The organism is Rhodovulum tesquicola, from assembly GCF_024128855.1.
Lineage (GTDB): Bacteria > Pseudomonadota > Alphaproteobacteria > Rhodobacterales > Rhodobacteraceae > Rhodovulum > Rhodovulum tesquicola.
Genome location: NZ_JAMYDV010000019.1, coordinates 1 through 50226, shown reverse-complemented (window position 1 = coordinate 50226; position 50226 = coordinate 1). Strand labels below are relative to the sequence as shown.

Sequence of the window (50226 nt, the reverse complement as noted above, 5' to 3'; positions counted from 1 at the left end):
GATGGCGGGCATCGCGACCGGCGCGCAGGAACAATCCGTGGGCCTGGGCGAGATCAATGTGGGCGTGACCCAGCTCGACCAGGTGACCCAGCAGAACGCGGCCATGGTCGAGGAGGCCACCGCGGCCGGTATGGCGCTGGACCAGGAGGCCGAGGCGCTGGAGCGGTTGGTCTCGAGCTTCCGGGTCAGGCGCGGCGCCGGACCCGCAACGCAGCCCATGCCCGGGCGCAGCGCCCGTCCGGATGACTGGTCCTCGGCCCGCGGCGGGGCAAAGGCGCGTATCCGCGCCCGGAACGTCCATGCCGCGGAGTGACGTCCGCTCCGCCGGGCCGCACCATATCCGCCGGGCAGACGCTCTCCAATCCTGACCCGGAACCGGCGGGCGCTCCTCCTCCTTCGGCCCGGGCCTGTCCCGACGGCCTGCCGCATCGGGTGCCGGTCGTCCGTGGGATGGGACCGAGCGGGACCGGGGCATTTCGGGACGGTGCAGGAATGCCACAGGCGCCGGGGCGGTCGGCGAATTGACACATGTCTGTCATGGGGCCGGGTTACCCGATGCTGAAACGAAGGACGTCCGGGGACGTTCATGACATCAAGGGACCGAGGCGCTGCCCGTGACGGTCGACATCGCTCACAGCCTGCCCGATAGCCGGGCGACTGGCCCGGTTCCGTTTCCGCCCGCCGCGGCCGGGCCATTGCGCATCCTCATCGTCAGCGATGCATGGCAGCCCCAGGTCAACGGCGTTGTCCGAACTTACGAGAACCTGAACGCGCGCCTGCGCGCGGCCGGTGACGAGGTGCAGGTGATCGGTCCGGTGGCCTTCCCGGGCGTTGCGCTGCCCTCCTATCCCGAGATACCGCTGGCGTTGCCCTATTACCGGCGGCTGGCGGGCATGATCGAGGATTTCGCGCCGGATGCCATCCACATCCCGGTCGAGGGACCGCTGGGCTGGATGGCGCGGCACTGGTGCCGTGCCAATCGCGTCCCGTTCTCCACCGCCTTTCACACCGATTTCCCGGCCTATGTGGCGCTGCGCAGCCCCGGCGCCCTGCGCAGCGCGGCCGGCGCGATGACCGTGGCCGCCATGCGCCGCTTCCACGCCCCCGCGCATCATGTCTATGTCGCGACCGCCGCGCTTGAGGACAAGCTGCGGAACTGGGGATTCGACAACCGCTTCGTGCGGCTGTCGCGCGGGGTGGATCTGGGGCTGTTCCATCCCGACCCGCCGCGGCCCGAGACCTCGGAACCGCCGGTCCTGCTCTATGTCGGTCGGCTTGCACCCGAGAAGAATATCGAGGCCTTCCTCGCCCTGCCCGGCCCGGCCCGCAAGGTCGTGGTGGGCGACGGCCCGCTTCTGCCCGCGCTGCGCCAGCGCCATCCCGAGGTCGATTTTCGCGGCACCCTGACCGGCCAGACGCTGGCCGACGCCTACCGCGCGGCGGATGTCTTCGTCTTCCCCTCGCGCACGGACACGTTCGGGATCGTCGTCATCGAGGCGCTGGCCTGCGGCATTCCGGTGGCCGCCTATCCCGCGCTCGGCCCGCGCGAGATCGTCGGCGCCGATCCGCGCCTGGGTGCGATCGACGAGGATCTGACCGCAGCGGTCGCCCGCGCGCTGGCCGCACCGGGCAGCCGCGCCGATCGGCACGACCATGTCCGCGCCCATTACAGCTGGGACGAGGCGGCGCGCGTCTTCGCCCGCCACTGCGCGGAGCTTGCAAGATGAGCCCCGCCGCCGCCCCCCGCCGGGTGCGCAGCGTCTTCGTCTCGGACCTGCATCTGGGCTACAAGGGCAGCGATATCCGCGCGCTGAACGCCTTCTTGCAGGCGCATGAATTCGACCATCTCTACCTGGTGGGCGATGTGCTGGACGGGTGGAAGCTCGAAAGCCGCTGGCACTGGACGCAGGATTACAGCACGCTTGTCGACCTGCTGCTGGACCGGCGGCGGCGGCGCGTGCGGGTCACGGTGCTGACCGGCAACCATGACGAGAAGCTGCGCGAAATCCTGGCGATCCTTTTCCGCCCGCTGGTGCTGCGCCGCTACGGCATCCGGCTGGATGAACGGATCGTGCATCGCGCGGGCGACGGGCGGCGCTATCTGGTGATGCATGGCGACCAGTTCGACGGCGCGCTGATCCGGGGCACCTCGAAACTTGCGGATCGCGCCTGGTCCTGGCTGGGCGAGAAGGCGCTGGTGCGGCCGCGCGCCGAGACAACGCTGGTCAAGGGGAAGCGCAGGCGCTGGTCGCTGGGCAAGGCCGTGGCGACCAATGCGCTGACGCTGCTGGGCCGGTATACGGATACCGCGTTGCGCCGGGCGGCCGAGGACGGGATGGACGGGATCATCTGCGGGCACAGCCATGTCCCGACGCTGGTCCGGCGCGAGGGGCTGCTGTTCGCCAATTGCGGCTCCTGGACCGGCGCGCGGCGCGCGGGCGAGAGCCATACCGCGGTGATCGAGGCGCTGGACGGGGCGATGGAGATGGTGGCCTGGCCCGCGATGCGCGCCGCGCCCGGCGACGCCTCGACCCGTTGCCTGTCGCCCGAGCGTCCCGGTCTGTGCAGCCCCGATGCGGCCCGGCTGGTGCGGCTGATCCATCGGCTCTGGGCGCCGGTGTCCGACGGGCTGGCCGAGCCGGTGGCGGTTGCGTCTCCCGCCCTGCCGCGATCCCGGGACATCCCCGTGCCGCCGACCTGAGCAGGCGGGGCAGGGTGGCCGGCCCCATCCCCGGTCAGGCCGCGCGCCAGGCCTTCCACAAGCGCTTCCACCGCCGCGACAGATCGCGCGCCCTGCTTGCGAAAAGCCGCGTCGCAAGCGCCTGCGCCTCGGTTTCGAGCACGCCCTGACGTGCCGCGATCCGCGCGCGCAGCGCATTGCGGACCTCCTCGCCCCCGGGCGGATCGGCAAGCCCCGCAAGCCAGGCGTCCAGCACCGCCAGATCGTGGTGATCGCCCAGGAACTCGGACAGACTGCGCACCTCGTCCGCGCGCCGGTCCATCGGCGACGGATCCAGCGGCTGCAGCAGCCGGGTGTGATACCAATGGTATTTCACCGCCTTGCGCCAGTCGTGGATCACGGCGGTCTCGGGCGTCTCGGCGGCCAGGCGCCGGTCGCGGCGTGCGCGGGCGAACACCTTCTCCAGCCCCGGCCGCATTGCCTTGAACCCTGTTTCGGTCAGGCTCCAGCCCTCGGCGCGCGCGCGCAGCGCCACCAGATCGGCGCGAAAGGCGGCCAGATCGGCGGCCACGTCGCTGCCCGCGACCGCGCCGTCGCGCACCGCGATCAGGTGATCGCGAAGCGGCGCCAGCCCCTCGGCGCCGGTCGCCTCCGCCAGCTTGTCCACCGTCTCGACCATGCCTTCGAAATCGCGCAGCCCCGACAGCCGCCGCGCCGCGTCGCGGATCGCGGCATTCTCGGCGGCATAGTCGGGAAAGCTGGCGCGCACCAGCCGGATCAGCCCGCGCAGCCGCTTGGCCCGCTTGCGCACCTGGTGGACCTTGTCGTGCAGGTCCATCGCGGCGTCGTCGATCTCGGCAAGTGCCGCGTCGACCTCCTCGACCGCGATGCGCCGCAGCGCCTCTTCGCAGGTCTCGTCCGACTGTTTCAGGCGATAGGCCATGACATCGTCCCGTCGTCCACGCTTATCCACAATCCGCAGCGCTACCCGGATCATATGTCATTTAGTTAACGCGCGCGCAGAACCAAGGAGGGACCGGCTCCCGGTCGTCTCGCCGATACCGCCCGCGCCGGGCCGGGCGCCGGTCATCCCGCGTCACCGCGTGCGGCGGGGGGGCGTGTCGCCGCCCTTGGGTTTGCCCTTCCATGTGCGCCGCGCCCCCGTCGCGGGCCGATCCATCCGCTTGGAGGTGTCGCTGGCACCGGGCCGGGTCCTGGCGCTGCCGGTCTCTTCCTTCCGCTCCGCCCGCTCGGGTCCGCGCGTGTCGGATTTCGGCCTTGCCGCATCCCATTTCTGCGTCGGGTTGCGGGGCTTGCTCGGGGCGGCGTCGTCCTTCGCCCTGCCGGCCTTCGGGCCGGGCCGGTCCATCCGCTTCGGGCCGTGCTGGCTGCGGGATCCGGCCCTGTCGCCGGTCGGCGCGCCCTTCGGCCCCGTCCCGCGCGTCGCGGCCCTGGACCCGTCGCCCTTCGGCGCGGCATGGCGGGGTTTGCGGGGCTTTGCATCGTCGGTCGCCCGTGCCGGTGCGGCGGGCGGCGCAGCGGGTCGGGGCGCTGCTGCAACGGGTTTCGGCGCTTCCGCGGCGGCCCGCACCGGGCGCGGCGCGGCAGAGACCGGCGCGGGTGCCTTCCGCGGCGGGCGCGGGGCGCTGGCCTCCTTGCGGGGCGGGCGGCCCTGGCCCGGGGCCGGGCGGGGCGGGCGCATGTCCTCGACCGTGCCCTCGACCTGCCTTGCGGTGATGTCTTCTTCCAGGATTCCGGCGGGACCAAGCCGGTCGATCAGGCCCGGCGCGGCGGGTTCGGCGATCTCCACGAGGGTCGTCTCGGGCAGGATGCGGATCCGGCCGATCTGCGTCTTGTCGAGATCCCCCGCCCGGCACAGAAGCGGTAGGATCCAGCGCGCCTCGGCCCGGCGGTTCTGCCCGATCGACAGCTCGAACCAGGCCGAGGGGCCAAAGGGCGCCCGTTCCGCCCGTTCGGTTCGGGCCGGGGCCGCGTTCAGTTCTTCGGGGGCGGAAAGGCCCGCGCGGTAAAGCCTCAGGCAGGCGGCCGCGATCTGCTCGGGGCCATGCTCGGCCAGCAGTCTCGCGGAAAAGGCGGCTTCGGCCTCGGACGGGGCGTCCTCCCAGACCGGATCGGCCAGCAGGCGGGTCTCGTCGAGCGCCAGGATCTCCTCTCGGCTGGGTGCTGCGGTCCATTCGGCCTCGATCTTCGCCCATTTCAGCAGCCGCGTGGCCTTGGCGGTGACCCGGTCCGGCACGATCAGCGCCGAAATCCCCTTGCGCCCGGCCCGCCCCGTCCGGCCCGAGCGGTGCAACAGCGCCTCGGTATTGGTGGGCAGGTCGGCATGGATCACCAGGTCCAGATTGGGCAGGTCGATGCCGCGCGCCGCGACATCGGTCGCCACGCAGACCCGCGCCCGGCCGTCGCGCAGCGCCTGAAGCGCATGGCTGCGTTCGTCCTGGCTCAACTCGCCCGACAGGCTGACCACCGGCAGGCCGCGATTGGCCAGCCGCGCGGCCAGCCGCGCGACCGCGGCGCGCGTGTTGGCAAAGACGATGGCCGTGGGCGCATCGTGAAAGCGCAACAGGTTGATGATCGCGTGATCGGAATCGGCGGCGGCGACCTGCACGACCTGATAGGCGATATCCGTGTGCTGCGTCCCGCGCGACAGGGTGGTCACGCGGACCGCGTCGCGCTGGTAGGCCTTGGCCAGATCCGCGATCGCGGGCGACACGGTGGCCGAGAACATCAGCGTGCGCCGCTCGGCCGGGGCCTCGCCCAGCATGAATTCCAGATCCTCGCGAAAGCCCAGATCCAGCATCTCGTCGGCCTCGTCCAGCACGACGGCCCGAATGGCGGACAGATCCAGACTGCCCCGGGTGATGTGATCGCGCAGCCGCCCCGGCGTGCCCACGACGATATGGGCGCCCCGTTCCAGCGCGCGGCGCTCCTCGCGCGCATCCATGCCGCCGATGCAGGACACCACCCGCGCGCCCGCCCTGGCATAGAGCCATGCCAGTTCCCGCTGCACCTGCAAGGCCAGTTCCCGCGTCGGCGCCACGATCAGCGCAAGCGGCGCACCCGGCAGACCCAGCCGCACCTCGTCCCCCATCAGCGTCGGTGCGATGGCGAGGCCGAATCCCACGGTCTTGCCCGACCCGGTCTGGGCCGAGACCAGCAGATCGGCTTCGGCCAGTTCGGCGGCCGTCACGGCCTGTTGCACTTCGGTCAGCGTGTCGAACCCGCGCTCGGCGAGGGCTTCGGAAAGGGTCGGGATCATCTGGGAAACATCCGTGCGGCCAGGGCGCCAGCATGGCGCGGCAAGGCAATATGGCTAGGGTCTTCGGGCGCACATGTCCAGACTTATCCGCCCCCGCACCCCGCAACGTCGCGCCGCGCGGCCATCGACGGATCGGGGGGCGGCGCTATCGTCTGCGCATCGCGGCAGGCGAAAGGCAGGACGATGCACGATTTCTATTCCGACACCCAGACCCGCCCGACACGGGCGATGCGCGAGGCCGCGCTTGACGCACCCCTTGGCGACGAACGCCACGACGCGGATCCGCCGACGCTGGAGCTCTGCGCACGGGTGGCCGGGATGCTGGGGATGGAGGCGGCGCTGTTCCTGCCCTCGGGCACGATGTGCAACGAGATCGCCATCGCCGTCCACACCCGCCCCGGCGACGAGGTGATCTGCACCCGCGAAAGCCACATCATCTTTGCCGAAAGCGGCGGACCTGCGGCGCTGTCGGGGGTGATGATGCACCCGATTGACGGCGAACGGGGCATGCTGACGCCCGAACAGCTGCAGGCCGCCATCCGCCCGCGCTCGGCCCATGCGCCCCGCTCGCGCCTGCTGGTCGCCGAGCAGACCGCGAACCTTGCGGGCGGCGCGATCTGGCCTCTGGATCAGTTGACCGCCGTGGCACAGGCGGCCCGCGACGCCGGGCTCGCGACGCATCTGGACGGGGCGCGTCTGCTGAACGCCCAGGTCGCGACGGGAATTCCCGCGGCCGCGTATGCGCGCGGCTTTGACAGCGCCTGGATCGCCTTCACCAAGGGGCTGGGCTGCCCGGTCGGCGCGGTGCTTGCGGGCTCGCGCGACTTCGTGGCCGAGGCCTGGCTTCTGAAACGGCGCTGGGGCGGGGCCATGCGCCAGACCGGCGTGCTGACGGCGATGTGCCTTTACGCGCTGGACCATCACGTCGCCCGTCTGGCCGAGGATCACGCGCTGGCCCGCACCATCGGCGCGCGCCTGGCCGGGCTGCCCGCCATCGCGCGGGTGCTGCCGGTCGAGACCAATATCGTCATCGCCGATCTGGCCGAGCGCGCGCCCGATGCCCGGGAAGCCGCCCGGCAATTGCGCCAAGGGGACGTGACCGTCACGGTCGTCGGCCCAAGGCGCCTGCGCATGGTCACGCATCTCGATGTCGGCCCCGCCGATGCCGACGCGCTGGTTGCGGCGATCGGCGCGCTCGGCTGACCTCAGCCGGTCGGCCGCCCCGCCTCGGTCGCGCGGGCCACCTCGTTCAGTTGCCCGGTGCGCACGTCATAGACATAGCCGTAGATCGGGATCGCGGGGTTCACCAGCGGATGCGCCCGGATGCGCATCACGTCCTCGATCACCGCCGCCTCCTGGTCGCGGATCGTGTGCCATTTGACATAGCGCCCCTCGGGCGAGCCGCCGGGTTCGGAGGCATTGCGAAAGCCGCTTTCGGTCAGTTCCGCCGTCTCCAGCGACCCCGCCAGCAGGTCGCCCATCGTGGCATCGTCGAAGAACAGCATGCCGCAATCGGTGTGATGGATCACGAACCATTCCCGCGTGCCCAGAAGCTTGTGACTGATCACCAGCGACCGGATCGCGTCGTCGGTAGCGCGCCCCCCTGCATTGCGCACGACATGGGCATCGCCCTCGGACAGACCCGCATATCTCGCGGGATCAAGCCGCGCATCCATGCAGGTCAGTATGAGAAAGCCGCGCGCTGGCGGCAGGGCCAGATCGCCCTTGTCAAAGCTGGCGGCATAGGCCGCGTTGGCCTGTTCGACCTCGGTTTTCGTGCTGGACATCCGATCCTCCCTGTTCGCTGCAAGGAACGCTACCACGAGAGCGTCCGCCATGGGCAAGATGGATTCGCGGTTCGGGTCGGTCCCGGCCGGGCGCAGGACCATTCCGGGGCTTGCGCAAGCCCGCCATGGCTGGGAACCTGCATGCGTCCCGGCCTTTCGTGGCGCGGGCGGCAAAACGGGGCGGGCATGGCAGGGCAGGGCGACTCATCGGCGACAGCGCTGCGGGGCAGCGCGCCCGAGGTTTTCATGGCCTTCCTGAAGCTGGGACTGACCTCCTTCGGCGGGCCGATCGCGCATCTGGGCTATTTCCGCGAAGAGATCGTGATCCGGCGGCGCTGGCTGTCCGAGGCCGCCTATGCCGACCTGGTCGCGCTCTGCCAGTTCCTGCCCGGCCCGGCCTCCAGCCAGGTGGGCTTTGCGCTAGGAATGATGCGCGCGGGCTGGGCGGGGGCGCTGGCGGCGTTCCTGGCCTTCACCTTGCCCTCGGCGGTGATCCTGCTGGTTTTCGCGCTGACGGCTGCGGCCATCGCGGGGCCGGTGGGCGGCGGCGCGCTGGCCGGGCTCAAGATCGTGGCCGTGGCCATCGTGGCGCAGGCGGTCTGGGGAATGGCGCGCAACCTCTGCCCGGATCGCGCCCGCGCGGCCATCGCGGTCGGGGCGGTGGCGGTGCTGGCCTTCATGCCGGGCGCTGTCGGAATGGTCGCCGCGATCGGCCTGGGCGGGCTTGCCGGGCTGGCGCTGGGACGCGGCGCGGGGACAACGGGCGGCGGGCATCTGGCGATGCCGGTGTCGCGCGGGGTGGCGCTTGGCGCGCTTTCGGTCTTCGGTGCGGCGCTGATCCTCCTGCCGCTGGTCGCGGGCCATCACCAGGCATTGGCGGTGATCGACGCCTTCTACCGCGCGGGCGCGCTGGTCTTCGGCGGCGGCCATGTGGTCCTGCCGCTGCTTGAGGCCGAGACGGTCGCGCCCGGCTGGGTGTCGCCCGATGCCTTCCTTGCGGGCTATGGCGCGGCGCAGGCGGTTCCGGGGCCGCTGTTCACCTTTGCGGCCTATCTGGGTGCGGTTCTGGGGCCTGCGCCGAACGGCATTGCGGGGGCCGCGCTGGCGCTCCTGGCGATCTTCCTGCCGGGCTTCCTGCTGCTGGTGGGGGTGCTTCCGTTCTGGGACCGGTTCCGCGCCCTGGCCCCGGCGCAATCGGCGATGCAGGGGGCCAATGCGGCGGTGGTCGGCATCCTCGCGGCGGCGCTCCATTCCCCGGTCTTCACCGGCGCCATCGGCGATGGTCGCGATTTCGCCCTTGCGCTGGCCTGTTTCGTGCTGCTGGTCAGCTGGAAGGCCCCGCCCTGGGCGGTGGTGATCCTGGCGGCGGCAGGCGGCGTGGCGCTGGCCTTTCTCGGCTGACCGGAGCCGCGCCCGGCCATTGACAGCACGGGCCGCATCTGTATAAGCGCGCCATCCCGGCCCCCGTGGCCGGGTCTTTCATTGGTGTTGGTGGCCCCCGCAAGGGGATGCCTGTCGGCCCCGGATCAGACCCGGGGCAAAGGACAACGCCCTTCATTGCCGCCCGCGGGCGGCGCCTGATTGAAGGAGATCAGCCGTGACCAAACGCACGTCTGCCAAGTACAAGATCGACCGCCGGATGGGCGAAAACATCTGGGGTCGCCCGAAATCGCCCGTCAACCGCCGCGAATACGGCCCCGGCCAGCACGGCCAGCGCCGCAAGGGCAAGCTGTCCGATTTCGGCATGCAGCTGCGCGCCAAGCAGAAGCTCAAGGGCTATTACGGCGACCTGACCGAGAAACAGTTCCGCCGCATCTATGCCGAGGCCGAGCGTCAGCGCGGCGATACCGGCGAGCTGCTGATCGGCCTGCTGGAGCGCCGTCTTGATGCGGTCGTCTACCGCGCCAAGTTCGTTCCCACGATCTTTGCCGCCCGGCAATTCGTGAACCACGGCCATGTCACGGTGAACGGGCAGCGGGTCAACATCCCCTCCTACCGCGTCAGGGAAGGCGACGTGATCGAGGTGCGCGACCGCTCCAAGCAGATGGCCGCCCTGCTCGAAGCCGTGCAGCTGGCCGAGCGCGACGTGCCCGATTACATCGAGGTGGACCATTCCAGGATGACCGCGAAATTCGTGCGCACGCCCGGCCTGTCGGATGTGCCCTATCCGGTCATGATGGAACCGAACCTCGTCATCGAATTCTACGCGCAGAACTGATCCTTCCGCGCAGCGAAACGGCCCGAACGGCCCGCCCCGGACAGGGGCGGGCCGTCTGCGTTGCGTGCCGCTTGCCAGCCTGCCTTGCGGGCAGTATCGCTCGGGCCGGACGCGCCGACAGAAGGGACTCGGGCAATGGCCGAAAAACCGGCTCTCGAACGCAATTTCGAACGCAGCCTGTTCGCCTCGCGCTGGCTGATGGCGCCGATGTATCTGGGGCTTGTCGTCTCGCTGGGCCTGCTGGCAATCGTGTTCCTGCGCGAACTGGCCTATTACGCGCCGCAGGTGCTGACCATGTCCAGCGACAAGGCGATCCTTGCGATCCTGACGCTGATCGACCTGACGCTGGCGGCGAACCTTCTGCTGATCGTGCTGTTCTCGGGCTACGAGAATTTCGTCTCGAAACTCGATATCGGCGAGCATGTCGACCGCCCCGACTGGATGGGCGCGGTGGATTTCTCGGGCCTCAAGATGAAGCTGATCGCCTCTATCGTGGCCATCTCGGCGATCCACCTGCTGAAACGCTTCATGGAGATCGGCCAGCAGGCGGCCGACGCCGTCTTCGGCAGCGAAGAACTGTTCTGGCTGGTGGTGATCCACATGGTCTTCGTGCTGTCGGGCGTGCTGATGGCGGCGATGGACTGGCTGTCGGCGCGGGCTAAAAAGGGGTAGCCGGGCTACCCGTTTTTCCCGCTGGCCTCGTCCCGGCCGCTCGGCTAGGGATGCCGGGCAAGGAGAGATGCCGATGACCCTCATCATGCCCCAGCCCGGGATCCTCGATATTGCCCCCTATGTGGGCGGGCAGTCGAAGATCGCGGGGCTGTCCGACGTGATCAAGCTTTCGTCGAACGAGAATCCCCTTGGCCCCTCGGAAAAGGCGCGTGCAGCGTTCTTGCGGACCGTCCACAGCCTGCATCGCTATCCCTCGACCGACCATGCCGAGCTGCGCGCCGCCATCGGCGAGGTGCACGGGGTCGATCCCGCCCGCGTGATCTGCGGCGTCGGCTCGGACGAGATCATCACCTTCCTGTGCCAGGCCTATGCCGGGCCGGGGGATGAGGTGATCCATACCCAGCACGGCTTTGCCATGTATCGCATATCCGCGCTTGCCGCCGGTGCCACGCCGGTCGAGGTGCCCGAGCGTGAGCGCGTGGTCGATGTCGACGCGATCCTTGCCGCCTGCACCGACCGCACGCGGCTGGTTTTCATCGCCAACCCCGCGAACCCCACCGGCACGATGATCCCCGCCGAAGACGCCGCGCGGCTGGCCGACGGTCTGCCGCCGCAGGCGATCCTCGTGCTCGACGGCGCCTATGCCGAATTCGTCGACGGCTTCGATGGCGGCGCGGCGCTGGTCGAGGCGCGGCAGAACGTGGTGATGACGCGCACGTTTTCAAAGATCTACGGTCTGGGGGGCTTGCGCATCGGCTGGGGCTATGGCCCGGCCGAACTGATCGGCGTGCTCGACCGCATCCGCGGGCCGTTCAACCTGTCCACGACCCAGCTTGACACCGCCGAGGCCGCGCTGCGCGACATCGACTACACGCGCCATTGCCAGGCCGAGAACGCCCGCATGCGCGCCTGGCTGACCGAGGCGCTGAACGGCATCGGCGTGCCGACCGACCGGAGCTTTGCCAATTTCGTTCTCGCCCGTTTCGCCGATCCGGCCGAGGCGCAGGAATGCGATGCCTTCCTGAAAACCCAGGGCCTGATCGTGCGCCAGGTCGCGGGCTACAAGCTGCCCGAGGCGCTGCGCATCACCGTGGGCGACGAACCGGCCTGCCGCCGCGTCGCCCACGCCATCGCCCGCTTCCGCGAGGGCGCGCGATGAGCGTGATCTATGACCGCGTGGCGCTGATCGGGCTGGGGCTGATCGCGGGCTCGATGGCGCTGGCGATGCGCCGGGCGGGCCTTGCCGGTGAAATCGTGGGCACCGCGCGCTCCGCCGAAACCCGCGCCATCGCGGCCGAGATCGGGCTTGTCGACCGGGTGACCGACACCGCAGCGCAGGCGGTCGCGGGGGCCGATCTGGTGGTGCTCGCCGTGCCGGTGGGCGCGATGGGCGCGCTGGCCGAGGAAATCGCGCCGCATCTCGCGCCCGGCGCCACCGTGACCGATGTGGGCTCGGTGAAACGCGCCGTGATCGACGCGGTCGGCCCCCATATTCCCGAAGGGGTGCATTTCATTCCGGCCCACCCGCTTGCGGGCACCGAACATTCCGGCCCCCGGTCGGGATTTGCCGAATTGTTCGACAACCGCTGGTGTCTTCTGGTGCCCGTGGACGCAACAGATCGCGTGGCAGTAGACCGGCTGCGCGAATTGTGGCAAAAGATGGGCGCCAATGTGGAGCAGATGGATGCCGATCACCACGATCTGGTGCTGGCGGTGACAAGCCATGTCCCGCATCTGATCGCCTATACGATGGTCGGTGTGGCCGACGACCTGCGCCGCGTCACCGACAGCGAGGTGATCAAGTATTCCGCCGCGGGCTTTCGCGATTTCACCCGGATCGCGGCCTCGGACCCGACCATGTGGCGCGACGTGTTCCTGACCAACAAGGACGCGACGCTGGACATCCTTGGCCGCTTCACCGAGGAGCTTTTCGCCCTGCAACGGGCGATCCGGACAGGGCAGGGCGACATGCTGTTCGACTATTTCACCCATACCCGCGCCATCCGCCGCGGCATCATCGAGGCCGGGCAGGACACCGATGCACCCGATTTCGGCCGCGCGAGGAAGCTGCAATGAGGCGGCTGTGGGGCGGCGCGCTGGTCCTGGCCCTGGCCGCTTCACCCGCGCTGGCCGGGCTCGAAACCTCGCCGCGTCCCGAACCGCGCCCGGCCTCCGAGCCATTTCAGGTCGCTCGCGCCGAGCCCGCCAGCCGACCGGCAGAGCTTCCCGCCGCCCTGCGCCCCGCGCCGCCGCGCGCGGCTGAACCCGAACGCCTGCCCGCCGCCGCGCTGGCCCGCTCGCTGCGACCGCAGCCGCGGCCCGAACGCAGCTTCCAGACGGCGGCCCTGTCGGCCGCCGCCATCCGCAGCCAGCCCTCGAACGTGCTGACGGCCAAACGCGGGGCGATCTGCGGCGATGACCGGATAAGGGGCGAGGAAATCGCGCCGATCCTCAGCCAGGTGCAGGGCTGCGGCGTCGATCGCCCGGTGCGCGTGACCTCGGTGGACGGCGTGCGGCTCAGCCAGACCGCGACGATGGATTGCGAAACCGCGCGCGCCTTGCGCCGCTGGGTCACCGACGGCGCGAAACCCGCAATCGGCAGGAAGGGCGGCGGCCTGGTCCAGCTCGAGGTGGCCGCGCATTACATCTGCCGGACGCGCAACCGGCAGGCCGGGGCAAAGATATCCGAGCATGGCCGCGGGCGCGCGGTGGACATCTCGGCGCTGACGCTGGCCAATGGCAGCCGGATCACTGTCCTGGGCGGCTGGCGCGACCCCGCCCAGGGCAAGATCCTGCGCCAGGTCCACAAGGCCGCCTGCGGCCCCTTCGGCACCGTCCTCGGCCCCGAATCCGACCGGTTCCACCAGGATCATTTCCACTTCGATACCGCGCGCCACCGCAACGGCGCCTATTGCCGCTAGCGGATCGTGAAATCCGGCACCGGGCCCAGCGGCACCGGACCCAGCCAGGTCTGACCGGCGGCAAGGCGCAGCGGCACGTCCAGCGTTTCGGGCCGCCCCGACAGCCTTGCGATCAGCCCCAGCGCCTCTTCCAGCCGGTCGGCAAGCCCGCCCGGCAACCGGCCCGAGGCGCGCGCAATCGCCACCATGTCGCGCCAGTTCGTCGCCCGCACCGTCAGCATGCCCGTGGGCAGGCCCGCCGCATCGACATCCAGCACCCCCGCCGCGCTCAGCTCCAGATCGCCCCATTTCGCGTCCAGCCGCGTCAGCTCGATCCGGGTGATCTGCGGCCGCCGTTCCTCTATCGCGCGGCGGTCCCAGGGCGCATCGAACGCCAGCACCGCGTCGATCCGCAGATGCTCGAACAGCCCCGGCAGGATACCCGCCCGGTCGACCAGCGCCACCAGCCGCGCGGGCAGCCGCACGTCTTCGGCCGCAAATCCGATCCGGTGCGTGTCCTCGCGCCCCTCGACCAATCCGGCGGTCATCTCGCCCCGCGCCAGCGAGGCCTCCCAGCCGAGGGACGAGGCGAGCGTAACCTCCTCCAGCGCATAGGCCGCCTGCATCACCTCCAGCGCCGGGCCGGGCCGGAAACCCAGCCGCCCCTCCATCCGAAGGGCGCCGATGGCAATGGTTTCGACCGGCGTCGCGATCTGCTGCACCTCGGGCCAGATCGCCAGGACCCGGTTCGGCCGGTGCGCCTCGGCCTCGATCCGGAAGGCGGGCGCGGTCCAGGCCAGACCTGTCCCGGGATCGGCCAGCGCCAGATCGCTCAGCGTAGTCTCGAAGCGCAGCGGAAACCCCGCCACCTGCACGTCCGCGTAATCCGCCGCCCAGCCCTCGGCCCGGCGCGTCTCGACCCAGGCCGCGATGCCGGTTTCCAGCCCGCGCGCCGCAAGCGCCCAGTAGCCCGACCAGAGCGCCGCGGCCAGGATCGCCACTGTCAGGATCAGACGCATCCGCAGCCCCCTTTCGCCCGTCCCCGCTTTGCGGTTTACAGGGGCCGGGCAACAAGGACCAGAACGATGCGCGACGGGCTATGGGTGTTCGGCTACGGCTCGCTCCTGTGGAAGCCGGGCTTTCCGGTGGCCGAACGGCGTCTGGCGCGGCTGGACGGCTGGCATCGCAGCTTCTGCATGCGCTCGATCCACCATCGCGGCACCGAGACCGATCCGGGGCTGGTGCTGGCGCTGGACGCCGCCCCCGGCGCCAGTTGCCACGGCGTCGTGCTGCGCGCCGAACCCGGCACCGAGACCGCGACGCTGGCCTATCTGCGCGAGCGCGAGCTGATCTCCTCGGCCTATTTCGAGACCGAGCTTGACGTGGTGTTCCAGGACGGCGCCGACGGGCTGACCAGCACCGCCTATGTGATCGACCCCGACCATGTGCAATATTGCGGCGGACTGCCGCTGGAAGATCAGGCGCAGATCATCGCGCGCGCGGCAGGCGGGATGGGGCCGAATGACGAATACCTGTTCAACACCGTCGATCACCTGACCGAACTGGGCATCGAGGATGCCGACCTGACCTGGCTGGCACACCGGGTTCGGGCACTCAAGACCTAATGATTGTTGTTCGGCCGGGTCCGATACCCTAGAATTAGGGGCGACATCAATCGGGACGGGGCGCCCCCATGGCCATGACCGAGCGCGAGGCCGAGCCGCAATTCTCCCGGCCGCTGCGCCAGATCTTCCTGATGCTGCTGTCGATCACGCTGTTCTCGGCCGGCGCCTACCTGGCCTATCCGCAGGTCGCGCCGGTCTTTCTGGCCAATCCCTATCTGAACGGCGCGATCTTCTTCGTGTTCCTCGTGGGCGTCGGGGCCTGTTTCCTTCAGGTGGTGCAACTGATCACCTCGGTCCGCTGGATCGAGGATTTCGCCGCAGGCCGCCCCGGCCACGAACTGACCCGCGCGCCGCGCCTTCTGGCCCCGCTGGCGGCCTTGTTGCGCAAGCGGCGGGGGCGGCGCATGCAGATCGGCGCGGCCTCGGCACGCTCCATCCTCGACTCGCTCGCCACCCGGATCGAGGAAGCCCGCGACATCACGCGCTATATCGTCAACCTCCTGATCTTCCTCGGGCTTCTCGGCACCTTCTACGGTCTTGCGACGGTCGTGCCCGCAGTGGTCGAGACGATCCGCTCGCTTGCGCCCCAGGCCGACGAAAGCGGTGTCGAGGTGTTCGGCCGGCTGATGACCGGGCTCGAGGCGCAACTGGGCGGCATGGGCGTGGCGTTCTCCTCGTCGCTGCTGGGGCTCGCGGGCTCGCTGGTCGTGGGGTTGCTGGAACTGTTCGCGGGCCATGGCCAGAATCGCTTCTATCGCGAGCTCGAGGAATGGCTGTCGACCATCACGCGGCTTGGCCTGTCGGCGGGCGAGGGCGAGGGCGAAACCGGGACCGAGACCGGGATCCTCGCCGCCACGCTCGACCAGTTGGCCGAGCAGATGGAGGGCATGCACGCGCTCTTCTCCCGCGCCGACGAGGCCCGCCAGTCGCTGGAAAACCGTGTCGCGGCGCTGGCCGATGCCGTTGAAACCCTGGGCGTCGCGATCGAGGCCCAGCTTGGCTACAGCCAGGACGTGACCGCCGCGCTGGCCCGCGTGGCCCAGGGCCAGGAACGCGCCGCCGCGGCGATCGAGGCGCGGATGGGCGAGGAGGGCGCGATGGCCGATGCCGAGGCGCGGATGCGCCTGCGCTCGATCGACATGCAGCTTCTGCGCATCCTCGAAGAGCTGTCCTCGGGGCGGCAGGAAACCGTGACCGACCTGCGCGGCGATCTCGCGGCGCTTGGCCGGGCGCTTGCGCGCCTTGCGCCGGAAGACCGGAAATGGAGCTGATCGCATGGCCCTGACCCGGCGCGGCAACCGGTTCCAGGCCTCGATCTGGCCGGGCTTCGTCGATGCGATGACCGCCCTGCTGCTGGTGCTGATGTTCGTGCTCTCGATCTTCATGATCGTGCAGGAGATGCTGCGCGAGACGATCACCGGCCAGCGCAGCGAACTGTCCCGCCTCGGGGCCGAGATCGCCGCCCTGTCCGACGCGCTCGGGATGGAACGCAGCCGCGCCGCCGACCTCGAACAGGAGGTCGGCGCCCTGACCGGCGCATTGGGCGCGGCGCGGGCCGAGGCCGAGGCGCAGGCGGCAAGGATCGCGACGCTTCAGGTCGAGCGCGCCGACCTTCTGTCCGAGCAGGAACGGCTCGCCCGAAGCCTCGCCGCGACCCGCGCCGAGGTCGATGCCCAGGCCGAGGCCGCCCGCCTGGCCGCCGCCCGGCGCGAGGCGCTCGAAGCCCTGATCGCCGATCTGCGCACCGAACAGGCCGGAACCGAGGCCGCGCGGGCCGCCCTGGCGGGCGAGGTCGCGGCCTTGCAGGCCGAGCTGTCAGAGGAAGAGGCCGCCCGTCTGGCCGAGGCCGCCGCCGCACAGGCGCTGCGCGACCGGCTTGCGGGCGCCGAGGACGAGTTGACCGCGATGGGCCTCGCGCTCGAGGCCGAACGCGCGCGGGCCGAAGACACGCTGACGCTGCTGGCCGCCGCCGATGCCGCCCGCGCCGCGGCCGAGGCGCAGGCCGCCGAGACGCTGGATGAAGCCGAACGGCGCGCCGCCCTTCTGGCGCAGGCCGACCGCACGCTGGCCGAGCAGGAGGCCGCCTCGGCCGAAAGCCAGCGCCGCGTGACCCTCCTGAACCGGCAACTGGCCGCACTCCGGGCCGAACTGGGGGATTTGCAGACGCTGCTCGAGGCGTCCGACGAGCGCGACGCCGCCGCACAGGTGCAGATCGAAACGCTGGGCAACCGGCTGAACGCCGCCCTTGCCCGTGCGGCCGCGGAACAGCGCGCGCGGGCCGAACTGGAGGCCGCCGAGCGCATCCGGCTGGAGGAAGAGGCGCGGCGGCTGGCCGAGGAAAAGCGGGATCTGGAGAGTTACCGCTCGGAATTCTTCGGAGAGTTGCGCCGCCTTCTGGCCGGGCGCGAAGGCGTGCGCATCGTCGGCGACCGCTTCGTCTTCTCGTCGGAGGTGCTGTTCCAGACCGCCCGCGCGCAGCTCTCGCCCGATGGCGCGGCGCAGATCGCCAATGTCGTGACGATCCTGCGCGACGTGGCCGACGACATCCCCGCCGAGATCGACTGGATCCTTCGCGTCGACGGGCATACCGACGACGTGCCGCTTGCCCCGGGGGCGGAGTTCGCCGACAACTGGGCGCTCAGCCAGGCACGCGCGCTCTCGGTCGTGCGCTACATGATCGACGAGCTGGGCTTTGCCCCCGACCGTCTGGCCGCGACCGGCTTCGGCGAGTTTCATCCCGTGGCCAAAGGCGCCTCCGACGAGGCGCGCGCCCAGAACCGGCGGATCGAACTGAAACTGACCGAGCGTTAGGAAAAGGCCGCATATGGGCGGCCGACGAAAAACCCGCGGCCGGTCGGGCCGCGGGCAGGTCTTTCATCGCCACAAGGGCGCGGGATCACTCCGCCGTCAGCAGCGGCGGCTTCTTCGAGTCGATCCGGCGTTTCTCGGGCTCTTCGATCTGCAGGTCGATCTCGCCATCCTTGATGCCGACCTTGACGACGCCGCCCTTGGCCAGCTTGCCGAACAGCAATTCCTCGGCCAGCGGTTTCTTGATCGTCTCCTGGATCACCCGCGCCAGCGGCCGCGCGCCCATCTTGTCGTCATAGCCCTTCTCGGCCAGCCATTCGGCCGCGGGCTGGGTCAGTTCGATGGTCACGTTGCGATCCAGAAGCTGCGCCTCAAGCTGCAGGACGAACTTCTCGACCACCTGGATGATGGTTTCGCGCGGCAGCGGCTGGAAGCTGATGACCGCGTCCAGACGGTTGCGGAACTCCGGCGTGAAGGTCCGCTCGATCGCGGCCGTATCCTCGCCCTCGCGCCGCTCGCGGCCGAAGCCGATGGCCGCCTTCGCCTGTTCCGCCGCACCCGCGTTCGAGGTCATGATCAGCACCACGTTGCGGAAATCGACCTGGCGGCCATTGTGGTCGGTCAGCTTGCCGTGGTCCATCACCTGCAGCAGGATGTTGAACACATCCGGATGCGCCTTCTCGATCTCGTCGAGCAGCAGCACGCAATGCGGGTTCTGGTCGACCCCGTCGGTCAGCAGCCCGCCCTGGTCGAAACCGACATAGCCGGGCGGTGCGCCGATCAGGCGGCTGACCGCATGCTTCTCCATGTATTCCGACATGTCGAAGCGCAGCAGTTCCACACCCAGCGTCGAGGCCAGCTGCTTGGCCACCTCGGTCTTGCCGACGCCCGTGGGCCCGGCGAACAGGTAGTTGCCGATGGGTTTCTCGGGTTCGCGCAAGCCCGCGCGGGCCAGCTTGATCGCCGAGGCCAGCGCCTCGATCGCCTTGTCCTGGCCAAAGACCACCCGCTTGAGCGTGGTCTCCAGATCCTTCAGCACCTTGGCGTCGTCCTTGCTGACATTCTTCGGCGGGATGCGGGCGATCTTGGCCACCACGGCCTCGATCTCCTTGGTGCCGATGGTCTTGCGCCGCTTGCTCTCGGCCAGCAGATGCTGGGCCGCGCCCGCCTCGTCGATCACGTCGATCGCCTTGTCGGGCAGCTTGCGGTCATGGATGTAGCGCGCGGACAGCTCGACCGCGCTGCGGATCGCGTCCGAGGTGTATTTCACGTCGTGATGATCCTCGAAATAGGGCTTGATGCCCTTGAGGATCTTGACCGCGTCCTCGACCGAGGGCTCGTTCACGTCGATCTTCTGGAACCGGCGCGACAGCGCGCGGTCCTTCTCGAAATGCTGGCGGAACTCCTTGTAGGTCGTGCTCCCCATGCAGCGCAGCTTGCCGCCCTGAAGCGCCGGTTTCAGCAGGTTCGAGGCGTCCATCGCCCCGCCGCTGGTGGCGCCCGCGCCGATCACCGTGTGGATCTCGTCGATGAAGAGAACCGCGTCGGGATGGTCCTCCAGCTCGTTCACGACCGCCTTCAGCCGTTCCTCGAAATCGCCGCGATAGCGGGTGCCGGCCAGCAGCGCCCCCATGTCCAGCGAGTAGATCGTCGATTTCGACAGCACCTCGGGCGTCTCGCCCTTGACGATCTTGCGCGCCAGCCCCTCGGCGATGGCGGTCTTGCCCACGCCCGGATCGCCCACCAGCAGCGGGTTGTTCTTGCGCCGGCGGCACAGCACCTGGATGCAGCGTTCCACTTCATGGTCGCGCCCGATCAGCGGGTCGACATCGCCCTTGCGGGCCTTGGCATTCAGGTCGACGCAATATTTCGAAAGGGCGGATTCGCGCGACTCCGTGCCTTCCGACTGGCCCGAGGGCTGCGTCTCTTCCTCGAAATCGCTGGCCCCGGTGACCGGGCGATGCTCGCCGAAGGACGGGTCCTTGGCCACGCCATGCGCGATGAAATTCACCGCATCGTAGCGCGTCATGTCCTGTTCCTGCAGGAAATAGGCCGCGTTCGACTCCCGTTCGGCAAAGATCGCGACCAGCACATTGGCCCCGGTGACCTCGGTCCGGCCGGAACTCTGGACATGGATCGCGGCGCGCTGGATCACGCGCTGGAAGGCGGCGGTCGGCACCGCCTCGGATCCTTCGATATCGGTGACGAGCGTGGACAGCTCGTCCTCGATGAAATCGGTCAGTGTCTTGCGCAGCTCGTCCAGATCGACCGAACAGGCCCGCATCACCTTGGCGGCGTCCGGTTCGTCGATCAGGGCCAGAAGAAGATGTTCCAGCGTGGCCAGTTCATGCCGTCGGGCATTGGCCAGGGCGAGCGCGGCATGGATGGCTTGCTCGAGTGTGTTCGAAAACGAAGGCACGAGACGCGCTCCTTTCTACCTGCGGTCGACAGGGGGCGACACCCACCTTCGACCTTGGCCTCTCAGGGTTAAGTTTTGGTGTTTGCGGGCAGGCTTCAAGTTTTTTCTGTTCAAATCTTGGCCGCCATCCCGGAAACGCCATGTTTTTCGGCACTCTTCGCGGATTCAGAAGCGGTCCTTCCGTCCGCGGATCTCGGCAAAGACCGCCGCGTCGGGGGCGTTTTCCATCCCCAGGGCGCGCTTCACCTCGGCAAGCCCCGCGCGCAGGAACGGGTTTGTGGCCCGTTCTTCGGCCAGCCGCGAGGGCACGGTGGGCCGACCCGCCGCGCGCAAGGCGGCGATCTCGTCCATCCGCGCCTTCAGCGCGGCATTCTCCGGCTCGATGGTCTGCGCGAAACGCCCGTTCGCGGCGGTGTATTCATGGCCCGAGAATACCTCCGTCCCGGGCGGCAGCGCGGCCAGCTTGCACAGGCTCGCCCACATCATCTCGGGCGTGCCCTCGAACAGCCGCCCGCAACCCAGCGCCATCAGGCTGTCGGCGGTGAACACCGCGCCCGACCCGGCGAAGTGATAGGCGATATGTCCGACCGTGTGCCCCGGAACCTCCAGCACCTCCCCCGTTTCGCCGCCGATCGCGACCCGGTCGCCCTCCGCCACGGCGGTATCCAGCGGCGGCAGGCGGTGCGCATCGGCCGCCGCGCCGGTGACCCGGGCGCCATGGGCTGCGCGCAGCGCCTCGACGCCGCCCACATGGTCGTGATGGTGATGCGTGATCAGGATATCACTCAGCCGCCAGCCGCGTTCGGCCAGCGCCGCCTCGATGGGTCCGGCCTCGGGCGCGTCGATCACCGCCGTCGCGCCGGTTGCCGGATCATGCGCCAGATAGGCGTAATTGTCGCTCAGGCAGGGAACGGTCACGATCTCCAGGGGCATGGCATTCTGTCTCCACATGGCTATCTTGGTCCCCGTGACCCTGGCCCGAAGGCAGCACGCGCCGCAATGCACCTCGACGTCCTGGACCTGAGGAACTTCTACTACCGCACCAATCTGGGGCGCGTGGCGCAATCTGCAATCCGCGCCCAGGTCGTGGACATCTGGCCCGAGGCCAAGGGCCAGACGGTTGCGGGCTTCGGCTTCGCCGTGCCGCTGATGCGGCCCTTCACCCAGGACGCGCGCCGGGTGATCGCGCTGATGCCGGGCCAGCAGGGGGTGATGCCCTGGCCCGCGGGGCAGGACAATGTCTCGGTTCTGTGCGAAGAGACCGCCTGGCCCTTGCCCGACGGCTTCGTGGACAAGCTGATCCTGCTGCACGGTCTGGAAACCTCGGAGAACCCGGCCGCCGTGCTGGAAGAGGCATCGCGCGTGCTCGGCCCCGGCGGGCGGGCGCTGTTCGTCGTGCCGAACCGCTCGGGGCTCTGGGCGCGGCGCGACGGCACGCCCTTCGGGTTCGGGCGGCCCTATTCCAACGGCCAGCTCGAATCGCAGCTGCGTCACCACGGTTTCGAGCCCGAGGCGCATCGCGCCGCCCTGTTCGCACCGCCGACCGCACGTCGATTCTGGCTCCGGACCGCGGGCATGTGGGAAAATGCCGGACGTCGCATTTCTGCCTATTACGCGGGCGGTGTGCTGATCGTCGAGGCGACCAAGCGTGTCTACCGCCCGACCGGGCTGAGCGTGAAGGACGGCCTGACCCGCCCGCTGCGCATCCTCGAGGGCCTGCCCGCCCGCGGCCCGGAGCCCGCCTGAGCGCAGCCAATCAACGGGTTTCGCCGCCCCGCAGCATGCGCGCGATCGCCGCGTCCGGCGCGCCGGATTCCGCTTGCCGACGGGGCCGCGCGGCGCGACCGTGACATGCGCGCGAATAAGGCCCTATAGGCGGTTGCGAGGTTCCCCCGCCTCTGCTACACCCACGCCGATTTCGGAGCGTGCCCGTCCGGGTGCGCCGCTTGATCTGCCCCTCACCCGTCCCAGGCGGCATTCACAGGGGCCACAGACATCGGAAGGGTTGACGTGTCCGAACCAGCCTCGATTTCGTCCGGCATCGCCGCGCGATACGCCACCGCTCTGTTCGAGATCGCGAAGGATGCCAATGCCGTCGCCGCGCTTGAGGGCGATGTCGACAAGATCGACGCCGTGCTGAAGGACAGCGCCGATTTCCGCGACCTGATCGCCTCGCCGATCTATTCGCGCGACGAGCAATCCAACGCGATCGCCGCGATCGCGCCGCGCATCGGCATCGGTCTGATGACCTCGAACACCATGCGCCTGATGGCGTCCAACCGCCGCCTCTTCGCCCTGCCGCAACTGATCGCGCAACTGCGCGCGCAGATCGCCGAGTACAAGGGCGAGATCAGCGCCGATGTCGTCTCGGCCCGGCCGCTCTCGGACGCGCAGAAGGCCAAGCTTGCCGCCGCGCTCAAGGCCAATGCCGGCAAGGACGTCAAGATCAACGCCACCGTCGATGAGCGTCTCATCGGCGGCCTCGTCGTCAAGCTGGGCTCGAAGATGATCGACACCTCGATCCGCGCGCGGCTCAGTGCTCTCCAGAACACCATGAAAGAGGTCGGATAAATGGGTATCCAAGCAGCTGAGATCTCTGCGATCCTCAAGGAGCAGATCAAGAACTTCGGTCAGCAGGCCGAAGTCGCAGAGGTGGGCCGCGTGCTGTCGGTCGGCGACGGGATCGCCCGTGTCCACGGCCTCGACAATGTCCAGGCCGGCGAGATGGTGGAATTCCCCGGCGGCATCCGCGGCATGGCGCTGAACCTCGAGACCGACAATGTCGGCATCGTGATCTTCGGCTCTGACCGCGACATCAAGGAAGGCGATACCGTCAAGCGCACGAACTCGATCGTGGACGTGCCGGTGGGCGACGCGCTTCTGGGCCGCGTGGTCGACGCGCTGGGCAACCCGATCGACGGCAAGGGCCCGATCGCGACGACCGAGCGCCGCGTCGCCGACGTCAAGGCGCCGGGCATCATCCCGCGCAAATCGGTGCATGAACCCATGGCCACCGGCCTGAAATCGGTCGACGCCATGATCCCGATCGGCCGCGGCCAGCGCGAACTCATCATCGGCGACCGCCAGACCGGCAAGACCGCCGTCGCGCTCGACGCGATCCTGAACCAGAAATCCTATAACGAGGCCGCCGGCGACGACGAGAGCAAGAAGCTCTACTGCGTCTATGTCGCCGTGGGGCAGAAGCGCTCGACCGTCGCCCAGCTGGTCAAGAAGCTGGAAGAGACCGGCGCCATGGCCTATTCGATCGTCGTGGCCGCGACCGCCTCCGACCCCGCGCCGATGCAGTTCCTCGCGCCCTATTCGGCGACCGCGATCGGTGAATTCTTCCGCGACAACGGCCGCCACGCGCTGATGATCTATGACGACCTGTCGAAACAGGCCGTGGCCTATCGCCAGATGTCGCTGCTGCTGCGCCGCCCGCCGGGGCGCGAGGCCTATCCGGGCGACGTGTTCTACCTGCATTCCCGCCTGCTGGAACGTTCGGCCAAGCTGAACGAGGATCACGGCGCGGGCTCGCTGACGGCGCTGCCGATCATCGAGACCCAGGCGGGCGACGTGTCGGCCTATATCCCGACCAACGTGATCTCGATCACGGACGGCCAGATCTTCCTCGAAACCGACCTGTTCTACCAGGGCATCCGCCCGGCCGTGAACACCGGCCTGTCGGTGTCGCGCGTCGGCTCCTCGGCCCAGACCAAGGCGATGTCCTCGGTCGCCGGTCCGGTGAAACTGTCGCTGGCGCAATATCGCGAGATGGCGGCCTTCGCGCAGTTCGGCTCGGATCTCGACGCCTCGACCCAGCGCCTGCTGAACCGCGGCGCGCGCCTGACCGAACTGATGAAGCAGCCGCAATACTCGCCGCTGACCAACGCGGAAATCGTCTGCGTGATCTTCGCCGGCACCAATGGCTATCTCGACAATGTCGCGGTCAAGGATGTCGGCCGGTACGAGGCGGCGCTGCTGACCTTCCTGCGCTCGAAGCATCAGGCGCTGCTGGACGACATCACCAACAACGACCGCAAGGTGAAGGGCGAGCTTGAGGACAAGATCAAGGGCGTGCTCGACGAATTCGCCAAGACTTTCGCCTAAGCCGCGGGTCAGGATCGGATAGATGCCCAGCCTCAAGGATCTGAAGAACCGGATCGGAAGCGTCAAGAACACGCGGAAGATCACGAAGGCCATGCAGATGGTCGCGGCGGCCAAGCTCCGCCGCGCCCAGGAGGCCGCCGAAAGCGCGCGCCCCTATGCCGAGCAGATGCAGAAGGTGATGTCCGGCCTCGCCGCGTCGTCCACCGGGGCCGCCAACGCGCCCCGGCTGCTGGTCGGCACCGGGTCGGACAAGGTGCACCTGCTGGTGGTCATGACCGCCGAGCGCGGCCTGTGCGGGGCGTTCAACTCGTCGATCGTGCGTCTGGCCAAGACCCGGATCAACGACCTTGTCCGCCAGGGCAAGACGGTCAAGATCCTCACCGTGGGCCGCAAGGGCCGCGAACAGCTCAAGCGCGACTTCGCCGCGCTGATGATCGGCCATATCGACCTGTCCGAGGTCAAGCGCGTCGGCTATGACAATGCCCGCCAGATCACCGACGATCTGATCGAGCGGTTCAAGGCCGGGGAATTCGACGTCGCGACGATCTTCTTCAGCCGCTTCCGCTCGGTCATCAGCCAGGAGCCGACGGCCCAGCAGATCATCCCCGCGGTGTTCGACGCGCCCGAGGCGTTCTCGACCATCTACAGCTTCGAGCCGACCGAGGGCGAGATCATGGCCGAACTGCTGCCGCGCGGCGTGGCCACCCAGATCTTTGCCGCGCTTCTGGAGAACGGCGCCTCGGAACAGGGTGCGCGGATGTCGGCCATGGACAGCGCCACCCGCAACGCGGGCGACATGATCGACCGGCTGACCATCGTGTACAACCGCTCGCGTCAGGCTGCGATCACCAAGGAACTCATCGAAATCATTTCGGGCGCCGAGGCGCTCTAGCGGAACCGGAGAAACGCAATGGCAAACGCTGTAGGCAAAATCACCCAGGTGATCGGCGCCGTCGTCGACGTGCAGTTCGAGGCCCACCTGCCCGAAATTCTGAACGCGCTGGAAACCGACAACAACGGCAAGCGGCTGGTGCTGGAAGTGGCCCAGCACCTTGGCGAGAACACCGTGCGCACCATCGCCATGGACGCGACCGAGGGTCTCGTGCGCGGCGCCCGCGTCACCGATACCGGCGGCCCGATCTCGGTGCCGGTGGGCGATGCCACGCTCGGGCGTATCCTCAACGTCATCGGCGAGCCGATCGACGAGAAGGGCCCCATCGTGGCCAAGGAGACCCGTTCCATCCATCAGCCGGCCCCCGAATTCGCCGAACAGGCGACCTCGTCCGACATCCTCGTGACCGGCATCAAGGTCATCGACCTGCTCGCGCCCTATTCCAAGGGCGGCAAGGTGGGCCTCTTCGGCGGTGCCGGGGTGGGCAAGACCGTGCTCATCATGGAACTGATCAACAACATCGCCAAGGTGCACTCGGGCTATTCCGTGTTCGCCGGGGTGGGCGAGCGGACCCGTGAGGGCAACGACCTCTACCACGAGATGATGGATTCCGAAGTCATCAAGATCGACAACCTGTCGGAATCCAAGGTGGCGCTGGTCTATGGCCAGATGAACGAGCCGCCCGGCGCGCGCGCCCGCGTCGCGCTGACCGGCCTGACGCTGGCCGAACAGTTCCGCGACCAGTCCGGGACCGACGTGCTGTTCTTCGTCGACAACATCTTCCGCTTTACCCAGGCGGGGTCCGAGGTGTCGGCGCTTCTGGGCCGCATCCCCTCGGCGGTGGGCTACCAGCCGACGCTGGCCACCGACATGGGCCAGATGCAGGAACGCATCACCTCGACCAAGGCGGGATCGATCACCTCGATCCAGGCCGTCTACGTTCCCGCGGACGACCTGACCGACCCCGCGCCCGCCACCACCTTCGCCCACCTCGACGCCACGACCGTGCTGTCGCGCGCGATCTCGGAGCTTGGCATCTACCCGGCGGTGGACCCGCTCGACTCCTCGTCGCGGATCCTCGATCCGGCGATCGTCGGCGAAGAGCATTACCAGGTGGCCCGCGACGTGCAGGGGATCCTGCAACGCTACAAGTCGCTGCAGGACATCATCGCGATCCTCGGCATGGACGAACTGTCCGAAGAGGACAAGCTGACCGTGTCGCGCGCGCGCAAGATCCAGCGCTTCCTGTCGCAGCCCTTCGACGTGGCCAAGGTGTTCACCGGCTCCGACGGCATCCAGGTGCCGCTGGAAAAGACCATCGACAGCTTCAAGCGCGTCGTGGCGGGCGAGTTCGACCACCTGCCCGAGGCTGCCTTCTACATGGTGGGCGGCATCGACGAGGTGATCGCCAAGGCCGAGAAGATGGCGGCCGAAGCCGCCTGACCGGGCACAAGGCGCCGGGTGATCCCGCCCGGCGCGCGTTTTCCAAGGAGGCATCATGGCCGACACGCTGCAATTCGACCTCGTCGCGCCCGAGCGCCGCGTCGCCTCGGAGCGCGCCCTTCAGGTCGTCATTCCGGGTTTCGAGGGCGATCTGACCGCGCTGCCCAAGCACGCGCCGATGATCACCACCCTGCGCCCCGGCGTGCTCGAAGTCTTTACCGAGAAGGGCAGCCAGAAATACATCGTCACCGGCGGTTTCGCCGAGATCACCTCCGACCGCGCCACCGTGCTGGCCGAACGCTCGCATGCGGTCGAGGAGGTCACGCAGGAAATGATCGAGGAGATGATCGCCGCCGCCCGCGCCGCGCATCGCGAGGCCAAGGCCGAGATCGTGGACGCCTCGGCCAAGATGCTGGCCGACATGGTGGCGATGGGCTCGCGCATGGGCTTCGAGCCGAAGAACTGACAGGGCGCAGCCGTCCATCCGACAAGGCCCCGCCCCGGCGGGGCCTTTGCCGTTTCCGGGGCCTCTCAGCCCGCCGCCCTGGGCCGATGCCGCCGCCGCACACTTGCGGGCCGCCCATCCAGCGCCAGCCGACTGTCGTTCCGCGCCTTCTCGGCCACCACGCGGCCTTTGGCGATCACCGCCAGCCGGTCGGGCCGCAGCCGGATCGCCTCCACCGGGTCGCCCGCATCCAGCACCACCAGCGAGGCCAGTGCGCCTTCATGCAGGCCATAGCCCTCCAGATGCAGGATCCTCGCGTTCTCGACCGTCACCATCTCGAAACAGCGCCGCATCTCCTCGGGCGCGGTCATCTGCGCCACATGCAGCCCCATGAAGGCCACGTCCAGCATGTCCGCCGTGCCGAGGCTGTACCACGGATCGCGCACGCAATCCTGCCCCCAGCCGACCGTGATGCCATGGGCCTGCATCTCCTTGACCCGCGTCAGGCCCCGCCGCTTGGGATAGGTGTCGTGGCGGCCTTGCAGGACGATATTGATCAGCGGGTTGGGGATCGCGGCAAGCCCCGCCTCGGCCATCAGCGGCAAGAGCTTCGAGACATAGTAATTGTCCATCGAATGCATCGAGGTCAGGTGACTGCCCGCCACCCGGCCCTGCAACCCCAGCCTCTGGGTCTCGAAGGCCAGCGTCTCGATATGGCGCGACAGTGGATCGTCGGTCTCGTCGCAATGCATGTCGACCAGCAGCCCGCGCTCCGCCGCGATCTCGCATAGCGCCCGGACCGAAGCACGCCCTTCCTCCATACTGCGCTCGAAATGCGGGATGCCGCCCACCACCTCCACGCCCATGTCCAGCGCGCGGATCGTGTTGGCCTGCGCCGTCGGGTCACGAAAGAACCCGTCCTGCGGGAAGGCCACCAGTTGCAGGTCGAGCCAGGGTTTCACCCGGTCCCGCACATGCAGCAGCGCCTCAACCCCCTTCAGCGCATCGTCGCAGGTGTCGACATGGCTGCGGATCGCCAGAAGGCCCATGCTCACCGCCCAGTCGCAATAGGAAAGCGCCCGGTCCACCATCTCCTCGACCGTGGCCTGCGCCTTCAACTCCCCCCACAGCGCGATCCCCTCCAAAAGCGTGCCCGAGGCGTTGATCCGCGGCGTGCCATAGCTCAGCGTCGCGTCCAGATGGAAATGCGGATCGACGAAGGGCGGGCTGACCAGATCGCCCGCGGCCTCGATCACCCGGCCCGCCGTGGACCCCGCCAGATCGCCCACCGCCGCGATCCGGTCGCCGCGCGTGCCGATATCGGCCACGCGCCCGTCTGTCAGGGTGCCGCCCCGGATCAGGATATCGAACTCGGCCATGTCAGCGTTCTCCGCGATTATAGGGCACCATAAGCGCCGCGGGCACCTCGGCCCGGCGCGACATCAGCACCAGCGCGAGGATCGACAGGACGTAAGGCACCATCAGGAACACCTGATAGGGAATCTCCGCGCCCAGCGGCGTCTGCTGCATCCGGATCTGCAACGCGTCGAAGGCCGCGAACAGGACCGCCCCCAGCAGCGCCTTGCCCGGCATCCAGGCCCCGAACACCACCAGCGCGATGCAGATCCAGCCCCGCCCGTTCACCATCTCGAAAAAGAAGGAATCGAAGGCCGACATGGTCAGGAACGCGCCTCCCACCGCCATCAGCCCCGAGCCGACCATCACCGCCCCCATCCGGATCGCCGTCACCGACAGCCCCTGCGCCTCGACCGCCGAAGGGTTCTCGCCCGCTGCCCGCAGCGCAAGGCCCAGCGGCGTGCGGAAAAGCACCAGCGCCACCACCGCGACACTGGCAAAGGCCAGATAGGTCAGCGGCGTCTGCGAAAACAGCGCAGGGCCAAGGAAGGGGATATCCGACAGCACCGGAATCTCCAGCGGCTGGAATGGCGTGATCCGCGGCGGGCTGGTCACCTGCGGCAGCGCCAGCCGATAGGCGTAATAGGCCGATGAGGTCGCCAGCAGCGTGATCCCCAGCCCCACCACATGCTGCGATAACCCGAAGGGCACCGTCAGCGTGGCATGGACCAGCCCGAACATCGCCCCCGCGGCAAAGGCCACCAGCACCCCGGGCCACAGCCCCAGCCCCGCATAGACCGCCATCCAGCCCGCAAACGCGCCGAAGACCATGATCCCCTCGATGCCGAGATTCAGCACGCCGGCGCGTTCGCAGATCAGCTCCCCCATCGTGGCAAGGATCAGCGGCGAGGCGATGCGCAGAACCGCCGCCCAGAAGCTCGCCGACAGCAGGATGTCGAAGATCTCCATCAGCCCCTCACCACGCGGAACCGCGTCAGCAGGATCGCCAGCACCATGAACAGCAGCGCCGTGGCGACCGAGATATCGGCGATATAGGTGGGCACCTCGGCCGCCCGGCTCATCGAGTTCGCCCCGACGAAAACCCCCGCCACGAAGATCGCCGAGACCACGACGCCCAGCGGATGCAGCAGCGCCAGCATGGCGACCACGATGCCCGTATAGCCAAAGCCCGGGCTCAGATCGAGCGTCAGGCTGCCCTTCAGCCCCGCCACCTCTGAAAACCCGGCCATCGCCGCCAGCCCGCCCGACAGCAGCGCCGTCTTGACCATCACGCGCCCCACCGGGATTCCTGCGAACCGCGCCGCCTGCGGGTTCTGGCCGACCGCGCGGATTTCATAGCCCAGCGTCGTCCTGACCTGGATCACCCAGACCAGCACCGCCGAGATCAGCGCCAGCCCGAACCCCCAATGCAGCCGCAGCCCATCCACGATCCGGGGCAGGCGGGCATCGCGGGGCAGGGCCTCGGATTTCGGCCAGCCCATCCCCATCGGGTCCTTCAGCGGCCCTTCCAGCAGCATCGAGACGAACAGAAGCATGATGAAGTTGAACAGCAGCGTGGTCACCACCTCGTCCACCCCCAGCCGCACCTTCAGCAGGACCGGCCCCAGCAGCACCAGCCCGCCGGTCAGGATCGCCGCCCCCGCCATCAGCGGCAGGGCCAGCGTGCCCGGCAGGCCCAGCTGCGTGCCGATCAGCACCGTCATCAGCGCGCCCGCGTAAAGCTGCGCCTCGGCGCCGATATTCCACAGCTTCGCCCGGAACGCGACGGCCACGGCCAGCCCGGTAAAGATCAGCGGCGTCGCCCGGTTCAGCGTTTCAAGGGCCGCGAATTTCGACCCCGCCGCGCCCTGCACGATCAGCCCCAGCACCGCAAACGGGTTCGCGCCAGCCAGCATCGCCAGCACCGAGGCCACCCCGACCATGCCCGCCAGCGCCAGCGCAGGCAGGCCGATCAGCCGCACAAGGCCCGGATCGGCCACAGGTTCAAGCCGCATCGGCAAACCCCTGTCCGGCCATCCAGACGCCCAGTTCCGCAACCGTCTTCGACCCCCGCGCAAAGGGCGGCGACAGACGGCCCGCCGAGATCACATGGATCACGTCCGACAGAACCCGGATCTCGTCCAGATCCTCGGAGATCAGCAAGACGGCGGCCCCCGCATCCCGCGCCGCGATCAGGCATTCCTGCACATAGGTCAGCGCGCCGATATCGAGGCCCCGCACCGGCTGGTTTGCCAGGATGATCTTCGGTCCGGCCTCCAGCGCGCGGCCCAGGATCAGCTTCTGCATGTTCCCCCCCGACAGCAGCCGAATGCGCGCCTCGGGGCCGGGACAGCGGATATCGTATTTCGCGATGATCGCCTCGGCATGGCCGCGCGCGCGGCGCCAGTCCATCCAGCCCGCCCGGGCGAAGGGGGCCCGCGCATAGCCCTCCAGCACCGCGTTCTCGGTCAGGGTGAAATCGGCGATGGACCCGGTCGCGTGGCGATCCTCGGGGATGCGGCCCACGCCAGCATCCAGCGCCGCGCGCGGGTTCCATCCGCCGACCGCCGCACCGGCCACCAGCAACGCCCCGCTTGCGGGCGCGATCAGCCCCGAAACCAGATCGGCCAGCGCCCCCTGCCCATTGCCCGACACCCCCGCCAGCCCGGTGATCTGCCCGGCCCTGAGCGCAAGCGACACCCGCCTCAGCCCCGTGCGGTTGCCCTCGGACGGGGTCGAGACATCGCGCAGTTCCATCAGCGTTTCGCCCGCCCGGCCCGGCGCGGGATGGGGCAGGGCGACCTCGGCGCCCACCATCAGTTCGGCCAGCCGGTGCCGGTCGGTATCCGCCGTCGCCACCTCGCCCGCCACCTTGCCATGACGCAGCACCACCACCCGGTCCGACACCGCCATCACCTCATGCAGCTTGTGCGAGATGAAGATGATCGACAGCCCCAGCGCCACCGCCTTTTTCAGCGTCGCGAACAGCGCGTCGCTTTCCTGCGGCGTCAGAACGGCGGTGGGTTCGTCCAGGATCAGGATGCGCGCCTCGCGATACAGCGCCTTCAGGATCTCGACCCGCTGGCGTTCGCCCACCGACAGGCTGCGCACCTTGGCATCCGGGTGCACCGACAGCCCGAAATCGCGGGACAATTGCTCGACCCGCGCCCGCGCCGCCGCCCGCCCGAGGCCCAGCCCGAAAAGCGGCCGCGTGCCCAGAAGGATATTCTCCAGCACCGTCAGGTTACCCGCCAGCGTGAAATGCTGATGCACCATGCCCACGCCCGCCGCCAGCGCCGCGCCGGGCGCACCGGGCGGCAGCGCCTTGCCGAACACCTCTACGATGCCCGCATCGGCCGTGTAATGGCCGAACAGGATGTTCATCAGCGTGGTCTTGCCCGCGCCGTTTTCCCCCAGAAGCGCAAGGACTTCGCCCCTGTGCAGGGCGAAGCCGACATCGTCGTTCGCGGCAAGCTTCCCGAACCTCTTGGTGATCCCCTCAAGGCGCAGGACGACCTCGCGCGTCCCCATCAGGCGGATCTGGGCTCGCTGTCGTCGATCGCGACCTCGAAGCTGCCCGCCCGGATCGCCGCCTCCCGTTCGGCTACCAGATCGAGTGCGGCTTGCGGCACCTTGCCCTCGAAGGTGCCCAGGGGCGCCAGCGAACAGCCGCCTTCCTTCATGTAGGAATAGACCCCGTAATTCGCCGCCTCGAAGGTCCCCTCCGCCACCCGGGCGAGTGCCGCCTGCAAGGTCGGCTCGAAATGCCACAGCGCCGAGGCGACGACCGTCTCGGGATAATCGGCCTGCGTGTCGATCACGTTGCCGATGGCCAGCACGCCGCGTTCCTTCGCGGCATCCGACACGCCGAAGCGTTCGGCATAGAGCAGATCCGCCCCCGCCTCGATCATCGCGAACGCCGTCTCCTTGGCCTTGGGCGGATCGAACCACGACCCGATGAAGCTGACCTGGAACCGCGCATCCGCCCGCGTCTCGCGCACACCCGCCATGAAGGCATGCATCAGCCGGTTGACCTCGGGGATCGGGAAGCCGCCGACCATGCCGATATTGCCGGTCTGCGTCATCGCCCCCGCGATGATGCCCGACAGGTAGCTGGCGTCCTGGATGTAGTTGTCGAACACCGCGAGGTTGGGATAGGCCGGATCGTCCAGGAAGGACGAGCCCAGCAGGAACGCGGTCTCGGGATAGTCCAGCACCACCTCGCGCGCTTCCTGTTCCACCCCGAAGATCTCGCCGATGATCAGCTTGACGCCGCGCTCGGCATATTCGCGCATCACGCGCGGGTAATCGGTGTTCGAGGTGTTCTCGCTGAAGACATAGCTGACCTGGCCCGCCGCCTTCGCCGCCTCGGCCGCGACATGGATGCGGCTGACCCATTGCTGTTCCACCGGCACCGTATAGATGCCCGCGACGCTGATCGGCTCCTGCGCGAACAGCCGCCCCGGCGCCAGCCCCAGCCCCGCGGCGGCAGCAGCCCCCCCTGCGCCCAGCAACAGCCTGCGCCGGGCAATGTCGATCCTGTCGGTCATTCTGGCAGCCATTTCGAACACCTTTGTCCTTCCGTGGTCACTCGCCCTCGATCAAGGGCCGCTTTTCGATCATTTGGCACGATCCAGACTGGCATGCACGCGCAAGCAAGGGAAGATCGCCCGTGCGCCGGGCAACGGGCGCAAGCGCGCACATTTCATGGGCAAACCCCGTTCCGCCCCGGCCGTGCCCCGTCTTCGCGGCGTTTCCCCCGTCCCGCACCGCTGAATTTTTTTGCCCCTTCCGCGCCGCGGCCAGCCCCGTTGTTAACCTCGACGAAAGCCTCTGCTTCGATGGTGGGCCACGCTCACAGGATGGACCGCCCCATGCCCCTTGATCCCGGACCGGCGCACGATTCGCCCGACGCCCATCTCGATGCGATCGTCCGCGGCGGCGAGACGCTTGGCCGCGACATCGTCGAGGTTGCGGCCTTCCTCGATGCCCTCGACGCTTCGGCCCATGCCCAGATGGCCCAGATCCGGCTGGCCCGCGATGCGGCGGATGCCGTCTCGGCGGCGAATGACGATGTGCAGGAAACGGCGGGCAAGGTCGCGCAGGCGTCCGAGGACACGCTGGACGCGGTGACGGGTTCGGCCGCCCTGTTGCGCGACAGCGGCCATCGCAGCCAGGGCGTCGCGAACTGGGTGCAATCGGTCGATGCCCGCATGGCCGATGTCTCGGGCACGCTCAAGATGGTCGATGGCTCGACGGCCGAGATCGCCAGCATCGCCGCGCAGGTCAACATCCTCGCCATCAACGCCAAGATCGAGGCGGTGCGCGCAGGCGCGGCGGGCCGGGGCTTTGCCGTCGTCGCCGAGGCGATCAACGACCTGGCGCGCCAGACCGCCGGTGCGACGGCGACGATCACCCAGGCCATCACCGGGCTGCGCCAGCGCATCGACGAATTGCGCGCCGAGGCGGGCAAGGCCTCGGCCGATGCCGCCGAGGTGTTGCGGGCCGCCGTCGAAACCGACCAGGTCCTTGCCCGGATGACCGCCTCGGTCGAGGCCACGCGCGCCGCCGCGCTCGAGATTTCGGGCAGTGCCGCAGAGGTCGGCGTCGCGACCGGCCGCTTCGCCCCCGCCTTCCGGACCCTGGTCGAAACCACCGGCCATACCGCCGACGGCGTGCACGAGGCGCGCGAACGGGTCGACAGGCTGGTCTCGCTGGGCGAATCGGTGGTGCAGAACTCGGTGCTTGCAGGCGGTGCCCATGCCGACGGCCCGCTGATCGCCTTCGTGCGCGAGACCGCGACGCGGATCGCGGGCCTGTTCGAACAGGCCGTCGCGACCGGGCGGATCTCCCTCGAAGAGCTTTTCGACCGGCGCTACACGCCCATCCCCGGCACCGATCCGGTCCAGGTGATGGCGCCCTTCACCCGGCTGACCGATGCCATCCTGCCCGCCGTGCAGGAGCCCGCGCTCGATCTCGATCCCCGGATCGTGTTCTGCGCGGCGGTCGATCGCAACGGCTATCTTCCCACCCATAACCGGAAATATTCCCAGCCGCAGGGCAGGGATGCGGTCTGGAACGCGGCCAATTGCCGGAACCGGCGGGTCTTCGACGACCGCGTGGGCCTGTCCGCGGGGCGCTCCACCGCGCCCTTCCTGATCCAGGTCTATCGCCGCGACATGGGCGGCGGCGAATTCGTGCTGATGAAGGATCTGTCGGCCCCGATCCATGTGGGCGGACGGCACTGGGGCGGCTTCCGCATGGGCTACAGGTTCTGAGCCCCGCACGGGCCGGGCCTCGTCCCGGCCGCTTCGGCCCGCCTGCGGGTCCGGGCCGCCCTGGCACGCCCACCGCGCCCGAACCGTAAAAATATCACTTTAATTTAAAGGGTTGGATGCGGGCGTGTCGAGGCCGCATTAACCTCTTCCTGCGACGACGGACGGGACCGAAACCGGAAAGGGCCTGGCGTGCGTTCCCTGATCCGTTCCCTTCCCGCGCCGATCCGTGCGGCCCTGACCAAGCATCCCAGCCCCGAGGATGTGGCAAGTGTCGTCAACGGCACCTCGGTCGGCGTCTTCGTCACCGCGCTCAATGCGCTGCTCTATGCCGCCGGCGCGTTCGACGGCGAGGGGCTGTCCTTCCTGGTCCTCTGGCTTGGCGCCGTCCTCGCGATGTGCGTGACCCTCGCCCGGATGTCGGCGCGGGCGGCAGGGCGGATGGTCACGCGGGTCTCGCCGCGGGCGGCGCGCAGGCTTGTCCTGACATCGGTCGTGCTCGCGCTGCCCTGGGCGGCGCTGGCGATTCATGTGGTGGGCTTTCACGGCGGGGGCGAACCGCTGGTCGTCCTGCTGATCTGCATCGGCATGCTGGCCGGCGGCGCCTTCATGCTGCACCGCACCTTCGTCGCGGCGCTGGCCTTCATGGCGACGATCCTGGCGGCGGTCATCTTCTCGTTCCATTTCGGCGGGTGGGACCATGCCTGGACCGTCACCGCCTATTTCGCCGCCTATGGCATCTTCCTCGCCTATTTCGCCTATTCCTCGGGGGAAACCGCGCGTCGGCACGATACCTCCGTCGCGGCGCTGTCGCGCGCGGTCGATGACCTGCGCAAGGCGCATGAGAACAATTTCCTGCTGGCCAATATCGACGACACGACCGGCCTGCCGAACCGCAAGGCGTTCAAGGCGCGCCTGCGCGAGGCGGCCGCGCGATACCGGCAGGACGGGGTCGGCTTCTCGGTGCTGCTGCTCGATCTCGACCGCTTCAAGAACGTCAACGACCTGTTCGGCCATGGCGTCGGCGACGAGCTTCTGGCCGAGATCGCGCGGCGGCTGAGGGACAATCTGTCCGAACACGATGTGGTCGCCCGGCTGGGCGGGGACGAGTTCGCGGTCATCCTGGCAGAGGTCCGCGACGAGCCGACGATCCAGGTCATCGCCGGGCGGCTGATGCAGGCGCTGCGGCAACCGGCGCGGCTGGCGGGGCGGCAGGTGCATCCCGGCGCCTCGATCGGCGCGGTGATCTGCCCCGCCGATGCGACCGATCCGGTCGAGTTGTTGCAGAAGGCCGATCTGGGCCTGAACCGCGCCAAGGAAGACGGCCGTGGCGCTTGCGTCAAGTTCGACGACCAGTTGCGCGAACGGCTGATCGCCAACGACAGGGTCGAGGCGGGCCTGCGCGCGGCGCTCAGGGACGATCTGATCCATGTCCAGTATCAGCCCAAGATGGCGCTGTCCGACGGTGGCCTGCTGGGGGCCGAGGCGCTGGTGCGCTGGCAGACCCCCGAGGGCTACATGGTCCCGCCCGACTGCTTCCTTCCCGTCGCCGCCGAACGCGGGCTGCTGCCCACCCTCTCGCGGCGCATCGCCGAGGCGGTGGCCGGGGATATCCTGTCCTGGCGCGATGCCGCGCTCGCGCCGGGCAAGATCGCGCTCAACATCCATCCCGACGACCTCAAGTCACCGGAACTGCTGATGGAAACCGTCGGGATGTTCGAGGCGCGCGGCATCGACGGGCGCGACCTCGTGCTCGAGATCACCGAGGGCTGCCTCATCGGCCGCGGCACCGACATGGTCAGCATGGTGCTCGATACCCTGGCCGAGCGCGGCTATGAGCTGTCGCTGGACGATTTCGGCACCGGCCACGCCTCGCTCTCCCATCTCAAGAAGATCCCCGTCGCCGAGGTCAAGATCGACCGCAGCTTCATCGCGGGCATCGAGGTCCGGCGCGACGACCGCGCCATCGTCGCCGCCATCGCCGAGATCGCCCGCGGCATGGGCATCCGCTCGGTCGCCGAGGGGGTCGAGAACGCGGCGCAGCGCGACATCCTCAAGGGCATGGGCATTGATGTGGGCCAGGGCTATCTCTGGGCGCGCCCGATGGACGCGCCGGAGTTCGCCCGGTATCTCGGCGGGAGGACGGCGGCGGTCATGCAGGCCGCGCCCTGACCGGACAGGCTGGCACCGGATGGCGGGGGCAGGTCGGTCCCGCAGCCCGGCCGCCGGGGCCTGCTGCGGTTCAGCCCGCCGCGTCGGGGATCGGCGTCAGACCGGCCAGACCGTCCCCAAAAGGGCCAAGGCAAGCGAGCCGGCCCCCCCCCAGAACACGGAGCGGTCAAGCACGGCTTTCAGGCGCTGGGCGATCATGGCGGCGATCCCGTTTTCGGTTGCGACCCGAGAGTCGTGCCACCGGCGCAGGGCAGGAATTCGGCAGCCCCGCGGCAAATTCGGGACGCGTCCGGGGGTTGCGCCGCCCTGCGCGAAGCCCGATAAACCGGCGCAGGACTTCGCAGCGAGGAACCCGCCCATGATCGGCCGTCTGAACCATGTCGCCATCGCCGTCCCGGATCTGGACGCCGCCGCCGCCCAATATGCCGACACGCTGGGCGCCCGCGTCGGCGCGCCCCAGGACGAGCCCGATCACGGCGTCACGGTGATCTTCATCGAGCTGCCGAACACCAAGATCGAACTGCTCCATCCGCTGGGCGAGGACAGCCCGATCAGGGGCTTCCTCGAAAAGAACCCCTCGGGCGGCATCCATCACCTCTGCTACGAGGTCGAGGATATCCTGGCCGCCCGCGACCGGCTCAAGGCGCAGGGCGCCCGCGTGCTGGGCAATGGCGAGCCGAAGATCGGCGCGCATGGCAAGCCGGTGCTGTTCCTGCATCCCAAGGATTTCAACGGCACCCTGATCGAGCTGGAACAGGTCTGACCGGCGCGCTCAGGCGGCCCCCTGCGGGGCCAGCCGCTGCACCAGATGCGTGAACACGGCCGCGCCCAGGACCGGGATCACCAGATTCACCAGCGGCAGCGACAGCGGCACCGCCATCAGCAGCCCCGCGGCAAAGACCGTCAGGCCGTGACGCTTGCGCAGCGCCACCGCGCCCTTGCGCCCCAGCCGCCGCATCGCCGCCATCTGGAAATATTCCCGCCCCAGCAGAAAGCCGTTCACCGCCCAGAACAGCAGCGGCGCGAAGGGCCCCACCATGAAATACAGCACCAGCGCGACGAGGTTCACGCCCACCACCACCGCGAAGAAGGCCTGGGAGTCGCGGATCTGGTCCAGCACCGGCACCGGCGGCACCCTGGGCAGGTGGGGATAATGCCGCGCCTCGACCGCCTCGGCCACGTCGTCCAGGAACAGCCCGGTAAAGGCCGAGGCCACGGGGACCATCAGAAAGACCGACAGCACCAGCATCAGCACCAGCGAGGCGCCCGACAGGAACTCGTCCACCCAGCGCAATTCGCCGATCCAGGGCAGGGTGACGCTGTCCGGCACCAGCCAGCCGATCAGCAGGAAGATCGCGCCGTAAAGCGCCGCCAGCAACCCCACCGACAACCCGATCCCCAGCAGCAGCACCTTGCGGAAGGTGCGGTCGCCAAGCTGGCCCAGCGCCTTGAGAAAGGCGGCAAAGATCATTCCGCCATCCATTCGGTCAGCGCGTCCGGATCCGGGCGCGGACGCTCGGGCGGCGCGGCGGTCTCGGTGCCGATATGGACCACGCCGACCACCCGTTCCTGCGCGCTCAGCCCAAGGCCCGTCTCGACGAATCCCCGGTCATGGGCGGGCCAGCCCGACAGCCAGTTCGCCCCCCAGCCCGAGGCCAGCGCGGCATTCAGCAGCGCAAGGCAGACCGCGCCCGCCGAATAAAGCTGCTCGATCTCGGGGATCCTGTCCGAGGCTTTCGGCGCGGCCACCACCACGACCGCCAGCGGGCTGGTCTCATAGGCCGACGCCGCCTTGTCGATCGCCTCGCTGCCATGGCCCAGCACCGCGCCACGCGCCCGCACCAGCCCGGCCAGCCGCCGCAGCGCGGGTTCCTCCAGCACGATCAGCCGCCAGGGCTCCAGCTTGCCGTGATCGGGACTGCGCAGCGCCGCGGTCAGGATCGGCCGCAGCGCGGCGCGGTCCGGCGCGGGCGCGCGCAGGGTCTTGGCGGGGCGCGAGCGGCGGGTCAGCAGGAAATCCATGACCTCGGGGTTTGGCACGGGCATCTCCATCTCCATCTTGTCGCCCCTTCATGTCGGGCATAGGCGCGCGCGGTGCAAGTCCGGCTTGACGCGGGCCGGCGCTTTGCCCAGCAAGCGGCATGGACCTGTCCCATCTTGCGACCCCCGGCACCGAGATCGCGCTTCGCGTGACCCCCCGGGCCTCGCGCGACCGGATCGTTCCCGAGGACGGACTCCTGCGCGTGTACGTCACCTGCGTTCCCGAGGACGGCAAGGCGAATGCCGCGGTTCTCAGGCTGCTGTCCAGGGCGCTGGGCGTGCCGAAATCGCGGCTGGAGATCGTCCGCGGCCACACGGCGCGCGACAAGCGCGTCCTTGTGCTGGACTGAGCCTGCTGGACTGAGCCCGCCGAAACCCGCGTCAGTCCCGCTCGGGTCCGATCCGGTAGATCCCTTCGGGCAGGTCCAGCGCCGCCCCCAGCTCGTGCACCTGGCCCAGCGACAGCGTGATCTTCTGCACCTCGCCCGTGCGCGCATCCAGCTGCTCGACCGTCACGCAATCCTCGAAGGCGGTGATCGTCACGTCCTCCTGCAAGGGCGCGCGCCCCTCGTCGACAAGTGTGATCACGGTGGCGTCGAAATCGTGCTCGATGCTGAACATGGGAACAGGCTAGCCGCCCGGACGCGCCTTGTGAAGCGCCCGGTTCCGGCGGCGCCGATGCAGGGCATAGAGAAGCGGCGCGGCAATGCGGTCATAGGCGGCGCCGATGACGGTCCGCAGCCCGGGCAGGCCCAGGAGGCGCGCCAGCCAGCGCATCCGCGGCATGCTCGACCACAGCGCCAGGAAGGCCGGGAACCCGGCAATCAGGCGGCCCTCCTGCACCACATGCAGCCGCCGCGCCGCGTCCTCGGCGCTCAGGCCCAGCCGGGCAAGATCGGCCGCGTTCAGGTCGGTATACCGGATCGGCAGGCCACCGGCCTCGCTCAACCGGCGGTAGCCCGCGATCTCGCGCGCGCAGATCGGACAGGCACCGTTATAGATCACTTCCGTCTGGTCCATCGCGGGCCAGCTAGGTGCGCGGCGCGGCTCTGCAAGAGGTTCGCGCCAATTTGACACGCATCAAGGCAGCAGGCCCAACTCTCCGGTCTACTGCCCCTGCAACAGCCAACGGGAGACTGCCATGTCCGGCCAGGCCAAGTATGACGAACATGCCGAACTGGTGGAGAAAATGGCCGAGGCGCTGGGTCTCGACCTCACCGAGGAGATGATGGCCGGCAACTGGACGCCCGAGGACATGCGCGCGACCGTCTCGCGCTGCCTCGGCTGCACCGACCCGGCCCATTGCAAGGGCTGGCTGGACGATCACGAGGCGGGCGCCGAGGAAACGCCCGGCTATTGCCGCAACAAGGATCTGCTGGAGGCGATGCGGGCACGACTTGTGACCGCCTGAGGCGCGATGGAAGACCGGGGCAGGCTGTCAAAGCATTTCTGGCTGACGCAGGGCATGGCGCGCACCATCGGCGTCAATGTCAACGGCGCGCTTCAGGCCGGTCGGCTGGCCCGGGGCGAATTCGCCGAACTGGTCGCCACCTGCTGCCATTGCGACCGGACCGAACGCTGCATGCCCTGGCTCGCCCGCCAGGGCGCGGGGGCCGAGGCAGTCCCGGACTGGTGCCCGCTCAAGCCGCGGCTCGAGGCGCTGAAACCCCGCGCCTGACCCGGGAACGTGGAAAGGCCCCGCCGACGGACGGGGCCTTGCCTTGCCGACCGGGCCGTCAGCCAAGCGGCGTGCCCAGGATCACCCGGATCAGCTCCATCTGCGCGTGCCGGTCATTGTCCGACAGCGCCGCGATCGTGCTGTCGTAATCGGCGCCCGCATAGCCCGCATCGCGCAGCCGTTCGGCCAGCGCCTCGGGGCTTTCGTCCAGCACCACCGCCAGCGTGTCTAGCGGCGCGGCCGTGACCCGGGCCAGCAGCGCGAAATCCGGCCGCCCGCCCTGGCCCTGACCGCCCCCCAGCGGCAGGAAGCTCAGCGCCAGCAGCGCCGCGAACAGCACCGCCGCGGCCTGCCCCAGCGGGCGCTTCAGATGCGCGACGAAGGGGCGCCAGTTCACCGCCACATGCAGCGCGACAATGGCCACGAAGGCCAGCCCCACCCATTCATGGGCCAGCTTGTTCAGCCCGGTATTGGCGTGAAAGAACAACAGGATGCCCGTCACCCCAAGGAGCAGCGAGGCCCCGATGGTCAGCGGCGTGGCGAATTTGCGAAGGGCAGGAAGGGCAGACATCTCGGAAACCTCGATCCGTGTGGGAATATCGGGGCGTGATACGCCGCCACCCACCCGGTTCCGTCGGCCTGCGACAAGCTGTCAACCCCGCCGCGTCTCCCAGGCCAGCCAATCCTCGGCCTCCTGCGTGGCCGCGACCGTCTCCCAGGTGATGACCGGCAGTTCATAGGGGTGCTCGATCTCGATCAGCGTCACCAGATCGGCCCGCGCCGCCTCGGTGGTCTTGAAGGTGACCTGCACCTCCTCCTCCTCGGAAATCGCGTCCTGCCAGTGAAACAGGCTCAGGATCCCCGGCGTGATATTCGCACAGGCCGCCAGCCGCTCGGCCAGCGCCGCCTGCGCGATGGCGCGCGCGGTGTCGAGATCGGGGCAGGTGGTGGTGACGTGGATCATGGGGACCTCTGCAAAGACAGGCAGGCGTCATCCTAAAGCCTCGGGCGGCGCTGTTAAGGGCAAGGTTCGAAATTCGCCGGTTCAGCGCAGACGGCGGCCCCACAGATCATACTCCCCCGCCTCGTCCACCTCGACGGTGACGAAATCGCCCGGCGCCAGCCCCCCGGTGTCCTCGTCGATGAACAGGCAGCCGTCGATCTCGGGCGCATCCGCCATCGTCCTGCAGGTGGCCACCCCGTCCTCGTCCACCTCGTCCACGATCACCTCCAGCCGCTGGCCGACCTTCGCCGCCAGCTTTGCCTCGGAAATCGCCTGCGCCTTTTCCATGAAGCGGTGCCAGCGCTCGTCCTTGACCTCGTCGGGGACGTGATCGGGCAGGGCGTTCGACCGGGCGCCGGCGACATTCTCGTAGCGAAAGCAGCCCACGCGATCCAGTTGCGCCTCGTCCAGCCAGTCCAGCAGCGTCTGGAACTCGGCCTCGGTCTCGCCCGGAAAGCCCACGATGAAGGTGGAGCGCAGCGCCAGGTCGGGACAGTCGCGCCGCCAGGCCGCGATCTCGTCCAGCGTCCTGGCCGCCGCCGCCGGGCGGGCCATGCGTTTCAGCGTGTCGGGATGGGCATGCTGGAACGGGATGTCCAGATAGGGCAGCACCAGCCCGTCCGACATCAGCGGGATCAGCTCGCGCACATGCGGGTAGGGATAGACGTAATGCAGCCGCACCCAGGCCCCCAGAGCCCCCAGATCGCGCGCCAGATCGGTGATATGCGCGCGGTGGCCGTTCTCGGCGGCATGTTTCAGGTCCAGCCCGTAGGCGGATGTATCCTGGCTGATGACCAGCAATTCCCGCACGCCCGCCTCGACCAGCCGTTCCGCCTCGCGGATCACGGCAGGCGCCGGGCGCGAGACCAGCCGCCCGCGCATGTCGGGGATGATGCAGAAGCGGCAGGCGTGATTGCAGCCCTCGGAAATCTTGAGATAGCTGTAATGGCGCGGCGTCAGCGTCACGCCGGACGCGGGCAGCAGGTCCACGAACGGATCGGGATCGGGCGGCACCGCGGCATGCACCGCATCCAGCACCTGTTCGTATTGATGCGGGCCCGTGACCGCCAGCACGGTGGGATGCGCGCCGGTGACATAGCCCGGCTCGGCGCCCAGGCAGCCCGTGACGATCACCCGCCCGTTTTCCTTCAGCGCCTCGCCGATCGCCTCCAGGCTTTCGGCCTTGGCGGAATCGAGGAAGCCGCAGGTATTCACGATCACGGCATCGGCGCCCGCGTAATCGGGGCTGATCGCATAGCCCTCGGCACGCAGTCGCGTCAGGATCCGTTCACTGTCCACCAGCGCCTTGGGACAGCCGAGCGAGACCATGCCGATGGTCGGCTGGCCGGGGCGGGGGGCATCCTCGATCCGGGCGCGGGGCGCGCGGTCGGGACGCAGATCGGGCGGGTTCGTTACCATGGGGCGCATATAGCGATGCGCGCGGTCGCGGGAAAGTGGAGAACCCGCGCTTGCCGATGCGCCTGCCCTGCGCCTAGTCTTGGGCAGCACAACCCGGAGGTGCGCCATGCGCTGGATCATCCGTCTGGTTCTTGCCCTCGTCGTTCTGGCCGGGCTGATGTTGGGCGGGCTGTTCCTGCTGCCCGCCGACAAGGTCGCCGCGCTGGTGCAGGACCAGGTCCGCGGCGCGACCGGGCGCGAACTGACCATGTCGGGGCGGCTGACCCCGTCGCTCTGGCCCGAGATCGGGGTGGCGACCGGGCCGGTCACGCTGTCCAATGCCGAATGGTCCGATGCAGGCCCGATGCTGGCGGCCGAGGGGCTGTCGGTCGGGCTGGACGTCAAGGCGCTGATCGGGGGCGAGATCGTGATCCGCGAGATCGTGGCGCAATCGCCCCGGATCGTGCTGGAACGCGCCCCGGACGGGCGCGCGAACTGGGACTTCCCGCCGCGCGCCGCGGCGCCCGCCACCGCCGGGCCGGGCGGCGCGGGCAAGGCCGCGCGCGGCTTCACGCTGGATGCCGGGCGGATCACCGATGGCACTTTCATCTATCACGACCGCGCCGCGGGCACCCGCACGGAACTGGCCGGTGTCGATGCCACGCTGGCCCTGCCGCAGCAGGACGGCCCCGCCCGGATCGACCTCGCGGCGGTCCTGAACGGCCAGACCCTGGCCGCGACCGCCCGGATCGCGCGCGTCGAGGAGTTCATCGGTGGCGCGGTCTCCGGCCTCGTGCTCGACGCGACGCTGGGCAATGCCCGGGCCGGTTTCGACGGACGCGCGGGGCTCGCGCCGCTCTCGGCCGAGGGCGCACTCGATGCCGACCTGGCGGATCTGCGGGCGATCTTCGCCGCGCTTGGCAAGCCCGCACCCGCCGGGATCGGACGGCAACTGGGCCTCAAGGGCCGGATGACCTACTCCCCCGATGGCACGATCCGCCTGCGCGAGGGGGTGCTGCGCCAGGATGGCAACGTGCTGTCCGGGTCGGCCGATCTGGCGCTGTCGGGCAAGCCGCGGCTGACGGGGCAATTCACCGCCGGGGCGCTGGATCTCTCGGCACTGACCGGCGGATCGGGCGGCGGATCGGGGTCGGGCACGGGCGGCAAGGGCGAAGGCGGCTGGTCCACCGCGCCGATCGACCTTTCCGGGCTCGGCGCGCTCGATGCCGAGGTGACGCTGGCCGCGCAATCGGTCAACCTGGGCGCGACCCGGTTGGGCCCCACCCGCATCGCCGCCACGCTGACCGACCGCCGCCTCGTGCTCGACCTGCGCGAGGTGCAGGCCCATGGCGGGCGGATCACCGGCAATCTCGTGCTGAACGGGCGCGGCGGCAATTCGGTCGGCGGCGATCTGACGGTGGCGGGCATCGCGATGCAGCCCCTGCTGCGCGACCTGGCCGATTACGACCGGCTGATCGGGCAGGGCGATCTGCAGCTGAAATTCCTCGGCTCCGGCGGGTCGATGGCGGCGATCATGCAGGGCCTGTCGGGCTCTGGCACGATGCGCCTGGGCAAGGGCGAGCTGCGCGGCCTCGATATCGCGGGGATGATCCGCACGCTTGACCTGGGCTATGTCGGCCCGGGCGCCAAGACCATCTTCGACGGCATCACCGCCAGTTTCACCATCGACAAGGGCGTGTTGCGCAATGACGACCTCGCCCTCGCCGCGCCGCTTGTGACCGCGACCGGCGCGGGCAAGGTCGGCATCGGGGCGCGGACGCTCGACTATCGGCTGCTGTCCCGGGCGCTCGCGGGCAGCGAGGGCGACAAGGGCCTGCGCGTGCCGCTGCTGATCACCGGCACCTGGGCCAATCCGCGCTTCCGGCTCGATCTTGAATCCATCGCGCGCGAACGGCTGGAGCTTGACGACCAGAAGAAGGCCGCCGAGGAAAAGGCCCGCGCGGCGGCGAAAAAGGCCGAAGCCGACGCCAAGGAAAGGGCCGCTCGGGAACTGGGCCTGCGCGCCGACGAGGGCGAGCGCCTCGAGGACGCCGCAAGGCGCAAGCTCGAGGACGAGGCGAAGAAGGGGCTGAGAAAGCTTCTGGGCGGCAATTAGCGGCCCAAGCCGCGCCCCGCGACCGCAGGCGCGGTCAGGGGCGCGCCTGCACGATCACCGCTTGCGGTCGCGGCGCGCGCTCATCGGCTGGAAGGCGACCGAGACATGGGCCTCGCAATAGGGCTTGCCCTGCTGCACCGGCAATCCGCAGAACCAGAAATCCTGCGTCGCCGGATCGCCGATCGGCCATTTGCAGGTGCGTTCGGTCAGTTCCATCAGGGTCAGCTTCTTGGCCGACCGCTCGATTTCGCGCACCGAGGCCAGCGTCTCGGGGCTGATCTCGTTGGCCGAGGGCTGCGGCGGCAGCGGCTGGCCGGCCGTGACCAGCACGGGCTTGCGCGGGGCGGGCACGGGGGCAGGCGCCACCGGCTGCGGCGCGGCGGCCGCGGGGCGCGGCTCGGCGGGCTTGCGTTCGGGCGCGGGCGTCTCGGCCCGGGCCTCGGGTGCCTCGGCGCGGGCCGGTTTCTCCTTGGCCGGGGCGGGTTTCACCGGCGCTGCGGGCGCGCTGCCGCCCGCCCGGTTCGACAGGCCCAGCCGATGCACCTTGCCGATCACCGCGTTGCGGGTGACGCCGCCCAGTTCCTTGGCGATCTGGCTTGCGGACTGGCCCTCGCCCCACATGCGTTTCAGCGTCTCGACGCGGTCTTCGGTCCAGGACATGGCATTTCCTTGGGCAGTTCCGGTGCCGGACGGGGGGCGGCAGGCGCCCCGGCTGCCCGCCGGATGGGAGAATTCGATCAAGGCCCTATTCTAATCCGGGGCGCTTCGGGGATACAAGCGCAAGCCTGAGACAGGAGACGGACGAAATGGACGCGACCGGCATGGACAAGGCAAACGCGGCGGCAGGGATGGGCACCAGACGCTTCGGCCGGGTGAACTGGCTCGGGCTCTGGACGCTCAGCCTGCGCGAGATCATGCGCTTTGTCCTGGTCTGGACCCAGACGCTGGCCGCGCCGCTGGCCACCGCGGCGCTGTTTCTGGGCGTCTTCGCGCTGGCCATAGGCCCCGACCGCGAAACGGTGATGGGCGTGCCCTTCATTCATTTCCTCGCCCCCGGCATCCTGATGATGACGGTGATCCAGAACGCCTTTGCCAACACCTCCTCCTCGATCCTGATCTCCAAGGTGCAGGGCAATATCGTCGACACGCTGATGCCGCCCCTGTCGCCGCTGGAACTGCTGCTGGGCTATACCGCGGGCGGCGTGGTGCGCGGCCTGCTGGTGGCGCTGCTGGTGGCGGTGCCGATGCTTCTGGTGCTGGGTATCGGGCTGGCGCATCCGCTCTGGGCGCTGGTCTTCGTTCTGCTCGGCTCGGCGCTGCTGTCCGGCCTCGGCATCGTGGCGGCGATCTTCGCCAACAAGTTCGACCAGATGGCGGCGATCACCAATTTCATCGTGACGCCGCTCAGTTTCCTGTCGGGCACCTTCTATTCCATCGAGCGGCTGCCGCAGACGATGCAGACCGTGACCCATTTCAACCCGGTCTTCTACCTGATCGACGGCGTGCGCTACGGCATCATCGGGCAATCCGACAGTTCGCCCTGGCTGGGGCTGGCGGTCTGTTCCGCCGTCACCGCCGCGGTGATGGCGCTCTGCTGGTACTGGTTCCGCACCGGCTACCGGATGAAGGCGTAATCCTTCAGGCCCGGTGCGCCCCCTCGGCCAGCCCCGCGACATAGGACAGGATCTCGGGCACCGGGCGGCCCTCCTCGACCAGCTTGACGATGGCCGAGCCGACCACCGCCCCATCGGCCACGGCGGCGATGGCCTCGGCCGTCTCGGGCGTGCGGATGCCGAAGCCCACGATCACCGGCAGATCGGTCTGTGCCTTGATCCGCGCCACCTCGGGGGCGACATCCGCCGCCTCGGCCGCCGCCGCCCCGGTGATCCCCGTGATCGAGACGTAATAGACGAACCCGCTGGTGTTTTGCAGCACCTTGGGCAGGCGCTTGTCATCGGTCGTCGGCGTGGCCAGCCGGATGAAGTTCAGCCCCGCCGCCTGCGCGGGGATGCACAACTCCTCATCCTCCTCGGGTGGCAGGTCCACCACGATCAGCCCGTCGATCCCAGCCTCCTTCGCATCGGCCAGGAACCGGTCCACGCCCCGGTTATAGATCGGGTTGTAATAGCCCATCATCACGATCGGCGTGGTGTCGTCGCCCGCGCGGAACGCCCGCGCCATGTCCAGCGTCTTCTGCAGGGTCTGCCCGCCCTCCAGCGCCCGCTGACCGGCCAGCTGGATCGTCGGCCCGTCCGCCATCGGATCGGTGAAGGGCATGCCCAGCTCGATGATGTCCACCCCCGCGCCCGGCAGCCCCTGCACCAGCTCCAGCGAGGTCGCGTAATCCGGATCGCCCGCCATCACATAGGCGACAAAGGCCTTGCGGTTCTCGGCGCGCAATGCGGCGAACTTGGCGTCGATGCGGGTCATGTCGGTCCTCCCCCGGTCCTGTCGCATGCGGTTTGCGGCAGCGGGCGGGGAAAATCAATGGGCGCTTTGGCCGCCGCGTCGCTTGACGCCGCCCACCGCCACCCCCTACATGCGCGCGGACCTCGGCGGGAGAGACGGCAGATGGGCTTCAAGACCGGAATCGTGGGGCTGCCCAATGTGGGCAAGTCGACGCTGTTCAACGCGCTGACCCGCACCGCGGCGGCGCAGGCGGCGAATTTCCCCTTCTGCACGATCGAGCCCAATGTGGGCGAGGTCGCGGTGCCCGACCCGCGGCTCGACAGGCTGGCCGCCATTGCCGGATCGAAACAGATCATCCCCGCGCGCATGACCTTTGTCGATATCGCCGGGCTCGTGAAGGGCGCCTCCAGGGGCGAGGGCCTGGGCAACCAGTTCCTGGCCAATATCCGCGAATGCGACGCCATCGCCCATGTCCTGCGCTGCTTCGAGGATGACGACGTCACCCATGTCGAGGGCCGGGTCGATCCCGTCGCCGATGCCGAGGTGATCGAGACCGAGCTGATGATCGCCGACATGGAATCGATCGAGCGGCGGCTTCAGAACCTCGTGCGCAAGGTCAAGGGCGGCGACAAGGAGGCCATCGCGCAGGAGCGCCTGCTGAAAACCGCACTCGCCGCGCTGGAACAGGGCCACCCCGCCCGCACTGTCCAGGTCGCCGACGAGGATGCCCGCCTCTGGGACATGCTCCAGCTTCTGACCGCCAAGCCCGTCCTTTACGTCTGCAACGTCTCCGAGGCCGAGGCCGCGGAGGGCAACGCCCATTCCGCCGCCGTCGCCCGCATGGCCGAGGCGCAGGGCGCGGCCTCCGTGGTCATCTCGGCGCGCATCGAGGAAGAGATCAGCCAGCTTGACGCCGAGGAGGCGCGCGAATTCCTGGCCGAACTGGGGCTGGACGAGGCCGGGCTCGACCGGCTCATCAAGGCGGGCTACAAGCTTCTGGGATTGCAGACCTATTTCACCGTCGGCCCCAAGGAAGCCCGCGCCTGGACCATCGCGCAGGGCACATCCGCCCCCAGGGCCGCCGGGGTGATCCATGGCGATTTCGAGCGAGGCTTCATCCGGGCCGAGACCATCGCCTATGACGATTACGTCACGCTGGGCGGCGAACAGGCGGCCAAGGATGCCGGGAAGATGCGCGCCGAGGGCAAGGCCTATGTCGTGCAGGACGGCGACGTGCTGCATTTCCTGTTCAACGCCTGAACGCCGACCCACCGCAGCAACGGCTGCCGGGCTGCACAATCCCGCCCCGACCGCGACCGGAAAACTCCCCGAATTATTCGAAATCTAAACCTCTTCTTAGAGGTATTCCACAAGAGTCCGGGGAAGCGGCGGACAGGTTAGGGAATTCGGGAATGTTCTTCAGGGCGAAAAAGACGGCTTCTGTTGCCGACGAGGCACATGTCGCCGCCGCCTTCATGTCGGTCATCGACCGGACCCAGGCGACGATCCAGTTCGAACCGGACGGGACGATCCAGACCGCGAACGAGAATTTCCTCAAGACGTTGGGCTATTCCCTGTCCGAGGTCGCGGGCAGGCACCATTCGATGTTCGTCGACCGGACCCATGCGCAGACCGAGGACTACCGCCGTTTCTGGCAGGAACTGGCCAGCGGCAAATCCTTCACCGACCAGTTCCCGCGGGTCCGCAAGGATGGCAGCGTGATCTGGATCCAGGCCACCTACGCGCCCTATCTCGACGCCGAGGGCAAGGTGCGCAAGGTCATCAAGATCGCGACCGACATCACCGAGCGGCAAAGGGGGATCGAGGGCATCGCCGAGGGTCTGCGCGAACTCAGCAACGGCGACCTGATGCACCGCGTCCCGTCCTGCAATGCCCCCGATATCGACGCCCTGGGCAACGCGTTCAACGCCGCCGTCGACCAGCTTTCCACCTCGATCTCGGCCGTCAAGGAGGTCTCTTCCGCGGTCGAACGCACGGCGGATGAGGTCGGCCAATCCTCGGCCGACCTGTCGCAGCGGACCGAATCGCAGGCCGCCACGCTCGAACAGACCGCCGCCGCGATCGAGGAACTCACCTCGACCGTCCGGGCCGCGGCCGATGGCGCGCGCGAGGTCGAGGCATCCGCCAATGACGCCAAGAGCACCGCGGAAAACGGCGGCAAGGTGGTCGGCGAGGCCATCGACGCCATGTCGCGGATCGAGAAATCCTCGACCAAGATCAGCCAGATCATCAGTAAGCGTCGTTGGACGGCCACCCGGTTTTCAGGTTGACGGCTGGTAATTCCACGGGAGCAACTCGTCCAGTCGGCCTTGCGGATGGCCGGCGGCGATGGCTTCGAGGGTGGATTTCAGATAGGCGAAGGGCTCCACGCCGTTGATCTTGCAGGTCTCGATCAGCGAGGCGATGCGGCCCCAGGTTCTGCCGCCCTCGTCATGACCGGCGAAGAGTGCATTCTTGCGATTCAGGGCAATCGGACGAA

The 50226-nt window shown here is 68.9% G+C and carries 49 protein-coding genes and 1 pseudogene; 29 read left to right on the top strand and 21 right to left on the bottom strand.

Going from position 1 to position 50226, the window contains the following annotated elements:
* The 3 genes and pseudogenes from NHN26_RS14065 to NHN26_RS14055 all read left to right on the top strand — a co-directional run.
* Positions 1-313, top strand: a pseudogene (locus NHN26_RS14065) (methyl-accepting chemotaxis protein); the annotation flags it as partial.
* A 301-nt stretch (positions 314-614) separates the two neighbouring features.
* Positions 615-1727, top strand: a complete 1113-nt coding sequence (locus NHN26_RS14060) for a glycosyltransferase family 4 protein (RefSeq protein WP_253090036.1) — start codon at positions 615-617, stop codon at positions 1725-1727.
* Positions 1724-2701, top strand: coding sequence for a UDP-2,3-diacylglucosamine diphosphatase (locus tag NHN26_RS14055; RefSeq protein ID WP_253090035.1), 978 nt, complete (start codon positions 1724-1726; stop codon positions 2699-2701). The genes NHN26_RS14060 and NHN26_RS14055 overlap by 4 nt, the downstream gene beginning before the upstream one ends.
* Positions 2702-2735: 34 nt before the next feature.
* Here NHN26_RS14055 and NHN26_RS14050 read toward each other — a convergent pair whose 3' ends face one another.
* A complete protein-coding gene (locus NHN26_RS14050) occupies positions 2736-3623 on the bottom strand; it encodes a CHAD domain-containing protein (RefSeq protein ID WP_253090034.1) in 888 nt (295 codons plus the stop codon).
* Between the two features lie 153 nt (positions 3624-3776).
* A complete protein-coding gene (locus tag NHN26_RS14045) occupies positions 3777-5960 on the bottom strand; it encodes a DEAD/DEAH box helicase (RefSeq protein ID WP_253090033.1) in 2184 nt (727 codons plus the stop codon).
* A gap of 183 nt (positions 5961-6143) precedes the next feature.
* Between NHN26_RS14045 and NHN26_RS14040 the strand changes: the two genes are divergently transcribed.
* Complete coding sequence (locus tag NHN26_RS14040) at positions 6144-7163, top strand: threonine aldolase family protein (RefSeq protein WP_253090032.1); 1020 nt, start codon at positions 6144-6146, stop codon at positions 7161-7163.
* A gap of 2 nt (positions 7164-7165) precedes the next feature.
* On the opposite strand, the gene NHN26_RS14035 is transcribed toward NHN26_RS14040, so the two are convergent.
* On the bottom strand, positions 7166-7747 hold the full coding sequence (locus NHN26_RS14035) for a beta-class carbonic anhydrase (RefSeq protein ID WP_253090031.1): 582 nt from the start codon (positions 7745-7747) through the stop codon (positions 7166-7168).
* 186 nt (positions 7748-7933) lie between these two features.
* On the opposite strand from NHN26_RS14035, the gene chrA reads away from it, so the two are divergent.
* From chrA to NHN26_RS14005, 6 genes are all read left to right on the top strand, one after another.
* A complete protein-coding gene (gene chrA / locus NHN26_RS14030) occupies positions 7934-9148 on the top strand; it encodes a chromate efflux transporter (RefSeq protein WP_253090030.1) in 1215 nt (404 codons plus the stop codon).
* A 196-nt stretch (positions 9149-9344) separates the two neighbouring features.
* Positions 9345-9965, top strand: coding sequence for a 30S ribosomal protein S4 (gene rpsD / locus NHN26_RS14025; RefSeq protein ID WP_253090029.1), 621 nt, complete (start codon positions 9345-9347; stop codon positions 9963-9965).
* Positions 9966-10100: 135 nt separating this feature from the next.
* Positions 10101-10637, top strand: a complete 537-nt coding sequence (locus NHN26_RS14020; protein ID WP_253090028.1) for a TIGR00645 family protein — start codon at positions 10101-10103, stop codon at positions 10635-10637.
* A gap of 73 nt (positions 10638-10710) precedes the next feature.
* Positions 10711-11796: a histidinol-phosphate transaminase gene (gene hisC, locus NHN26_RS14015; RefSeq protein ID WP_253090027.1), complete on the top strand. Its 1086-nt coding sequence runs from the start codon at positions 10711-10713 to the stop codon at positions 11794-11796.
* Positions 11793-12713 (top strand): prephenate/arogenate dehydrogenase family protein, encoded by a 921-nt coding sequence (locus NHN26_RS14010; protein ID WP_253090026.1) that lies wholly within the window; start codon positions 11793-11795, stop codon positions 12711-12713. The genes hisC and NHN26_RS14010 overlap by 4 nt, the downstream gene beginning before the upstream one ends.
* Positions 12710-13558, top strand: a complete 849-nt coding sequence (locus NHN26_RS14005) for an extensin-like domain-containing protein (RefSeq protein WP_253090025.1) — start codon at positions 12710-12712, stop codon at positions 13556-13558. The genes NHN26_RS14010 and NHN26_RS14005 overlap by 4 nt, the downstream gene beginning before the upstream one ends.
* Here NHN26_RS14005 and NHN26_RS14000 read toward each other — a convergent pair.
* The gene (locus tag NHN26_RS14000; protein WP_253090024.1) at positions 13555-14556 is read right to left on the bottom strand and encodes a DUF2125 domain-containing protein; all 1002 of its coding nucleotides are present in this window, start codon (positions 14554-14556) and stop codon (positions 13555-13557) included. The genes NHN26_RS14005 and NHN26_RS14000 overlap by 4 nt on opposite strands.
* Before the next feature lie 66 nt (positions 14557-14622).
* On the opposite strand from NHN26_RS14000, the gene NHN26_RS13995 reads away from it, so the two are divergent.
* The 3 genes from NHN26_RS13995 to NHN26_RS13985 all read left to right on the top strand — a co-directional run bounded on the left by NHN26_RS13995 (position 14623) and on the right by NHN26_RS13985 (position 17973).
* Complete coding sequence (locus NHN26_RS13995; RefSeq protein ID WP_253090023.1) at positions 14623-15162, top strand: gamma-glutamylcyclotransferase; 540 nt, start codon at positions 14623-14625, stop codon at positions 15160-15162.
* A gap of 68 nt (positions 15163-15230) precedes the next feature.
* The gene (locus tag NHN26_RS13990) at positions 15231-16433 is read left to right on the top strand and encodes a biopolymer transporter ExbB (protein WP_253090022.1); all 1203 of its coding nucleotides are present in this window, start codon (positions 15231-15233) and stop codon (positions 16431-16433) included.
* Between the two features lie 4 nt (positions 16434-16437).
* The gene (locus NHN26_RS13985; protein WP_253090021.1) at positions 16438-17973 is read left to right on the top strand and encodes a peptidoglycan -binding protein; all 1536 of its coding nucleotides are present in this window, start codon (positions 16438-16440) and stop codon (positions 17971-17973) included.
* Between the two features lie 85 nt (positions 17974-18058).
* On the opposite strand, the gene clpA is transcribed toward NHN26_RS13985, so the two are convergent.
* On the bottom strand, positions 18059-20389 hold the full coding sequence (gene clpA / locus NHN26_RS13980) for an ATP-dependent Clp protease ATP-binding subunit ClpA (protein WP_253090020.1): 2331 nt from the start codon (positions 20387-20389) through the stop codon (positions 18059-18061).
* Between the two features lie 165 nt (positions 20390-20554).
* Positions 20555-21322 carry a hydroxyacylglutathione hydrolase gene (gene gloB / locus NHN26_RS13975; protein ID WP_253090019.1) on the bottom strand — a complete coding sequence of 256 codons (768 nt, stop codon included), beginning with the start codon at positions 21320-21322 and terminating at the stop codon, positions 20555-20557.
* 66 nt (positions 21323-21388) lie between these two features.
* On the opposite strand from gloB, the gene NHN26_RS13970 reads away from it, so the two are divergent.
* From NHN26_RS13970 to NHN26_RS13945, 6 genes are all read left to right on the top strand, one after another.
* Complete coding sequence (locus NHN26_RS13970; RefSeq protein ID WP_253090018.1) at positions 21389-22135, top strand: class I SAM-dependent methyltransferase; 747 nt, start codon at positions 21389-21391, stop codon at positions 22133-22135.
* Positions 22136-22399: 264 nt separating this feature from the next.
* On the top strand, positions 22400-22960 hold the full coding sequence (locus NHN26_RS13965) for a F0F1 ATP synthase subunit delta (protein WP_253090017.1): 561 nt from the start codon (positions 22400-22402) through the stop codon (positions 22958-22960).
* Positions 22961-24499 (top strand): F0F1 ATP synthase subunit alpha, encoded by a 1539-nt coding sequence (gene atpA / locus NHN26_RS13960; protein WP_253090016.1) that lies wholly within the window; start codon positions 22961-22963, stop codon positions 24497-24499.
* A gap of 22 nt (positions 24500-24521) precedes the next feature.
* Positions 24522-25391, top strand: coding sequence for a F0F1 ATP synthase subunit gamma (locus tag NHN26_RS13955; protein WP_253090015.1), 870 nt, complete (start codon positions 24522-24524; stop codon positions 25389-25391).
* A gap of 18 nt (positions 25392-25409) precedes the next feature.
* Positions 25410-26834, top strand: coding sequence for a F0F1 ATP synthase subunit beta (gene atpD / locus NHN26_RS13950; protein ID WP_253090014.1), 1425 nt, complete (start codon positions 25410-25412; stop codon positions 26832-26834).
* 55 nt (positions 26835-26889) lie between these two features.
* Positions 26890-27300, top strand: coding sequence for a F0F1 ATP synthase subunit epsilon (locus NHN26_RS13945; protein WP_253090013.1), 411 nt, complete (start codon positions 26890-26892; stop codon positions 27298-27300).
* A 65-nt stretch (positions 27301-27365) separates the two neighbouring features.
* Here the strand turns inward: NHN26_RS13945 and NHN26_RS13940 are convergent, their stop codons facing one another.
* Genes NHN26_RS13940 through NHN26_RS13920 form a run of 5 tightly spaced genes read right to left on the bottom strand, consistent with a single transcriptional unit; the run spans position 27366 to position 33185 of the window.
* Positions 27366-28658 (bottom strand): amidohydrolase family protein, encoded by a 1293-nt coding sequence (locus tag NHN26_RS13940; RefSeq protein ID WP_253090012.1) that lies wholly within the window; start codon positions 28656-28658, stop codon positions 27366-27368.
* 1 nt (position 28659) lies between these two features.
* Positions 28660-29604 (bottom strand): ABC transporter permease, encoded by a 945-nt coding sequence (locus NHN26_RS13935; protein ID WP_253090011.1) that lies wholly within the window; start codon positions 29602-29604, stop codon positions 28660-28662.
* Positions 29604-30650 (bottom strand): ABC transporter permease, encoded by a 1047-nt coding sequence (locus NHN26_RS13930; RefSeq protein WP_132695933.1) that lies wholly within the window; start codon positions 30648-30650, stop codon positions 29604-29606. Before NHN26_RS13930 ends, NHN26_RS13935 begins: the two co-directional genes overlap by 1 nt.
* On the bottom strand, positions 30640-32166 hold the full coding sequence (locus NHN26_RS13925) for an ABC transporter ATP-binding protein (protein ID WP_253090010.1): 1527 nt from the start codon (positions 32164-32166) through the stop codon (positions 30640-30642). The genes NHN26_RS13930 and NHN26_RS13925 overlap by 11 nt, the downstream gene beginning before the upstream one ends.
* Complete coding sequence (locus tag NHN26_RS13920; RefSeq protein ID WP_253090038.1) at positions 32166-33185, bottom strand: BMP family protein; 1020 nt, start codon at positions 33183-33185, stop codon at positions 32166-32168. Before NHN26_RS13920 ends, NHN26_RS13925 begins: the two co-directional genes overlap by 1 nt.
* A gap of 324 nt (positions 33186-33509) precedes the next feature.
* On the opposite strand from NHN26_RS13920, the gene NHN26_RS13915 reads away from it, so the two are divergent.
* The 3 genes from NHN26_RS13915 (at position 33510) to mce (ending at position 37845) form a co-directional block, all read left to right on the top strand.
* Complete coding sequence (locus tag NHN26_RS13915) at positions 33510-34913, top strand: methyl-accepting chemotaxis protein (RefSeq protein ID WP_253090009.1); 1404 nt, start codon at positions 33510-33512, stop codon at positions 34911-34913.
* Positions 34914-35102: 189 nt separating this feature from the next.
* Positions 35103-37082, top strand: coding sequence for a putative bifunctional diguanylate cyclase/phosphodiesterase (locus NHN26_RS13910; RefSeq protein WP_253090008.1), 1980 nt, complete (start codon positions 35103-35105; stop codon positions 37080-37082).
* A 358-nt stretch (positions 37083-37440) separates the two neighbouring features.
* Entirely contained in the window at positions 37441-37845 is a 405-nt protein-coding gene (gene mce / locus NHN26_RS13905; RefSeq protein ID WP_253090007.1) for a methylmalonyl-CoA epimerase, read from the top strand.
* 9 nt (positions 37846-37854) lie between these two features.
* Here the strand turns inward: mce and NHN26_RS13900 are convergent, their stop codons facing one another.
* Positions 37855-38553 (bottom strand): EI24 domain-containing protein, encoded by a 699-nt coding sequence (locus tag NHN26_RS13900; protein ID WP_253090006.1) that lies wholly within the window; start codon positions 38551-38553, stop codon positions 37855-37857.
* A complete protein-coding gene (locus NHN26_RS13895) occupies positions 38550-39128 on the bottom strand; it encodes a nitroreductase family protein (RefSeq protein ID WP_253090037.1) in 579 nt (192 codons plus the stop codon). The genes NHN26_RS13900 and NHN26_RS13895 overlap by 4 nt, the downstream gene beginning before the upstream one ends.
* A 95-nt stretch (positions 39129-39223) precedes the next feature.
* On the opposite strand from NHN26_RS13895, the gene NHN26_RS13890 reads away from it, so the two are divergent.
* On the top strand, positions 39224-39472 hold the full coding sequence (locus NHN26_RS13890; protein WP_253090005.1) for a DUF167 domain-containing protein: 249 nt from the start codon (positions 39224-39226) through the stop codon (positions 39470-39472).
* A gap of 31 nt (positions 39473-39503) precedes the next feature.
* Here the strand turns inward: NHN26_RS13890 and NHN26_RS13885 are convergent, their stop codons facing one another.
* Positions 39504-39743 carry a DUF8831 family protein gene (locus tag NHN26_RS13885; protein WP_253090004.1) on the bottom strand — a complete coding sequence of 80 codons (240 nt, stop codon included), beginning with the start codon at positions 39741-39743 and terminating at the stop codon, positions 39504-39506.
* 9 nt (positions 39744-39752) lie between these two features.
* Complete coding sequence (locus tag NHN26_RS13880) at positions 39753-40142, bottom strand: thiol-disulfide oxidoreductase DCC family protein (protein ID WP_253090003.1); 390 nt, start codon at positions 40140-40142, stop codon at positions 39753-39755.
* Positions 40143-40263: 121 nt separating this feature from the next.
* Between NHN26_RS13880 and NHN26_RS13875 the strand changes: the two genes are divergently transcribed.
* Both NHN26_RS13875 and NHN26_RS13870 read left to right on the top strand, forming a co-directional pair.
* Entirely contained in the window at positions 40264-40533 is a 270-nt protein-coding gene (locus NHN26_RS13875; protein ID WP_253090002.1) for a DUF6455 family protein, read from the top strand.
* A gap of 6 nt (positions 40534-40539) precedes the next feature.
* Positions 40540-40800, top strand: coding sequence for a DUF6455 family protein (locus tag NHN26_RS13870; protein ID WP_253090001.1), 261 nt, complete (start codon positions 40540-40542; stop codon positions 40798-40800).
* A gap of 58 nt (positions 40801-40858) precedes the next feature.
* Here the strand turns inward: NHN26_RS13870 and NHN26_RS13865 are convergent, their stop codons facing one another.
* The 3 genes from NHN26_RS13865 to rimO form a co-directional block, all read right to left on the bottom strand.
* A complete protein-coding gene (locus NHN26_RS13865; protein ID WP_253090000.1) occupies positions 40859-41371 on the bottom strand; it encodes a DUF4405 domain-containing protein in 513 nt (170 codons plus the stop codon).
* An 81-nt stretch (positions 41372-41452) separates the two neighbouring features.
* The gene (cutA, locus tag NHN26_RS13860; protein ID WP_253089999.1) at positions 41453-41764 is read right to left on the bottom strand and encodes a divalent-cation tolerance protein CutA; all 312 of its coding nucleotides are present in this window, start codon (positions 41762-41764) and stop codon (positions 41453-41455) included.
* A gap of 81 nt (positions 41765-41845) precedes the next feature.
* Positions 41846-43222: a 30S ribosomal protein S12 methylthiotransferase RimO gene (rimO, locus tag NHN26_RS13855; RefSeq protein ID WP_253089998.1), complete on the bottom strand. Its 1377-nt coding sequence runs from the start codon at positions 43220-43222 to the stop codon at positions 41846-41848.
* Positions 43223-43328: 106 nt separating this feature from the next.
* Here rimO and NHN26_RS13850 point away from each other — a divergent pair, with 106 nt between their 5' ends.
* Positions 43329-45317: an AsmA family protein gene (locus NHN26_RS13850; protein ID WP_253089997.1), complete on the top strand. Its 1989-nt coding sequence runs from the start codon at positions 43329-43331 to the stop codon at positions 45315-45317.
* Positions 45318-45371: 54 nt separating this feature from the next.
* On the opposite strand, the gene NHN26_RS13845 is transcribed toward NHN26_RS13850, so the two are convergent.
* The gene (locus NHN26_RS13845; RefSeq protein ID WP_253089996.1) at positions 45372-45977 is read right to left on the bottom strand and encodes a GcrA family cell cycle regulator; all 606 of its coding nucleotides are present in this window, start codon (positions 45975-45977) and stop codon (positions 45372-45374) included.
* A 146-nt stretch (positions 45978-46123) separates the two neighbouring features.
* Between NHN26_RS13845 and NHN26_RS13840 the strand changes: the two genes are divergently transcribed.
* Positions 46124-46951, top strand: a complete 828-nt coding sequence (locus tag NHN26_RS13840; RefSeq protein WP_253089995.1) for an ABC transporter permease — start codon at positions 46124-46126, stop codon at positions 46949-46951.
* A gap of 4 nt (positions 46952-46955) precedes the next feature.
* Here NHN26_RS13840 and trpA read toward each other — a convergent pair whose 3' ends face one another.
* A complete protein-coding gene (trpA, locus tag NHN26_RS13835; protein WP_253089994.1) occupies positions 46956-47747 on the bottom strand; it encodes a tryptophan synthase subunit alpha in 792 nt (263 codons plus the stop codon).
* Positions 47748-47888: 141 nt separating this feature from the next.
* On the opposite strand from trpA, the gene ychF reads away from it, so the two are divergent.
* Positions 47889-48986: a redox-regulated ATPase YchF gene (gene ychF / locus NHN26_RS13830; protein WP_253089993.1), complete on the top strand. Its 1098-nt coding sequence runs from the start codon at positions 47889-47891 to the stop codon at positions 48984-48986.
* Between the two features lie 152 nt (positions 48987-49138).
* The gene (locus NHN26_RS13825) at positions 49139-50017 is read left to right on the top strand and encodes a methyl-accepting chemotaxis protein (RefSeq protein ID WP_253089992.1); all 879 of its coding nucleotides are present in this window, start codon (positions 49139-49141) and stop codon (positions 50015-50017) included.
* On the opposite strand, the gene NHN26_RS13820 is transcribed toward NHN26_RS13825, so the two are convergent.
* A partial coding sequence (locus NHN26_RS13820; RefSeq protein WP_253089991.1) for an IS66 family transposase occupies positions 50009-50226 on the bottom strand: 218 nt, incomplete at its 5' end. The genes NHN26_RS13825 and NHN26_RS13820 overlap by 9 nt on opposite strands.

What these genes read in the sequence shown, in the direction of transcription:
- NHN26_RS14055 (WP_253090035.1), top strand. Translation starts at nt 1,724, where the DNA reads ATGAGCCCCGCCGCCGCCCCCCGCCGGGTGCGCAGCGTCTTCGTCTCG.
- NHN26_RS14050 (WP_253090034.1), bottom strand. Translation starts at nt 3,623, where the DNA reads ATGGCCTATCGCCTGAAACAGTCGGACGAGACCTGCGAAGAGGCGCTG.
- NHN26_RS14045 (WP_253090033.1), bottom strand. Translation starts at nt 5,960, where the DNA reads ATGATCCCGACCCTTTCCGAAGCCCTCGCCGAGCGCGGGTTCGACACG.
- NHN26_RS14040 (WP_253090032.1), top strand. Translation starts at nt 6,144, where the DNA reads ATGCACGATTTCTATTCCGACACCCAGACCCGCCCGACACGGGCGATG.
- NHN26_RS14035 (WP_253090031.1), bottom strand. Translation starts at nt 7,747, where the DNA reads ATGTCCAGCACGAAAACCGAGGTCGAACAGGCCAACGCGGCCTATGCC.
- chrA (WP_253090030.1), top strand. Translation starts at nt 7,934, where the DNA reads ATGGCAGGGCAGGGCGACTCATCGGCGACAGCGCTGCGGGGCAGCGCG.
- NHN26_RS14020 (WP_253090028.1), top strand. Translation starts at nt 10,101, where the DNA reads ATGGCCGAAAAACCGGCTCTCGAACGCAATTTCGAACGCAGCCTGTTC.
- hisC (WP_253090027.1), top strand. Translation starts at nt 10,711, where the DNA reads ATGACCCTCATCATGCCCCAGCCCGGGATCCTCGATATTGCCCCCTAT.
- NHN26_RS14010 (WP_253090026.1), top strand. Translation starts at nt 11,793, where the DNA reads ATGAGCGTGATCTATGACCGCGTGGCGCTGATCGGGCTGGGGCTGATC.
- NHN26_RS14005 (WP_253090025.1), top strand. Translation starts at nt 12,710, where the DNA reads ATGAGGCGGCTGTGGGGCGGCGCGCTGGTCCTGGCCCTGGCCGCTTCA.
- NHN26_RS14000 (WP_253090024.1), bottom strand. Translation starts at nt 14,556, where the DNA reads ATGCGTCTGATCCTGACAGTGGCGATCCTGGCCGCGGCGCTCTGGTCG.
- NHN26_RS13995 (WP_253090023.1), top strand. Translation starts at nt 14,623, where the DNA reads ATGCGCGACGGGCTATGGGTGTTCGGCTACGGCTCGCTCCTGTGGAAG.
- NHN26_RS13990 (WP_253090022.1), top strand. Translation starts at nt 15,231, where the DNA reads ATGGCCATGACCGAGCGCGAGGCCGAGCCGCAATTCTCCCGGCCGCTG.
- NHN26_RS13985 (WP_253090021.1), top strand. Translation starts at nt 16,438, where the DNA reads ATGGCCCTGACCCGGCGCGGCAACCGGTTCCAGGCCTCGATCTGGCCG.
- gloB (WP_253090019.1), bottom strand. Translation starts at nt 21,322, where the DNA reads ATGCCCCTGGAGATCGTGACCGTTCCCTGCCTGAGCGACAATTACGCC.
- NHN26_RS13970 (WP_253090018.1), top strand. Translation starts at nt 21,389, where the DNA reads ATGCACCTCGACGTCCTGGACCTGAGGAACTTCTACTACCGCACCAAT.
- atpA (WP_253090016.1), top strand. Translation starts at nt 22,961, where the DNA reads ATGGGTATCCAAGCAGCTGAGATCTCTGCGATCCTCAAGGAGCAGATC.
- NHN26_RS13955 (WP_253090015.1), top strand. Translation starts at nt 24,522, where the DNA reads ATGCCCAGCCTCAAGGATCTGAAGAACCGGATCGGAAGCGTCAAGAAC.
- atpD (WP_253090014.1), top strand. Translation starts at nt 25,410, where the DNA reads ATGGCAAACGCTGTAGGCAAAATCACCCAGGTGATCGGCGCCGTCGTC.
- NHN26_RS13945 (WP_253090013.1), top strand. Translation starts at nt 26,890, where the DNA reads ATGGCCGACACGCTGCAATTCGACCTCGTCGCGCCCGAGCGCCGCGTC.
- NHN26_RS13940 (WP_253090012.1), bottom strand. Translation starts at nt 28,658, where the DNA reads ATGGCCGAGTTCGATATCCTGATCCGGGGCGGCACCCTGACAGACGGG.
- NHN26_RS13935 (WP_253090011.1), bottom strand. Translation starts at nt 29,604, where the DNA reads ATGGAGATCTTCGACATCCTGCTGTCGGCGAGCTTCTGGGCGGCGGTT.
- NHN26_RS13930 (WP_132695933.1), bottom strand. Translation starts at nt 30,650, where the DNA reads ATGCGGCTTGAACCTGTGGCCGATCCGGGCCTTGTGCGGCTGATCGGC.
- NHN26_RS13925 (WP_253090010.1), bottom strand. Translation starts at nt 32,166, where the DNA reads ATGGGGACGCGCGAGGTCGTCCTGCGCCTTGAGGGGATCACCAAGAGG.
- NHN26_RS13920 (WP_253090038.1), bottom strand. Translation starts at nt 33,185, where the DNA reads ATGACCGACAGGATCGACATTGCCCGGCGCAGGCTGTTGCTGGGCGCA.
- NHN26_RS13915 (WP_253090009.1), top strand. Translation starts at nt 33,510, where the DNA reads ATGCCCCTTGATCCCGGACCGGCGCACGATTCGCCCGACGCCCATCTC.
- mce (WP_253090007.1), top strand. Translation starts at nt 37,441, where the DNA reads ATGATCGGCCGTCTGAACCATGTCGCCATCGCCGTCCCGGATCTGGAC.
- NHN26_RS13900 (WP_253090006.1), bottom strand. Translation starts at nt 38,553, where the DNA reads ATGATCTTTGCCGCCTTTCTCAAGGCGCTGGGCCAGCTTGGCGACCGC.
- NHN26_RS13895 (WP_253090037.1), bottom strand. Translation starts at nt 39,128, where the DNA reads ATGCCCGTGCCAAACCCCGAGGTCATGGATTTCCTGCTGACCCGCCGC.
- NHN26_RS13890 (WP_253090005.1), top strand. Translation starts at nt 39,224, where the DNA reads ATGGACCTGTCCCATCTTGCGACCCCCGGCACCGAGATCGCGCTTCGC.
- NHN26_RS13885 (WP_253090004.1), bottom strand. Translation starts at nt 39,743, where the DNA reads ATGTTCAGCATCGAGCACGATTTCGACGCCACCGTGATCACACTTGTC.
- NHN26_RS13880 (WP_253090003.1), bottom strand. Translation starts at nt 40,142, where the DNA reads ATGGACCAGACGGAAGTGATCTATAACGGTGCCTGTCCGATCTGCGCG.
- NHN26_RS13875 (WP_253090002.1), top strand. Translation starts at nt 40,264, where the DNA reads ATGTCCGGCCAGGCCAAGTATGACGAACATGCCGAACTGGTGGAGAAA.
- NHN26_RS13870 (WP_253090001.1), top strand. Translation starts at nt 40,540, where the DNA reads ATGGAAGACCGGGGCAGGCTGTCAAAGCATTTCTGGCTGACGCAGGGC.
- NHN26_RS13865 (WP_253090000.1), bottom strand. Translation starts at nt 41,371, where the DNA reads ATGTCTGCCCTTCCTGCCCTTCGCAAATTCGCCACGCCGCTGACCATC.
- cutA (WP_253089999.1), bottom strand. Translation starts at nt 41,764, where the DNA reads ATGATCCACGTCACCACCACCTGCCCCGATCTCGACACCGCGCGCGCC.
- rimO (WP_253089998.1), bottom strand. Translation starts at nt 43,222, where the DNA reads ATGGTAACGAACCCGCCCGATCTGCGTCCCGACCGCGCGCCCCGCGCC.
- NHN26_RS13850 (WP_253089997.1), top strand. Translation starts at nt 43,329, where the DNA reads ATGCGCTGGATCATCCGTCTGGTTCTTGCCCTCGTCGTTCTGGCCGGG.
- NHN26_RS13845 (WP_253089996.1), bottom strand. Translation starts at nt 45,977, where the DNA reads ATGTCCTGGACCGAAGACCGCGTCGAGACGCTGAAACGCATGTGGGGC.
- NHN26_RS13840 (WP_253089995.1), top strand. Translation starts at nt 46,124, where the DNA reads ATGGACGCGACCGGCATGGACAAGGCAAACGCGGCGGCAGGGATGGGC.
- trpA (WP_253089994.1), bottom strand. Translation starts at nt 47,747, where the DNA reads ATGACCCGCATCGACGCCAAGTTCGCCGCATTGCGCGCCGAGAACCGC.
- ychF (WP_253089993.1), top strand. Translation starts at nt 47,889, where the DNA reads ATGGGCTTCAAGACCGGAATCGTGGGGCTGCCCAATGTGGGCAAGTCG.
- NHN26_RS13825 (WP_253089992.1), top strand. Translation starts at nt 49,139, where the DNA reads ATGTTCTTCAGGGCGAAAAAGACGGCTTCTGTTGCCGACGAGGCACAT.